The following is a 57,671-nucleotide window of genomic DNA, read 5'->3' as shown; positions in this document are numbered from 1 at the left end:
GGGGGGCTGGCGAGACGCCGCGGGGTTCGTCGCGGCCGTGGCGGGCGAGATCGCCCTCCGCCAGAGCCCCGACGGCGGCGACGGCCCGGAGGTCTTCCTCTTCATCCACGACCTGGCCCGCTTCCGCGACCTCCGCCGCCGCGAGGACGACTTCGGCTTCGATCGGCGCGACGAGGCCACTCCCACCGATCACATCGACATGATCCTCAAGGAGGGCCCCGGCCTGGGCGTCCACCTGATCGCCTGGTGCGACACCGTCAACAACGTCAACCGCTGCTTCTCCCACCAGCAGCTCCGCGAATTCGAGATGCGGGTCCTCTTCCAGATGAGCCCGACCGACAGCGGCGCCCTCCTCGATTCGCCGCTCGCCAGCAAGCTCGGCCCGAATCGGGCCTATTTCTCGAGCGAGGAGCAGAACCGGCTCGAGAAGTTCCGGCCTTACGGGCTGCCGCCTGGGGCGTGGGTGGACGCGACCGCCGCGACGCTCCGAAATCGCACGGGGGAATGAGCCCTCGCGGTGCCGGATTCAACGAGTGGAAACCTCATCATGAAGAGCTTCCGGGAACGGGCCATGGAGGGCTTGCTCCGATACCATCGGAATGACAGGGAGCTCGAAAACGCGCTCCGATACGTGGAGACGGGCGATACGGCCATCCTCAAGGCCTTCTCTCCCGCGACGCACCGGCACAATTCCTGGAGGGGGAGCTTCGGCGACACAATCCATCCGGCGCGCGAGTTCGACGATGAGGACCGCCGCGCCGTCGAGCTGCTGCTTCATCTGAAGCAACTGACCCTGCTCGCCACCTGGCTGGGCAGGAGCCTGCGCGACGAGAAGGCGGACGAGGACTTCCACGGGCTGATTCGGTCTGCCGCCGAGTCCACCGGCGTCCCCGCGAGCCTCATCGATACGATGACGGCGTCGTTCATCCCCTCTCTGATTCGCGGCGTCACGCCCAATTCCGCGGGTCGCTACGTCCTGGGGATGGATGAGGCTCGCCTGACGCGGGCCGTCAAGTCCGCCCCCTCGTCGAGCGACTTTCACGAGGCGTTCACGGGGCTGCTCGAGCTGCTCTTCGCGTCCGCGCCGGAACGAGTGGACGCCGTCGCGCCGCTCGTCCTCGCGAGCGGGGGCGTCCAGCCCGTCCTCGCCGAGATCCTGCTCCGGAAGGGCAAGCAACGTTTCGAGGTCCTCGTCGCCGGGCTCTGGCGCGAGAAGAAGAAGCTCGGCGAGAGCTTCGATCTCTCGGTTCGGCTCGTCGCGCACAATCCGGCGGCCTTCCGGGCCGAGGCACTGGAGCGCACCCGGACGTGCCTGCTCAACGGGTCCGACCGACACCGACAGGACGACGTCTGCCTCTGGCTGATCCGGACCTACGGCAAGGATTCGCTCGATGACCTCATCCGCTATTTCCGAAGGGAGGAGCTCAGCCCCTACTGGGTCGGCCCGGTCGCGGATTCGCTCCAGGCGGCGCTCGGTCGTGAAGGCTTGCCGGCATTCCAGGCCCTGGCGGGCCAGTCCAATCCCGGCCTCCGACTCATCGCGGCGAAGCATCTCATCAAGGCGCGCACCCCGGAGGTCGATGCGTTCATCCGGGAGACCCTTTCGAAGGGCCTGAAAGACTCGCTCAACCAGACGGCCGATTCCCACGTCGACCTGCGAGCGGCGTGGATCCACCTGATCGCCGGTTGGGGTCCGGCAACCTTCGAGGACGAACTCTTCGCACTTGCCGACGACAGGACGAAATCCGTTCGCGAGGGCGTGGCGCGAGCCATCGGGAAGATCGGCGAGTCGGCCATGCCCCGGATCCTGCCGTTCCTCTCCGACAAGAAGAAGGACCGCCGGCTCTGGGCGACGGTGGCGCTCACGACGCTGGGCACCGCGGCCGCCGCCGAGGTGCTCGAGGCTCGCCTGGATGCCGAGACGGACGACGATGTCCGGGACGCCATGCTCGAGGTCCTGGACGCCGCCCGGACGGCCCGGGGGCAGGTGGTGACTCGCTCCGAGATCGAGGATCGCGCCGCGCGGTCCGAGAAGAAGCTCAAGACCTCGCCCGCCCCCTGGCTGGACCTGGCCGCTCTCCCGCCGCTGGCATGGTCCGACGGGACGCCGCTGGGCGACCAGCTCACTCGCTACCTCCTCTATCGCCAGTCCCGCCAGAAGGAGATCGTCCCGGACATCGAGGCCCGGCACCTCTATCCGCTGATCGAACGGAAGTCGGGTCGAGAGTTCGCCGTTCAGCTCCTCCGCGGATACCTCGGCACGAAGCTCGCCCCGGCGGAGCGATGGATCTTTGCCGTGGCGGCCATGCTCGGCGACGACCGGATTGTTCCGCCGCTCAACCGCCTGGTCCAGGATTGCGCCGAGTCGTCGCGCGGCAAGATGGCCGAGTATGCCGTGCAGGCCCTCGCCCTGCTGGGGACCGACGCATCGCTCACGACCGTCGACTCGCTGGCCCTGCGATACCGCAACAAGCAGAAGAACATCGGCGCCGCGGCCTCGGCGGCCTTCGCCGAGGCCGCGGCCCGCCGGGGCGTCTCGGTGGACGAGCTGGGCGATCGCGTCGTCCCCTGGCTCGGTTTCGAGCCGGGCAAGCCGCGGATGGTCGAAGCGTCCGGCAAGAGTTATGAGGTGATGATCAGCCCCGAATGGAAGCTGACCTACCGGGACGTGGAGAAGAACAAGAAGGTTTCCGCCCTGCCGAAGAGTGCCCCCAAGGAGGTCCTCGCCGAGCTGAAGTCCGAGGCCGCCCTGCTCAAGGACGCGGTCAAGGGCCAGAAGGCCCGGCTCGAGAACCTGCTCGTGGTGCAGCATCGCTGGCCGGTCGACCGCTGGAGGGAGCTCTTCCTCGAGCATCCGGTTCTGCTCCCCTTCGCCATGCGTCTCGTCTGGGGCAGCTACAACGCCGTGGGGGAGCTCATCGCCACGTTCCAGGCGCTCGAGGATCGCAGCCTGACCACGGCCGAGGACGACGTGTATGAGCTGACCGGCGACGACAACGCCACGGTTGGCATGGTCCACCCGCTCGAGCTCGACGCCGAGACCCTGGCCGCCTGGCGGACGCACCTGGCCGATTACGAGATCGCCCCACCGTTCCCCCAGCTCGACCGCCCGGTGATCGCGGTGAAGGAGGAAGACAGGACGACGAGGATCTCGAGGGCCCTCCACGGGACCAGTCTCAACGCGATGACCTTTCGGGGCCGGGCGGAAAAGCTCGGCTGGGTCCGCGGCTCGGTCAATGACGGCGGCTCGGTGGATGCCTTCCTCAAGTCGTTCCCCGCCGCGAAGGTGGACGCTTTCCTCGGAGTGGAGGGGATGAACGTTGTCAGCGGCGTCGAGGACTCAATCCGGCTGGAGGATTTCTCCTTCGTCGGGAGTGGCAGCGTCGTGGTCAGGAGTTATACCTACGATCGACCGAGCGACGTCACCGACTCGCGGCTGATCCCGTTCGAAGACGTTCCGCCGATCGTCTTCTCGGAGGTCATGGCGGATCTCTCCAGGATCACAGGCAAGAGCGGGACCGAAGAGGGGGAGAACAGCTAGGAGAGCCCCGGGATCCGGCGCGACGCCGCGGTTGTTCGTGAATCCTCCCTCGAGCCATCACCATGAAGAGCTTTCGCGAGCGAGCCCTGTCGGGGCAGCTCAAATACTCTGCAAAGAACCGAGACATCGAGACAGCCTTCCGATTCGTCGAGACCGGCGACGCCAACTCGCTTGGGGCAATCATCGGCGATAACGGTCTGACTCTCTGGCTGTATCACTTTGTCGAGGCGATCGACGTTCCAAGGCGGCTCGGCGCCGAGGATCGGCGAGCGGTCGAATTGCTTCTGCGTCTGAACGCGTTCCCTCTTGCCGGGAGCTGGCTGAACCGGGTCCTGCTCGAGGAGCGGCCCGACGAGGACTTTCACACCCTGGTCCGGGAGATCGCGGAGTCAATCGGCATTTCCTCCGACGTCATCGACGTGATGACCGTGGCGAACGTCCCGCACCTGCTCCGCGGCACCGAGCCGAACTCGGCCGGTCGCTATGTCCTGGATCTGGATGAGGCGCGGCTGACGTCCGCCCTCGAGTCGGCGTTCACGGCCCGAGGTTCCTACGTCCACCTTGTCGGCCTTTTCCGTCTGCTCCTCGGCCACGGATCCGAGAGACTGGACGCGGTCGTGCCGCCCGTGAGGGACGCGGGTCGTCTCGATGCGACCCTTGCCGCCCTCCTGCTGGAGAAGGGGAACGGGCGGTTCGATGACCTCGTCGCCGAGGTCTGGCGAGCCCTGGACGATCCCCTCGAACAGCACAAGTTCTCCGCCCTGCTCGTGACCCACGATCCGGACCGACATCGGGCGGAAGCGCGGGATCGGGCTCGTCAGTACCTCCTCCTGCGAGGGAATCGACCAAATAGCGGTTTCATCTACATCTGGTTGATTGAAACGTTTGGCGCGGAGGTGCTGGACGATGTCGAGGAGTTCTTTCGGGATGAGTACGTGACCTCGCATTCGATCAGCATGGTCGCCGAGGCCCTGTTCACCGCGCTCGGTGAGGTCGCGGTGCCGGCCTTGCAGCTCCTCACGTCGCATGCCAGTCGGGTAGTCCGTCTTGCCGCGGCAACGTACCTGGTGAAGGCTCACACCGCCGGGCTCGACGAACTGCTCCGTGAGACTCTGGCGAACGGCCTCAAAGAAGCCATCGACGACTCGAACCCCTACAGCCATCACGACCGGAAGGACTGGATCCGCCTCATCGGCGACTGGAATCCGGCGCCCTTCGAAGCCCTGCTCTCCAGCCTCGCGGACCTCAAGGCGACGACCGTCCGGGATGCCTCGGCCCAGGCCGTCGCGAAAATCGGCGAGCCGGTCCTGCCGCGGATCCTGCCCCGACTCGACGACGGCAAGAAGGAGGTTCGCCTCTGGGCGACGGCGGTCCTGACGTCGATCGACACTCCGGCCGCCACCGCAGCCCTCGAGGCACGCCTCGATGAAGAGGACGACGACATCGTCCGGGACTCGATGCTCGAGGTCATCGACGCCGCTCGGACGGCCCGCGGCCACTTCGTCACGCGTGACGAGATCGAGGCGCGGGCCCTTCGCTCCGAGAAGAAGCTGAGGTCTCTCCCCGCGAAGTGGCTGGACCTTGCCGCGCTGCCGCCGCTCACGTGGAACGACGGGGCGCCGATCGGGGAGCGAATGACTCGCTATCTCTTCTATCGCCAGTCGAGGGCGAAGGCGACCCTGGCCGATGTCGAGGCCCGGCCGCTCTTCAAGATGCTCGATCGGCAGTCGGGCGCGGACTTCGCCCATGCCGTCATTCGCACCTATCTGTCCACGAAGCTCGCGGCGGCCGATCGCTGGGCTCTGGCCATCGCGGCGATACTGGGGGATGACCGCGTCGTCCCGTTCATCAACCGTTTGATCCAGGAGTGCGCGGAGTCGTCGCGGCTCCTGATGGCACAACTGGGTCTCGACGCGCTCGCGATGCTCGGGACGGATGCGGCCCTGGCGATCGTCGATTCCCTGGCCTTGAGGTATCGGACGAAAAACAAGCAGGTGGCCGCCGCCGCCGCGGAAGCCTTCATGGCGGCGGCGGCTCGGAAAGGCGTCTCGGTGGATGAGCTGGGAGACCGCGTCGTGCCCTGGCTCGGTTTCGAGCCGGGAAAGCCGCGAACCCTCGACATCGCCGGCAAGCTCTACCAGGTCCAGGTCGGCCTCGACGGGAAGCTCGGCTACCGCGACGTCGAGAAGAACCGAAAAATCGCCTCGCTCCCGAAGTCCACCCCGGGGGAGATCCTCGCGGGGCTGAAGGCCGAGGCGGTGATGTTGAAGGACGTGATCAAAGGTCAGCTCGCCCGCCTGGAGAACCTGCTCGTGGTCCAGCATCGCTGGCAGGTCGCACGCTGGCAGGAGCTGTTCCTGAACCATCCGGTCCTCATCCCCTTCGGCGTGCGACTGGTCTGGGGGGTCTACGACGCGGCCGGTCGCCTGGACGGCACATTCCAGGCTCTCGAGGACCGGAGCCTGACCACGGCCGGCGACCTGCCGTTCGAGCTCGCGGATGAGCCCGGCCGGAGCGTGGGGATGGTCCACCCGCTCGAGCTCGATCGGGAGACGCTCCACGCCTGGCGGACGCACATGGCCGATTTCGAGATCGCACCGCCGTTCCCCCAGCTCGACCGCCCGGTCGTCACGGTCCGAGACGATGACCTGGAGACAAGAGTGTCTCGCTCGCTGCAAGGTACGAGCCTGAATGCGATGACGTTTCGCGGCCGGGCCGAGCGACTGGGCTGGACGAGGGGAGCCGTCGGCGACGGCGGCTTCGTGGAGGACTATCGCAAGACATTCTCGCTCACTAGGCTCGTGGTTTTTCTCGGGATCCAGGGGCTCTACATGGGGATAAGCCGGGACGAATCGATCACGCTGGACGATTTCTGCTTCGTCCAGCGTGAGGGCGCTGATGTGCCAGCCTACGTGAGCGATCGTCCCAACGACGCTTCGGATCCTCGTCTCATTCCATTCCGCGCCGTGCCGCCCATCGTCTTCTCCGAGGTGATGGCCGACCTCGCGAAGATCGCAGGCAAGAGCGACGAACCCGCCCATGGCGACTGAGGATGGCCTCCTGCATCGGCCAGCTCTGCCGGACGACCGCGGGAGCAACCGCGGGAGCTCAAGACACGGGGGACCGGCAAGACCCGAGTGCTGCGGCACCTATGGGTGTATACCGAGTGAGTCCGCCGCCTGCTGAACGGATTCCTGAGACTGGCAGAGGCGGGCAACGTGATAGCAAGCCAGCAAGTCGTGGGCGAGAGGGGAGGAATTCGATAGCTCCCCCCGGCGCTGGGCTTCGAGCCCGTCGGCGACCTTCTCCATGACGATCGCCAGGACTCCCAGGCCAACGGCCTCGAGTTGCCTCGAAGCCCTGCGGACCTCGCCGACCTTCCCGAAGGCCGCCGGACCACCTTCCGCAATGGCGAGGAGATCGCCCGAGACCTGCTCGAGGAACCGGCCGAGGCTCGTCGCGGACTCCTCCACCTCGGGATCGTCCTCGGGATCGGGGTCGGTCTCGATCTGCTCCGGTCCGGCGGACACGGCCACCGCCGGCCGACGCGCGGGGGACACCTTGCGAGCCGAGTCGAGCGTCAGGTGAACGGGCCCCCTCGCCGTGTGAAGCGTGACCGGCAGGACGCAAAGCCGGTCCGCCTCCAGGATCAGGAGGCCCAGGATCGACGTCGTTCCGGAAGGATCGTGCGCCTCGAGCATCGTCGCCGCCTGGCCCGCGCCCGCCTCATGCCGGACGACCAGCGGCAGGCGGCGGCCCTCGGCGTCGAGGACGTTCCGAACCATCTGCTGGCGGAGATCGTCGAAGCTCGCCGGCTCCCACGCCGCAGGGGCGATCAGGACGATACTGTCCTGCTCCGAACGATCGGCGAGGCCGCCCCCGAAGAGGGTCGCCGCACGATCGGGCAGCTCGGACCAGCGAGCGATCCACGCGGGGACCTCGTCCGGAATCGACGGGCCGAGCGCCATGGCCTGCGTTGAGGGCCGGCCGGAAAGCCGACCCTGGCGATTGCGGTACGCACCCGTGAGTCGGATGACCCGCCTCGAAGCCTCGGCGGGGGAGGCGAGGCCGTACCAGGGTCCCTCCGCCCGGAAGCGGCCGGACGGATCGAAGCCCGGCGTCCCGATCGGACGCGAATCGGACCAGGTCGCCCAGCCTCGCGCGGACCGGTCCCAGAAGTAGACCGTGAGGCCCTCGAAGCCGCTCCGCGTCTGCCAGACTCGGGCGCCCAGGCCGATGAGATCGAGGTCGCCGACCGGCTCGTAGGTCGTCCGGTGCACGCCGACGAGCCGCGGCGAGGGCTTCTTCACCAGACCCAGGCGGAGCACCTCCACGCGGGCCGCCTGGCCAAGGACGCGGGCGGCATCGGCCTGGGCGTCGCGGTTGAGGTAAAGCTCGACCTCGGAAGAGAGCGCCTGGAGCAACCTCTGGAGCCGCGGCAGGTCCACGCCCTGGGCCGAGATGGCGAGCGTCCGGAGCCGTTCGGCGGTCCCCCGAGAGAGCCGCGAGAGCCCGGTCACGATCATCTGGGCCAGAGCGTCTCCGACCGAGGCGAGCACCTCCTCGCGCGACCGGGGCGCGTCGGTGGAGGCGGCGAGCGCAAGCTCCGCATGGACCTCCGCGGGCCGGCTCCCCCGCTCGATCTGGAAGGCCAGCACGGCCGCCACCCGATGTTCACAGGCCCCCGCCGCGTGGCACGAGCAGATCATGCCGTCCAGGCCGCCGGCCGTCATCCAGCGGCAGGAGACGTTCCGCGTCGGCAGCCTCGCCGTCAGGACGTCGCCGGGCTCCAGTTCCACCGGCAGTCCCTGCGCCAGCAACTTCCTCACCTTGTTGAAAAGCGGCCGGCCGGCCCATTTGATCAGGGCGTCGTCGTCGAGGGCGAGGACCTCGGCCGAGGCGGAGACCGTCATCGATTCGGGGGCTGGGGTCGCCTCGGTGCCCGCTTCACTCTCCTTGACGAAGATCAAAGCCGTCAGGATGTGTCGGCAGATGCCGCTGGCCGGGCACGAGCATCGCGACTGGACCGGAGGCAAGGCGAGCTCAGCCACGCCGTCGCCGACCTCGACCCGGAGTCGATCGGGCTTCTCTCCCGGGCCCAGCAACCTCGGCGTGACGGACTCCAGGTCCTTGCGAGCGCGCCGCACCAGTCCCCGGTTGGCGAGGGCGGCGAGGGCCTCGTCGTCGAAGGCCGCGAGCGCCAGGCGAAACGTCGCTACGAGAGGATCCGCGCCATCCATTCGGCGAGCCTCCTCGGCGTCAGCGCCGCCACCTCGGCCCCGGCGGCCACGCACCGCTCGGCCATGTCGCGGTCGTACACGGGATTGGCCTCGGCGTCGAGGGCCGCCAGGCCGAGGACCCGCGCCCCGGCCTCACGAAGTCGCTTCACGCTGGCCGGCAACAGGCCGGGGGCGTTCCCTTCGCAGAAGTCGGTCACCAGGACGACGATCGTCCGCGCCGGCGTCTGGACGAGGCCCTCGCAGTAGCCCATCGCGCCGGCGATGTCGGTCCCGCCGCCGAGCTGCACGCTCATCAGCACCTCGGTCGGGTCGTCCGCATGTTCCGACAGATCGACGACGGCCGTGTCGAACGCAACCAGGCTAACGCGGACGGCCGGCAAGCCCTTGAAGATCCCCGCCATGATCGCGGAGTGGATCACGCTGTCCATCATCGAGCCGCTGCAATCGACGGCCATGATGATGTGCCAGGGCAAGTGCCGCTCCACCCGCGATGAAAACAGGAGCGACTCGAGCACGATCCGGCGCTTCTCCCGGTCGTAATTCTTGAGGTTCGCCCGGATGGTCCGGTGCCAGTCCAGGTTGCGGGCGAGCTTGAGGGGGCTCCTCCGCTGGCGGTTCAGCTTGCCCCAGAGCACCGGGCGGACTTCCTGCGTGAGCTTCCGCTTGAGGTCCTCCACGACCTGGCTGACGAGCTTCCGCGCAGCCAGGAGGACGTCCGGCGCCATCAGGTTCCGGAACGACATCACCGCCTTCAGGAGCTCATAACTGGGCTCCATCTTCCGGAGCGATTCCGCATCCGTGACGAGCTCGGTCATGCCGTAACGCTCGAGCGCGTGCTTCTCCAGGATCTCGACCGTCTCGCGCGGGAAGAGCTCGCGGACGTCCTTCAGCCAGTCGGGGATGTTCAGGGCGCTCGGCTGGTCCCCCCCCGTCGGATTGAAGCCGCGGACGCCGCGGCGCCCGTACTCGCGGCCGTAGAGGTAATCGAGGGCCCGGTCCATCCGGCCGTAGTTGCCGCTCGGCCCGCCCGATCCGGGACGCTTCTGCGTCTCCCCGGAGGCCCCTTCCGCGGCCGCCCCTTCGTCCCCAAACCTGGAGCCAAGGCTTCGCTCCGAGAACTTGCCGAGCACCAGTCGCCACCGTTGCCGGGCCAGCCAATCGTCACCGGGCTCAGGCACCGAGCACCTCCTCCAGGCCGTCCTCGTGGAGGATCTTGAGGACGCCCCGGTTGATCGCGATGCCCTGGAGCAGATCGGCCTCGCCGAATCCCTCCAGGCCGGCAACGACCATCCGGCCGTCGGGATCACCGGTCGACTGCCCGATGCGTCGGGCGACCTGGTCGCACTCCCGCGGGGTCAGGTCGCTAAATGCCAGCCGCAGCTCCGGCAGCGCAGCGACGAAGCGATCCTCGTCCCAGGACCGGATGACCTCGTGGAGCTGATCGAGGACTTCCGGGACCAGCCAGAGGACGCTCCGGGCCGATCCGAGCAGGCCGCGGAGGAAGGCCGCGCCCTCATGCCCTTGCCCCTTGACGCTCTGGAGATGACCGTGGAGCGCGCGGACGAGGCCCTCGGCGTCGAGCTCTCCAGAGCCGAAGAGGAGCCCCGCCGCGGCCCCGTGGAGGACGCTCCGGCAGGCGGGGTCGTCCATGAGGACCTTCAAGGCACCGGTGCGGAGCGACCGGCGGGCCTCATCGTCTCCCAGCCCGAGCGCGGCCTGCGGCAGGGCGTTGAGGGCGTCGAGGACCTCCTTCTCCTCGGCCTCGCCCGTCCCGGCCAGCCCTGGGATGAGATAGCAGGCCCGCGCGTAGGCCGCGTCGACGAGCTCGGTCACGCCGGCCAGGTCGTGGGCCTCGAGCGGCTCGCGCGAGACGTGCAGGACGAGGACCTGCTCCATCGCCCGGACGAGCGAGACGAACTGTCCGTCCTCGCCCACCAGCCGGGCGGTCCGCGCCAGCAGGTCGGGTGCCTGGCGGTGCAGGCCCATCCGGCAGGCTTCGAGGAGGAGCGTCGCCGCACGGTCGGCGCGGCGGCCCTGGCCGTCCGCCTCCGCCTCCGTGAATTGCTCCATCAGCAGGGCCGCGGCGGCCTCCTCGAGCGTCGAGCCGTAGAGGGATCGCTCGATGAGCGAGGAATCGACGTCCGGAGTCCATCGATAAGTCCAGACCTCGCGGATCCGCTCGAGGTCCTTGCCGGCGACGTAGTCGGGGCCGGCGACCCACTGGGCGAACGGGACCTTGAGGAACCGAAGCCGATGGAAGAGCCGGCTCGCCTGGCGGGCGCGATCGCCCCGGTAGAGGTCCAGCGCGAGCTCGCGGGCCTCGATGCGGTCGAGCTCGATCTTCAGTCGCGCGGAGGTCCGGCGGAAGTCCTCGACGAGCGGCGGCACGCCCGCGTCGGGCGGGACCTCGCCCACGCGATCGCCTGCCAGGAGCTTCCGCAAGAGGGCCAGGATCGGCAGGCCGTCCAGGTCGTCGGCCCCCTTGATGAAGACGGAACGGATCCCGTCCGAGAGGTCCTCGCGCGACGGGCTCGCGTGGCCGCGGAGCATCGCCAGCCGCCGGACCTGCTCCAGCGCCGCGATCTCGTCGGCGATCGAGACCGGCTGCCGCCGCTTGCGGGCCTCGCGGGCGAGCTCGACGACCAGGCCCGTGGCCGGTCGCCGCTCCCATGACCGCTGATAGAACTCCGGCGAGGGCATGCCGCTGGCATAGCCGTTCAGTCGGTCGAGCTGCTCGAAGCCGTAACGCATGAGGGCGACGAGGGCATCCTTCTCGTCCACCTTCACGCGTGCGGGCTTCTCCGGCCTGGTCCCGGGCAGGGCCACCGTGTGGAAGCCGCCCGTGACGACCACCACCCGGCCCGGCTGCTCCGCGATGGCCGCCGCCATGGCCCGCTCGCGAGCCAGGGTACCGTCGGCCTCCAGCCGGTCCGCCGTCGCGTCCCTCCGCGCCAGGACGCAATAGGCCAGCACGCCCCGGAAGAACTCGGCCGTGTCCTTCGCCCCCGGATCGACCTCGTAGAGCTGATCCCAGAGGTCGTCGGGGTCACGGGCCCCGATCCGCCGGCCGGCCTCGCGAAGGACGTCGCTGTGCGAGAAGGTCCGCTCCTCCTGGAGGCTCACCGCGCGCCCCGTGCCGTCCCTCCGGCCGGCCTCCACCATCTCGGGATAGCTCAGATCGATGAACCGGGCCTCCATGCCAAGCTCGGCCGCGGCGCGGATGGCGGCCAGCTCCGGCGAGTAGTCGCAGAGGGGATAGTAGGCCGCGTACCGGACCGGCTGGGCCTTTACGATCGATGCCCCCGCCGCCGTCTCGGCGGCCTGTCGTCGCACGTACGTGGTGTAGATGGCGACCGGCATCTTCGTGCCCGGATGGGTCAGCAAGTGGATCCATTTCGTCGCGTCGCGCGGGCCCTCGATCAGGACGGCATCGGGACGGACCGTCCGGATCAGGCGATCGACGTGGATCGCACAGGCCGGGCTGTGGTGGCGGACCGGCGCGTAGACGACCCGCGCGGAGGGGTCGATCGCGGGGATCAGGGGAGGCTCTTGCGCGCCTCGAGCATCTCCGTCCAAGGCCCCCCCTCCTTCTGGCTCCTCGGCTTGACGACGACGTCGAAGTAGTGCTTGAGCTTCTTCAGGTCGTCGGGATTGTCCTTGAGGACCGCCCCGGCGAGATGCCGGACGACGTGCCGGGGCGAGAGGGCCCCGCCGTCGAAGTAGAACGCATCCAGCCCCGCCGCCATGGCGACCGAGACGGCCTCCGCCGTGGACATCACCGTGCTCGGCCGCTCGAGCTGGATCCCCTCGCGAGAGACCCCCTCGCGGAGCTCCTGGAAGACCGAGACGAGGAGCTCCACGACCTGGGGCGTGATCGTCACCGGCGCGGAGACTTCCTTCAGGAGTCGGTCGCACTCGCGGCCGACGAGCTCGATCTCCTGCTTCAGGTCGCGGATCGGGTGGACGGTCTCGAAGTTGAACCGTCGCTTGAGGGCGCTCGACATCTCGTTGACGCCGCGATCGCGGGTGTTGGCGGTGCCGATGACGTTGAATCCGGGCCTCGCGTGCAGGACCCGGTCCGGGCCGTCGAGCTCCGGCACGATCATCACCTTCTCCGACAGGATGGAGACCAGCGTGTCCTGGATCTCCGGCGGGCAGCGGGTGATCTCCTCGAACCGGACGAGCGTCCCCTCCTTCATCGCGACGTAGAGCGGCGACGGCACGAGCGCGCGGGGCGAGGGCCCCTCGGCCAGCAGCAGGGCATAGTTCCACGAGTACTTGATGTGATCCTCGGTCGTCCCGGCGGTCCCCTGGATCGCGTTGATCGACGAGCCCGAAATCGCCGCGGCGAGCAGCTCGGAAATCATCGACTTGGCGGTCCCCGGCTCCCCCACCAGCATCAACCCGCGATTGCTGCTCAGGCTGACGATCGCCCGCTCGATCATCGTATCGTCGCCGAAGAACTTGCGCCGGATCGACAGCGTTTCCGACCCGCAGAGGAACGCCCGCACGGCCCGCGGCGAGAGCTTCCAGCCCGGCGGTCGGGGGTCTCGATCGGCCTCTCCGAGCGCCTTCAATTCGGCCTCATAGACGAGCTCGGCCGGCGGCTTGAGCATCCCCCCGCCGGCCTTCGCATCGCCGGCCGGTCCCTCGCGCGGTTTCTTGGCCATGGTCAGGCAACCCCTCATCGCATGTTCAGGTTGCCGCCAGTCTGCCAGGCTCCGGCCCGGGAGGCAAGTCTAGTGAGGCGATTGAGCGGCGGGCTGAGGTCGGGGTATTGCTCGTACCTGCAAGTGCGACCGCTAGATTGTGCCGGATCGTGCACGGACGCGTTCCCGAAGGCATTGACCACCGATTCGCCCAAGGACCACGAGAGGGTCCTGATCGACATCATTTCCTTCATCCGCGATCATCAAGGGCAGCCGAAACCCCTTGCATCCGGCGGCGCCGCTCCGCCCGGGATCGGCCCGGGAGGGCGATCGGCCGCGGAAATGCCGGCATCCGTCAATGCGGCCGGAGGTTGACTCCCACGGATCGCGATCCGATCGTCGACGACCCGATCTGGTTCGAGGACGAGATCCTCCGCATCAGCAACGCCTTCGGGCAACATCCCGGGCCCATTTTCGATGGATGGGGGGAACCCGGACTCCGGGAACGGACGCGGAGTGATGCCCGTCCGCAACGCCTCAGTTTTCAAATCGGCACGCCGGAGAGTAGAATGGGCCCTCCACTCTCCGAACGAGCGCCGTTTCGCGACCCCGCCCGAGGTGTAGCCCGAACCATGACCGAAGCGTCCTCCCTGAAGACTCCTCTTTTCGACTGGCATCAATCGCACGGTGGAAGGATCGTCGAGTTCGGCGGGTGGCTCATGCCCGTCCAGTACTCGACCATCGTCGAGGAGCACCGGGCCGTCCGCGAGCGGGTGGGCCTGTTTGACATCAGCCACATGGGGCGGCTCACCTTCGACGGCCCCGGGGCCCTGGACTGGATCGAGCGGGTGACCACCAATCACGCCGCGAAGCTGGCCGTGAACCAGATCCAGTACAGCCTGATGCCCAACGAGAAGGGCGGCCTGATCGACGACCTCCTCGTCTATCGCCACCAGCACGGCTACCTGGTCGTCTGCAACGCCTCGAACCGGCCGAACGTCAACCGGCAGCTCGAGACGTATTGCCAGGGCTCCAACACGGTCTTCCACGACCGGACGCTGGATACCGCGATGATCGCCGTCCAGGGCCCCCACGCGGCGGCCGTGGTCCAGCCCCTCTTCGATCAGGATCTGGCCGGGGTCCGATACTATCACCTGGTCGCGGGGAGGCTCTTCGGAGAGCTCGACACGATCGTGAGCCGGACCGGCTACACCGGCGAGGATGGCTACGAGCTGATCGTCCCGTCGGACCAGGCCGTACGCGTCTGGGAGGCCCTGCTCGAGTCCGGAAAGGGCCACGGCATCCTCCCGTGCGGCCTCGGTGCGAGGGACACGCTCCGGTTCGAGGCGGCCATGCCGCTCTACGGCCACGAGCTCTCGGCCGAGATCAACCCGTACGCGGCGGGGGTGGGCTGGGCGGTGAAGCTGGAAAAGGGGGAGTTCGTCGGCCGGGAGCCGCTTCGGGCCTTCAAGAAGGACCCCGGCGCGGCCCGTGTGGGCCTTCAGCTCGAGAGCAAGCGGATCGCCCGCCAGGGTGCCGAGGTGCTCCAGGGGGGCGTCAAGGTCGGCGAGGTGACCTCCGGGACGTTTGCACCGACGCTTCAGGCGAGCCTGGCGATGGCCCTGGTGGAACCGGCCGCCGCCGAGGTCGGCACGTCCCTCCAGGTGGACGTCCGCGGCCACAAGGAGCCCGCCAAGGTGGTCCCGCTCCCCTTCTACCGCCGCCCCTCGGCCCACTGACGCGGATTGCCGCGACCGTCTCCCCGGACTATACCGAATAACGTTCTGACGCGTGGACTCTCGCAACCGAAGGACCTGTTCCATGGATCCGACGACGCTCCTTTACCTCCCCTCGCACGAATGGGTGCACCTGGACGGCAAGATCGCCACGATCGGGATCTCCAAGTTCGCGGTCGACCAGCTCACCGACCTGCTGATGATCGACCTCCCCGAGGTCGGCAAGACCCTCAAGGCCGGCAAGGGCTTCGGCGAGATCGAGAGCGTCAAGTCGGTCAGCGAGCTGTACGCACCGTTCTCCGGCAAGGTGACGGAGGTCAACCAGGCCGTCGCCGACGACCTGACGGTCCTGTCCGAGGATCCCTTCGGCAAGGGCTGGCTGATCAAGATGGAGATCGACGACCCCTCGGCCACCTCCGACCTCCTGGACCACGCCGCCTACGAGAAGAAGGTCGCCGAAGAGGAGCATTGACGACCATCCTCCGTGGCTTCGGATTTCACCCTCGAGAAGGACCCGCGGCGCGACGGCCGCGACTGAGACGACATGGCCTACATTGCGAACACGCCGGATGACATCCGAACCATGCTGGCGACGATCGGGCTCGACTCGCTCGATCAGCTCTTCGACATCGTCCCGGCCGACCTTCGACTGAAGCGGCCCCTCGCCGTCCCCCCCGCGCTCACGGAGCTCGAGCTGACGACGCACGTCGCCGGCCTGCTGGGACGCAACGAGGGGGCCAATCGACGCGTCTGCTTCCTGGGCGGGGGTGCCTACGACCACTTCATCCCCGCCGTGGTGGACAACCTCGCCTCCCGGGGCGAGTTCTACACGGCGTACACCCCCTACCAGGCCGAGGCCAGCCAGGGGACCCTGCAGGCGACGTTCGAGTACCAGACGCTGATCACCCAGCTCACCGGGATGGACGTCTCGAACGCGAGCCTCTACGACGGCGGCTCCGCCGTGGCCGAGGCCATCCTCATGGCCATCACCAGCACTAGGCGGTTCGGCCGGGTGATCGTGCCCGAGACGGTCCACCCCGAGCATCGCCAGATCGCCTCGACGATGCTCGCCCACCTGGAGCCGGAGGTCGTCACGATCCCCGCTCCCAGGGGCATCGTCGACCCGAATTCGCTGGCGGACGCCCTGACCGACGACACGGCGGCCGTCGTCCTCCAGCATCCCAACTTCTTCGGCCAGTTGGAGGACATGGAGGCCCTGGCCGCCGCGGCCCACGCCCGGGGCGCGGTCGTGATCGCGAGCGTCGATCCCCTCAGCCTCGGGCTCCTCAAGCGGCCGGCGGACTACGGCGCGGATATCGTGGTGGCGGAGGGTCAATCGCTGGGCAATCCGCTCAGCTTCGGCGGCCCATATCTGGGGATCATGGCCTGCCGCGAGGCCTACATCCGCAAGCTGCCCGGCCGGATCGTGGGCCAGACGACCGATCGCAACGGCAAGCGGTGCTGGGTCCTGACGCTCCAGACCCGCGAGCAGCACATCCGCCGCGAGAAGGCGACGTCGAACATCTGCACCAACCAGGGCCTGCTCGCCCTCAGGTCCAGCATCTACCTGGCCGCGATGGGCCCCGGCGGGCTCCGCCAGGCCGCGGAGCTCTCCGCCCGCAAGGCCCATTACGCGGCCGAGAAATTGTCCGCCGTCCCCGGGCTGAGTTTGGCGTACGCGGGCCCGTTCCTCAAGGAGTTCGTCCTCAGGTCGAGGAAGGATCCGGCGATCGTCCTCGCCGCGGTCGGCAAGGGCGGCTATCACGGCGGGATCGCGCTGGGCCGCTGGTATCCGTCGCTCGCCGATTGCATCCTGGTCGCGGTCACGGAAAAACGGACCCGCGAGGAGATCGACGGCCTGTCCGCCGCCTACGAGGACGCCCTCAAGTCCGCCTGAGCCACGCCACGCCTCTCGACCCAATCCAACCGCCCGGATCCCCCGGAGACCTCGCAGCGACGATGTACAAGCTCGACCCGCCCCCTCTGCTCTTCGAGTCCAGCCGACCGGGCCGCGCGACGGCCGTCCTGCCCGAATCGGACGTCCCCGAGAAGCCGCTCGACTCGCTGATCCCGCCGGCCCTCCGCGCCGCGACCGCGCCGCCGCTGCCGGAGCTGAGCGAGCTCGACGTGGTCCGGCACTACACCAACCTCTCGTCGTCGAACATGTCGATCGACTCGAATTTCTACCCGCTCGGCTCCTGTACCATGAAGTACAACCCGAAGCGGAACGAGCGGCTGGCGTCGCTGCCGGGCCTGGGCGCCCAGCATCCCTACCAGGACGACGGCACGCTCCAGGGGCTGCTGGCGATCCTGTTCGAGCTGCAGGACTGCCTGGCGGAGATCGCCGGGCTGCACGCGGTCAGCCTCCAGCCGGCGGCCGGCGCGCAGGGCGAGCTCACCGCGCTGCTGGTCGCGGCGGCCTACTTCCGCGACCGGGGAGAGACCCGGACCAAGGTCCTGATCCCGGACAGTGCCCACGGGACCAATCCGGCCTCCGCCCACCTGGCCGGCTTCGAAACGATCACCATCAAGAGCAATGCCTCCGGCCTGGTGGACCTGGCCGACCTGGACCGACACCTCGGCGACGACACGGCCGTGTTCATGATCACGAATCCGAACACGGTCGGGCTGTTCGACCCCCAGATCGGCGAGATCGCGAAGCGAATTCACGAGCGGGGTGCTCTGCTCTACCTCGACGGCGCCAACATGAACGCCATCCTCGGCGTGGTCCGGCCGGGCGACATGGGGGTGGACCTGATGCACTACAACCCCCACAAGACCTTCTCCGGCCCGCACGGCGGCGGCGGCCCCGGCGCCGGGCCGATCGCGGTCCGCGAGCACCTGGCCCCCTACCTGCCCGCTCCGGTCGTCGGCCGCCGCGAGGACGGCACGTATTACCTCGACCACGACCGGCCGAAGTCGATCGGCCGGGTCCGGGCCTTCTTCGGCAACACCGGCGTCCTCTTCCGGGCCTACTGCTACATCCGCTCCCAGGGTCCGGAGGGCCTGCTCCGGGTGGCCCAGCACGCGGTCCTCAACGCCAATTACATCCTCGCGCTGGTGAAGCACGTCTACCCGGTGCCCTTCGGCGGCCGCTGCATGCACGAGTTCGTGGCCTCCGCCCGGACGCTCGCCAAGGAGCGAGGCATCCGCGCCATGGACATCGGCAAGCGGCTCATCGACTACAACTTCCATGCCCCCACGGTCTATTTCCCCCTCATCGTCCCCGAGGCCCTCATGGTCGAGCCCACGGAGACGGAGAGTCGAGAGACCCTGGAAGAGTTCGCCCGGGTCCTGCTGAAGATCGCCCACGAGGATCCGCAGTTGCTCCACGACGCCCCGGTCACGACGCCGGTCAGCCGCCTCGACGAGGTGAAGGCGGCCAAGAGCCCGGTCCTGAAGTGGACGCCCGAAGCGTCGAGTGCCTGAGCGGAGGCATCGGACATTTGTCTGCGCCCCCTTGACCTCGGCGCCTCCGGCCCGGACGATGAACTCCGGGCCACGAGGAATGTCCGCGCAGCCGGAGGTTGAGCCGATGAGTCGACTGCCTGATGATCCGGAGCCTCGACCCCGACCGAAGCGGCCCGCCGGCGGTTCCTCTCGGCCCCCGGGATCGGAGGGCGGCTCGACATTCCGGCCGAATCCGGCCTATTCGTCCGGCGAAGGTTCGGAGTCTCCGTCATCGCCGGCCCGTCCCAGGAAGACGCTAAAGGCGTCCTCGTCCACGGGCCTCGAGTTCAAGGAGGCCCTTGCTCCCGAGGCGAGGTGGTGGGAGCGGATCTTCTTCGGCAAGGTCAGCTCCGGGCAGCTCGCCCAGTTCTGCCGCCAGTTCGCGGCCTACCTCAACGCCGGCGTGGACTACGACCGCGCGCTGAGCAGCCTCTCGAAGCAGTTCGGCATGTCGGCGCTCGGGCCGGTCCTGGGGCGGATGCGTCAGGCGATCAAGGCCGGCTCGACGCTCGAGGAGTCCATGGCCCGCGAGCCGGGTGCATTCAACGCGATGTTCCTGAGCATGATCCGGGTGGCCGAGGCGCGGGGCGGCGTGCCGGAGACGCTCCGGATGATGGGCGACTACTACGAGTCCCGGCAGCGGATGATTCGCCAGGCCCGCACGGCGATGATCTATCCGGTGATCGTGCTCACCATGTCCGTGTGCGTCGGCCTGCTGATCGCCATCTTCCTGCTGCCCCTGTTCGCGGACCTGCTCAAGGACATCGGCCGTCGCGGCGGCGGGGGCCTGCCGCTGCCGAGCCGGGTCCTGATGGCCTTCAGCGACTTCATGAGGCAGTCCTACGGCCTGGTGACGGTCGCCCTGGTCCTGATCGGCGGGCCCTTCCTCCTGATCCGCTTCTACAGGACGGCCGGTGGCAAGGCCATGATCGACCCGCTCTTGATGTGGGTCCCGGTCCTGGGGCCGCTCCTCACCAAGCTCGACATCAGCCGGTTCGCGCGGACGCTCTCCTCGCTGCTCGACGCCGGTGTAGGGATGCGGGAGTCGATGGACATGACCGCCGGGGTGATGTCGCTGGTCCCGATGAGGAAGGCCGTTGAGGACGCCAAGGACCCCGTGCTCCACGGCCAGGAGCTGAGCGTCGCCCTCAGGCCATCCGGCCGCTTCCCCCACGACGTGATCGCCGTCCTCGAGTCGGGCGAGGAGACGGGCCAGACGCCCGAGGTCCTGAAGGTCCTGGCCAAGGATTACGACGAACAGGTGGAGGTGATGGTCAAGAGCCTGGGGCACCTGGTCCAGCCCCTCGTCACCCTCATGGTCGGGGCCCTCGTTCTGTTCATCATCCTGGCCGTCTTCCTGCCGTACCTCCAGATGATCACCGGGCTGAGCGGCGGTTGAATCCGGGCGAGGTCACGCCACGGGCGCCTGCTCGATCATCCCGCGGATGAGGTCGCGTGCCTGCGCCGCGATGTTCGGATCGGGCGACGAGGCCGAGACGACCACCCACGTCCCGCGGGGCTGGGGGACGCAGACCACGGTCACCGTGGCCGCATCGTTCCCCCCGATCACCACGAAGTCGACCCCGTCGGCCCCCTTGACGATGATCAGGCCCTGCGAGCTCATCGCCTGCTGGGCCGCGGCAAGGCAACCGCCGGGGGATGCCGGCTTCACGAAGGTCCCGTATTGCACGAACATTGGATCCTCCGCGATCCCCAGGGTTACGCTGGGGTGTTGGAAAGTTGGTCCTTACGACGGGCGAGGCCTATCCCGGATCTGTTGCGCGGGATCGAGGCTTCCTTGAACATCCGGAGCCTGCCCGGGGCTCGGCAGGAGCCTCGCCCCCCCGAAGGGAGGCGTCCCCGGCCCGGGAGGGCGAGGCTCCTGCCGAGCCCGGCGCGAGCTGCAGACCGCGCCCGGGCCGTGTTCCCAGCCGCATCACGGGCCTCGGAAGGCGCAACAGAAGCGGTCGAGTCTCGACCCCGCCTCCGGGCCGCCAGGATCCACTTTCCAACATCCCAGGGTTACGCATCCCTTGAACAGGCCTCGGCAACGGGACGTGGATTGTCGGAGCCGGGGGCAAGATCAAGGTTACTCGTGAGTCCTCGTGCTCACAAGATTCCCGGGGAATTCACGGAGAAAACGCGGCTGCGCGTGGAATTGCAGGATTCTGCGTGACGGATCCGCCTGCGACGCAGGATTCAGGAGGGGACATCGTCGCCGCCATGGGCTGAATTGCATCGGCCCGGCCGAAGTCCACACCTCGAGTCCGGAGTCATCGCGCCAATGAGGTTCCATCGATTCGGACACGCCGTGCAGGCCGTGCTGCTGTCCTGGGCCGGCACGACCATGACGGCCAGGGCGAACCTCGTCGTCTCCGTGGAAGCGCCCCACGTACAGACGACGTCCGTTGCGGGTGCGGTCACGGAGACCTTCGACGGATTTCCTGCCGGCGGCTATCAATCTCTCGACACCTCCGTGGGGAAGATCAGCACCACGCCGACGGGCAACTTCGCCGCCATCGAGGCCAGTCCCGTGGGAGGTGCCGGAGGGACCGGGAACTTCTTCGTCCTTGGCTACCAGAGCGGATCCGCCGAGCCGGTCACGCTCACGTTCGCTCAACCACAGGCGTACTTCGGGTTCTGGTGGTCGGCCGCGGACGGCTCCAACGAAATCGCCTTCTACTCCCAGGGACAATTGCTGGGGAGTTTCCGATCCTCCTTCGTCCTCGACGCCATCAAGGCGATGCCGGATGGTCAGGACTACTTCGACAATCCGAACGCCAACCTGGCGGGGGACATCTGGGAGCCGTTCGTCTACGTCAACGTCTTCGCGACAGCCGGGACCTCGATCACGTCCGTGGTGCTGTCCAACTCCAACACGACGCTCTCGGGGTTCGAAACCGACAACTGGAGCATCTCCGCAACCGCGCCCGATACACTCCCCGGCCGCATCATCGCGGACGCGATCGCCGTTCCCGAGCCGTCCTCGATCACACTCGGAGCCGTGTCCTTCGCCCTGGCCGTGCTGGGCCGATGCGGCGCCCGACGGCGAGGCACCTCGCTCTTTCGTTGCCGTCATGGACGCGAATGAGCCCCGCGTGAAGCCGCCTCCCCTGGTATCCGCTGCTCCTCGACGACCGGCCAGGGCGGGCCCCTGCCCGGTCGCATCAAGTTCCTTTCACCCGACACATCGATCCCCCGAACCTTTACCGGCTCGAGAAACCGGTTGACACCCCGATCGCCGCCTGTAGGATGGAGTTGAAGATAACCCACCGCGCGTCGTCCCTGTCGAGACGCCAAGGTCCCTGGTTGGCGCCGAGCTGTCGGCCCTCCCCATCACGACGCCGCGCCCGTGCCGCCAGCATGTTCCCCCTCACGCGCACTCATCATGGTGTCCTGCCATCGCTTGCCGGCTCTTGCGGCATGCCCGGGCGCCCGTGCGTATTCGGGGAGGCCCGGCGATGATCGGCATCCGGGAACTGCTCGTGATCGGGATGATGGTCCTGGTGCTCTACGGGCGATCGGGCGTCCTGAAAGGGGAACGCGCCCAGGCCGTGCTGCCGTGGCTCTCTCCGGTTCGTCGGACCTCGGCCCGGCGGGGACAGGAGCCCGTGTCAACTCCCCGGACCCGGAAGCAGATCGCCCTGGCCTTCCTGACTCGCGGGAATCGACTCTACTGGTTTTTCACGATCCTGGCGGCGACGGCGGTCGCGGCCTGGATCGTCACGCGGACACTCGTCGCCAGCGGGACCGGCCCGCGGCTCTCGCCCTGAACCCGAACGACTCGGCCTCGCACTCCGGTATCGTATCGCACCCCACGACTGAGGAACCATCCCATGATGCCGCTCGCCTTCTTCCAGAACCTCGGCACGACCGAGCTGATCATCGTCGCCTTCGTCTCCCTGCTCATCTTCGGCAATCGCCTGCCGAGCGTGATGCGGTCGCTGGGCAAGAGCGTGACCGAGTTCAAGAAAGGCGTGTCGGGGATCGAGGACGAGATCGACCAGGCCGTGACCGCCGACAAGAAGCCCAGCCCGCCGACCCCCTGAAGACGCAACGCCCGACCTCCTGATTCGTCTCGGACTCGGCCTCGAACGTCACCCGCTCGGAGGAGGAGATGCTCCCGCAACTCGGTCCCCTGGAAATGCTCCTGATCATGGGAATCGCCGTCCTCCTCTTCGGGAAGCGGCTCCCGGAGGTCGGCAAGCAACTCGGCCGCGGCGTCCTGGAGTTCAAGAAGGGCCTCAACGGGCTGACGGAGGAGCTGCACGACGGCTCGTCCGGCGGCATCAGCGGCTACTCGTCCAGCACCAGCCAGTCCCTCGGCTATGGCCGGACGAACTATCGCTATGACGAGAAGCCCCGAGGCGATCCGGCCTACAACGACGCGTCCGTCCCCAAGTTCGAGGTCCCCGGCGTCATGTCCTCGACCGGGACGGGGACCGGCGGGGAGCCGGCCGGTGGATCGGCCGGGGATTAAGCCTCACTCCTCGCACTGTCGGCGGATCACGTCAGCTCCTTGCGATGAGCCAGCGCCTCGGCGCGGCGGGCCAGTCGAATGGACTGGCGGGCACGGGCTTGCTCGTCGCGGCGGCGGTCGGCCTCGGTCTCGCAGAGCAAGGGCGGGACGGGGAGCGGCTTGCCGTCCATCTCTCCGAGCGAGACGTAGACGGCGTAGCCGACGCCGACCTTGCGCGGTTCGGCCTTCGTGAACGGCTCGGCGTGGATCTCGATCAGGGCCTCCATCGAGGTCCGTCCGGCGTAGGTGACCTCCGCCACGAGCTCGACGCGCTCCCCGACGTGGACCGGGTCGATGAACGTGAACGAGTCGAAGGCGGCCGTGGTGATCTGGCCGTGGCCGACATGCCGGAGCGCGGCGATCGCTCCGCATTCGTCTGCCAGGCGAAGCAGGACGCCGCCGTGGAGAGTCCCATAAGGGTTGGTCTTCTCGGGGGTGATCAGGACGGCCAGGGTGACGCGTGATGCGGAGCTGGCTCGCGGGGCGAGGGCCACCGCGGGCGTCGAGGCGCTCATCGAACTTCTCCTGCCGGCGAGAGCCGACCGGCGGCGGCGGGAGAGGAGGAATCGGGATGCGGCAACCTCATCATAGCGGCGCCGCCAAGTGAACGAGTCCATCCTTCCCCGCGACCGGATCATCGATGACGGACGAAAACCTGCTGGAGCTGCTGGACCCGGTCCTTCGATCCGGGGGCGCACGGGCCGAGCCGGGCGAGGATTATCGCAGGCCCCCGATCGAGATCCTGCGATATTACCGCCGCGAGCTCCGATGGAACCGCGTCCCGATCCTGGGCCGCGCGCTCAGCGTCGCGCTCGTGTCGCGGCCGATGCAGGAGGATGACACCGGCGGATCGTCCTATCTCCGGCTCCTGGAACGATCCGCCATGGTCGTCGGGATGCGCTACTCGCCCTGGCAGGCGGCGACGATCGGGCTGACGGTCGTCGGCCTGACGACGGCGCCCATCGGGCCGGAGACCGAGGCCAACCTGGACAGGGCCCTCGGCTCGTCCCTGCGGCGATATCGCGTCGTGCCGCTCGGACTGATCGTCGTGAACCTGGCGCAGGAGACGCTGGCCTTCGCCCTCCGGGCGGGCCCGGACCGGCTCTTCTCGGAGCCCGTCGCCATCGCCGATGCGCTGGGCGATCGTCTCCGGCGACTGGTCGATCCGTTCCCCCTCTGATGGCCGCGTGAAGGCCGAGGAGATCGCCGTGGATGTCGACCAAATCGAATCGACGGGCCGAAGAGCCGCACCGGCGACCGAGTATCACGGCCCGGTCATCGTCTCCCGGCTGGAGTTCGCCGGCCACGAGGTCGCCCTGGTGCGTCCCGGTGAGCCGGATCGGATGCTCGACGACCAGGTCGTCCGGGAGCTGAACCGGCGCGAGGATTACATGCCCTACTGGGCCTATCTCTGGCCGGGGGCCTGCCTGCTCGCCCAGGCCATCGCGACCGAGCCTTCGGAATCGCTGGATCGCCTCTGCGGCCGGGGCGACGATCGGCGCGAGGCCATCGAGATCGGCTGCGGGGTGGGGCTGGCCGGGCTCGTCGGCCTCCGACGGGGGCTTCGGATCCTCTTCACCGACTACGACCCCGCGCCGCTCGACTTCGTCCGCCGGAGCGTTGAGGAAAGCGGACTTGCCGCGGACCGCTTCCGCACCGCCCTGCTGGACTGGCGGTCGCCACCGGAAGGCCGGTATCCGCTGATCCTCGGCTCCGACGTGCTCTACGAGTCGAGGCTGGTCCCGCTGGTTGCCGGACTCCTGGCACGCCTGCTCGAGCCCGGCGGAGAGGCCTGGATCTCCGATCCCGGCCGCAACAGTGCGGGCGGATTCCGGTCCGAGGTCGAGAGCCGCGGCCTGGATGCCGGCGCGGAGGCCATTTCCAGCCGGGGCGACGGGGGTGGTGTCGTGACCGGGATCCTCTACCGGGTCCGCCGGCCCATCACTCCTCGGGACGGGGATGACTCCCGGCGAGATCCGGATATCTCCGCTCCAGGTCATTGAGGTAGCGATGGATCTGGCGGAGGCTCTTCTTGTGGGCCGTCGGGAACCGGCGTTCGAACCAGCTCTCGACCGTGCCGAATGTCCCGGGCCAGAGGACGAGCCCTCCCGCGATGGCCGCCGGGGCGCCGACCACGCCGGGGAGGACGAGGCCGAGCGCCCCCACGGTCACGAGCATGACCCCCACTTCCTTCGGCAGGTCCTTGATCCGCGCCATCTCATCGTCATCGGACGGGGGGGGTTCGGCGGCCGGTCTGTCGTCCATCGTGGGCTCCGCGGAGGTTTCGCATGGTCCGTACGTAGGTGGCCAGGGTCCCGAGGTTGGTGATGGCCACGTTCGTCATCGAGTTGAAGCCGAAGAAGAGCGCGCCGGCGACGCAGGCCAGGTTGGGGATCACGGCGGATTTCTCCGCCGCGCGGACCTGCTGTCGGTACTCGCGGGCCGCGTCCGCGAGGTCGGAAAGCCCGCCGAGATCCGGCTGGAGGAGCAGGACCTGCGCCGGGTTCCGTTCGGCCGACTCCACCGGATCCGCGTCGATCGAGACCGCCACGGCCGCCGCACGAGCGACCGCCGGAGAGGCGAGGCACTCGCCGACGAAGGCGATCTTCAGGTTACGATCGCGGCAACGCTCGACCAGACGGGCCGGGTCCTGGGACGACCCGATCGCCAGGTGGAAGTCCATGCCCAGGGCCGCGGCCCTGGCCCTGGCCCGGTCCTCGTTCGATCGCGAAAGCAGGCCGATGGCCAGGGGACGACGGGCCGCGACCCGGAGCGCGGCGAGGTCCGACGCGGCCCGGAGGCGTGCCGACGGACGGAACTCGATCAGGCCCGCGATCTGGCCATCGATCCCGACCATCAGGGTGTCCGGCTCGCGGGCTCCGGCGATGATCTCGGGCCGGGTCGACCGTTCGCGCCCCACGTCGCCGACCTTGATCACGCGGCCGCCGTGCGAGAGCGCGAGGTCCGCACCGTGGTCGATGGAGGCGGCCCGCAGCAGGCTGAGCTTGCGGGCCCGACAGGCCGATCGGAGCGCGGACGCTCGCCGGTCGTCCAGGTTGAACAGGGCCGAGGCCGCGAACCGGAGGATCTCCGACTCGTCGTGGCCGGGGAAAACCCGGACCGCGGCGACCTCGAGCTCCGTCGCGGAGAGTGCGGCAAGGTCCTCGACCAGGACGACGTCGACCTCGGCGAGGCGGTCGAGGGCGGACGGGTCGCGGACGACGATCCCGCGTCGCGAGCACTCCGACAGCGCCCGGAGCCGTTCGAGGGGATAGGACAGTCCGGGCCCCGACGCATAGTCCGCCCGGAGCGTGGCCAGCGCCGTGGGGGCATCGCCGACCATCAGTCCGACACCGGCCGCCGTGAGCGTCGGCAAGACGGCCCTGGACGCGAAGGCCTCGCCCATCCGCGACGGAGTCCGCTCGCCCGGCGCCTGGCCGGCGGCCCCCAGAGCGATCCGCGTCAGGGTGCTCGCGCGCGATTCGTTCGCGGGCCGACGGAGCTCGATCAGGAATGACCCGGAGATGACCTTCGACCCGGCCAGCACGTCGTCCTCGGCCCGGCCTCGGCGATAGCCGCGGCCGCCGCGGACCGGCCGGTCGTCGATCAGCCCGACGCCCTGGAGGATCCGGCCGTCCAGCGGGAGCGAGTCGCCCGGGCCCAGGAGGACGACCTCGCCGGGCCTGAGCAGCTCGGGCGGGATGTCGGTCGTGAGACCTTCCCGCACCCTGAGCCGCACGGGGCCTTCACCCTGCCCCAGATCGGCCCTGAGCCGATCGCGGGCCGAGGCGAGCTCGTCGCGATAGCCCCGTTTCCAGAATCGCATCGCCCAGCTCATCGCCGCCCACGGCAGGAACTGGCCGGTGACGATCGTCAGCCCCGCGATCGTGGAATAGAGCGCGGGGACCTCGATCCGCCCCCCGCGGACCTGCCGCGCCGCCGTCTCGAAGGCGCGAAGGTTCATGCCGACGAGGGTCGCCGCCGCGACCGGCCATGCCGGCGGGAAGACGAAATCACTGACGACCGCGAGCGTGACGGCCGCGTTGGCTGAGGCGAAGGAGACTGGCGGGAGGTCGCCACCGCCGTCGGGGATGGCGGCATGGTTCGAGGGCGACACGACGGCGCGCCCGCGCTCGACGCGGGTCCGGGCCGTCCTCTCCTCGATTCGGGCGTCGATCGACATCTTCGGGCTCGCTCACCTTCGGCGGTCGAGTCAGATCGGCTCGGGGATCACGTAGGGCTTGAGATCTCCGGCCTCGACCCATCTCTCGAGGAGGTCGGCGAGCTCGGATTCCTCGCGATCGAAGACGTTGAAGATCGTCCGCAGCTTGTGCCGCTGACGATTGACCTCGAAGCCGAAGTAGCAGAGGACGAGACTGCCGAGGATCAGGGGGAAGATCGGGATTCCTTCCTCATTCATCGCTGACCTGCCTTCCGGAAAAGGGAGCCTCGCTCGGATCAGAGGAGCTCGAGCGACGCCTCGGAGGCCTCGCGAAGGAGCTTCACCATGTTCGTCATCCCCTCGCGATGCAGCTCGCGAGCGACCTCGTCGGAGAGGCACTCCGCCTCCCGGTTCCTGGCGACGAACTTGAGGAACTCCTGGAGCTTGGCGGCGGCCTGCTGCGGGTTCTTGAAGACCCCCAGGTTGAGCCGGAAGCCGTGGTAGTTCGCCTGGGTCTTCGTCGGGTGCGTCGGCCGATACATGTCATACATGATGACCATCGGGTCGAGCCCGATGTGGTCGGGGGCGTGCTTCAGTAGGGAGATCGACTGCTCGCGCGTGAGGATGAAGAGGGGATCCTGCGGATGATAGCGATGGAACAGATGGACCTGCTCGTGGAGGACCTTCGAGACCGGGGTATTCCAGCCGGTGTCCACCAGGAACACGTGGAACCGGGCGGAATCCTTGTGGAAGGGTCCGGATCGTGTCCTGGGCCGGAGGTTGAATCCATCGCGCCCGTTCGAATCCGGGCCTGGTTCTGGCATATCCATGGTCCTCGGCCCTTGGCCGACTCCCAGTCCCACCGGGGCGGACGTCAGAGGTTCAGGTCGTCGGCGACGCTGTCGATGAACTGGATCGCCAGTCGGCGGTTCTCGCGGGTCGCGAGCATCTTGGCGGCCAACGTCATTTCGGCATCCACCTTCATGATGTCCTCGTGGAACTGGACGATGAAGGAGAGCCACTTCGTCTTGATCGTCATCTCGGGCTTCGAGGGGTGCTCGTGAAGCTCCGCGGGCATGGGGATCTCATGCCGGCGGCGCTGGAACTCGTCCCGGAGGGCCGCGATCGTCTCGGCCGTGATCGGCTTCCGGAGCCGCCGCTCATGGAGTCTTTCGCGCCAGGCCATAGGCCCTCCTCAGCTCCTGTTCGTGCTTCTTCTCGGCCTCGATCTCCGCGATCTTCCGCAGCGGCATCATCCCGTTGGCGAGCGCGCCGATGGCCGCGACATTGTTGGTGACGACCGACGCCATGATCCCGAAGCCCATGGTGAACACCCCCAGGATGCAGGCGATGTTGGGGGCGAGGATCATGCTCCAGCTTCGCTTCACGTTGCGATCGAGATCCCGGGCGATGTCGCGGAGCTCGCAGAGCTTCGTGAGCCCCTGCTCCATGAAGACGATGTGCGCGGTGTCGGTCGCGATCGAGGATGCGCCCCGCAGCGAGATCGACACGTTCGCCTTCTTGAGCGCGATCGAGTCGTTGATGCCGTCGCCGACGAAGCAGACCTTCTTCCCCTCGGCCTGGAGGGTGGCGACGTGATCGGCCTTGTCCGCGGGGAGGACCTGGGCGAAGTAGCGGTCCATGCCCAGCGACTCGGCCAGCTTCTTGGTGGGGGCCTCGTGGTCGCCGGAGATGATGGCGATGTGCTTGATCCCCCGGTCGCGGAGCCCCTGGACGATCTCCCGGACCTCGGGGCGGACCGCCGCGTGGAGCTCGATCGCGCCGCCGACGCGGTCGTCGACGCCGACCATGACCATCGTGTGGCCTTCGCGGTGGCACTCCTCGAGCGCCTCGAGGATCGAATCGCTGATGGGGAGGTTCTCCAGCTCCATGAATCGCTTGCTGCCGACCCGGATGAGGTGGCCGTCGATCTGGACCGTGATCCCGTAGCCCACCTTGTACTGGGTCTCGTCGGTCTCCGGGAGCTCGAGCCCCAGTTCCTTCGCCTTGTGGAGGATGGCCAGCGCGATCGGGTGGTGGAACTTCTTCTCCGCCGCCGCGGCGTAGAGGAGGATCTGGTCCCGGTCGAGGCCCTCGGCCGCGAGGACCCGGCCGACCTCCGGCCGCTCGCGGGTGAGGGTCCCCGTCTTGTCGAAGAGGACCGTGTCCACCTCGTTCATGAGCTCGAGGGCCCGGCCATCCTTGACCAGGATCCCCTTGCTGGCGGCCAGGGCCAGCGAGGAGAGCATGGCGAGGGGCGCGGCCATCCGGATCCCCGTGCCGAAGTCGCTGTTGAGCACCGCGACCGCGCCGGCGGGCCCCATCGTGGCCATGCCCACGGCGCCGATGGTCAGGGTCGGGATCACGGCCCTGTCCGCGAGCCGCTCCCCCTTGTGCTGGGAGCTCAGCTTGTACCCGGCGGTGTCGTTGAGGATCTGGCTGATCTTGGCCGAGGCGGTCTCGCTGCCGGATTTCTCCACCGAGACCAGCACCTTGCCCGCCACCATGAGCGTGGAGGCGAAGACCCGATCGCCGACGCCCTTCTCGGCGGGCGTCGACTCGCCGGTCAGGGCGTGCTGGTCGATCATCGCCAGGCCCTCGGTGATGATCCCGTCGACCGGCACGACCTCGCCCGTGTTGACGACGATCGTGTCCCCGGCCTCGAGCCGATCCAGCGAGACCTGGACCTCCACGCCGTCGCGATAGAGCCAGACGAACCGGGGCTGCTTGCCGAAGGCGTTGAGCAGTAGCTTCTTGGAGTTGTCCTGCGTCCGCTTGACCAGCACCCGGCCGAAGCTGAGGCACCAGCAGAGCACGGCACCGGGGAAGATGGACATCGTCCCCAGGCAGCCGATGACGACGATCGAATCGAGCACGTCCACCCCGAGCCGCCGCTCCTCGAAGAGGACGGCGCGGGCCTCCTTGAACGTCGGGATCGACGTGTAGGCGAAGAGGAGGGCCGCGGCGGGCAGGAGCGCGGGCACCGCGAACTGGGCGACGGCCGCCACCGGCAGCGAGAGGGTGCAGAGCGGGAGATGGACGTCCGCCCGATCCGGCTTCTCGGGACGTTCGGCCGAATGGAGGGCACCGTCGATGATCTCGATGATCTGATCGCGGGTCAGCTCCGCCGGGTCGTACTGGACCAGGACCGTCGACGTCAGCGGGTTGGTCCGGTAGGAATCCACCCCCAGGACGCTCATCAGCTCGCGCTCGATCGCCTGGCAGAGCTCCCCTCGGCGGTGGATGGCCGGGTTCCTGAGCCGGAGGCGCCCGGGGATCTCGTGCTTCACCTCCCAGTTGGTGACCACCGAGCCGTAGCGGAAGAACCGAATCTGTCCCGTCTCGGTGCGCACCGGGGTCACGGAACGGATCGCGACCCCTCGATTTCCGGTCCCCTCCCCGTCAGGCCCGGAGCCCGGCGGACGCCCGGACGTCAGGCAGGACGAGATCCGCCGGACGACCTCCGGGAGGGAATGGGTCGACGGGCAGAAACGGAGCTCCGCGAACGGGAGCTCGCCCCCCTTCCGGCCGCTGTCGATCGTCACGTCCGTGATCTCGGGGGCGTGGAAGACCCGCTCCAGGAAGCGCCGGCAGTCCTCGTTGCCCGGCTCGGAGAAGAGCCGCTGGCTACCCAGCCGGATCTGGCCGCGGGAGGGGAACGTAATTGCAATGTCCATGGGCATCCCGGACGGTGATGGTGGAGTTCGTCAGGCGGTTCAGCGATCGAGAGGAGAGTTTTCGGCTTGGTACGAACGGCATGCGCGGCGATCCAACCACCCGGGACGCGGGGCCGGAGAGGGTTGGCTCGCCGGCCCGGAGAAGAGCGTCAGTTACACGGGCATCGCCTCGGCCGCCCCGCTCCCGGCCGGCGACGGGGCGTCCGGTTCGCCGGCCTGCTTCATCTCGGCCATGGCGTCCTGCACGGCCTCGACCTTCTCGGCGACCTTCTTGGCCATCTCGGAGTACGACTCGCCGAACGCCGCGCCGGCGCCGGCGAGGGCACCGGAAAGCAGGGGCCCCAGCTTCTCCTTGAGGAGTGGGTAGTTCGCGCCCGCCGTGGCGCCGACCACCAATCCGGCGGCGAAGAACAACGCTTCCGACCTTGTCACGGGCATGGCAATCTCGCTCCGAGCGGGGGACGGGTCTCGACTTCACGGCCGCCCTCTAGGCACGAGGCAACGGCCGAATCCTGGGCAATCCTCGCCTGCAACCGCCATGCCCGCAAGGGGAACGGCGATCACCGTCGCGGCCCGGGCCCGCCACGAGTAGGGTGGCCGGCCTGGACCGCGATCAGGGCTGGACAAGGGCCGGCGTGGATTCCCCGGTCAGCGAGGTCGTCTTCCCCTTCTTCATGTCCTCGACCATGTCGATCGCCGCATGCGCCCCGTCCACCAGGCCGTGGACGAGCGGATTATCCCTGGGGATCGACCGGGCCACGAGGACGCTCGGGAAGACCACCCCGTAGGAGAGGGTATAGCAGGTCGTGTACACCAGGCGCGAGACGAACCGGTTGACCTTGGGCAGGGCCTCGTCCACCCTGGCCCTTGCGTCCGCGGCACCGTCCTTCGCAGCCTGAACCGCGTGCTCCATCGCGTCTGCGACCGACTTCAGGGGATCGGATGCATGCGCTTCGGGTGTGGAGTTCTCTGACATCACTCTGGCCTCCGGGTTCCTCTGCTCCAGGTCGCTCGCCGACCGGGACGCCGGCAGTGTCTCGCTCAATCGCCGAGCGTCCCACACGCTCTTTGATAATATAAGAAGAATAGAAAAGCTGCCAGTCTTGTAGGAAACTGCCAGTTCGAACCAACTCAGGGTGGATCTACCGAATCTATCGGTTGTGCGTCGATTCAATCATTGAGGTTCGACGCCCCCAGGTCTTTCAAGATATCGGGCAGTCGGGCTGGGCTCCCCCGTCGGATGCGACGCGGATGGCGCCTTTCGTGGGCCAGGGCCGCGACCTCGGAGCCGCGGCCATTCCGATCTCTTTGGGATGGGACGAGATCCGGCGAGGATGGGGCCTTGCTTGTGGGGCGGCTCGTTCCAGCCGAGTTGCGGCCGCGCTGAAAGGCTGGTCCGTTGCGGCGACATCCCTCGTTTCGGGCTCGAGGACTGGCAACCGGCCGCGATGAACACCACCCACGCGGCGACCAGGCAACGATACCGAGTCCTGATCATCGTCCAGCCACCTCGGATCGTCCGCAAGATTCCCCCAGTTGTTATCGTCCTCCTCCCCGTTCAGGGCCAGAAAAAGCATCCATCCGTCAAGGGTGATATCACGCTCGGATCTAATGCGGCAGCTTGTTGGACCGGAGGCTGCCCACGATCGAGGCGATGTCGTCGATTCCTTCCGCAGCGAGTCGTTCGATCAGGGAATCCAGCAGGTCTTCCGCGGCGGTGGGTTGGTAGAAGGTGGCCGTGCCGACCTGGATCGCCGACGCCCCGGCGACGAGGAACTCCAGGGCATCCACGGCCGACGCGATCCCACCAATCCCGATGATCGGGAAACCCGGAAGGGCCCGGGAGACCTCCCAGACCATCCGGAGGGCGATCGGCTTGATCGCGGGCCCGCTGAGGCCGCCGATGTCGTTGGCCAGGATCGGCCGCCTTCGCCTCCAGTTCACGGCCATGCCCTTCACCGTGTTGATCAGGCTGACGGCATCGGCGCCGGCTTCCGCGGCGGCGGCGGCGATCGGGACGATGTCGGTCACGTTCGGGGTAAGCTTGGCGATGAGCGGCAGCGGGCAGGCCGCTCGGACCTCCCGGACGAGCTTGCCCACGGACGTCGCGTCGATCCCCAGATCCAGACCATGGCTGACGTTCGGGCAGGAGATGTTGAGCTCGACCGCGGCGAGTCCCGGCTCGCCCGCGAGCATCCCGGCCATCTCCACGAACTGCCCCGGATCCTCGCCCGCGATGTTGGCGATCACCGCCGTCCCGATCGACCTCAGGTAGGGCAGGTGGTGCTCGATGAAGTGGCCGATGCCGTCGTTGTCGAGGCCGATCGCGTTGAGCAGGCCCGACGCGGTCTCCGCGGTCCTGGGCGTCGGGTTCCCCGCCCTCGAACGGAAGGTGACGGTCTTGGGGATGACCCCGCCCAGCCGGTTCAGGTGCACGAATCCCGCCATCTCGCGGACGTATCCGAACGTGCCGGACGCGACCAGCACCGGATTGCGAAGTTCCAGGCGCCCCAGGGTGACTCCGAGATTCACGATCCTGACCTTTCGCGGCAAGACGATCTGCAATCGAGGACGGCCATGCTCCAGCCACGATCATCGCCTCTCGGCGTCGAGGATGCCATCGGAAGCTGGTCGTGCGGGACGGGATGGCCGCTCTCCGCGTCCGCCCACCGCGTTGTTACAATGCGGAGATGCCGTGACCACAGCCCTCGGCCCGTCTCGCACGTCCGGGACGAGGCCCAAAGGGTCCCGATCGAGCCCGCCACGATGCCGACGACGAGCCAGATTGCCTCCACCGCCCTCACCCGCCTGCACGACCGGCTGACCCGGGAGACCCGCGCCGAGGTCTTCTTCGATCGCGGCCACCGCGGCCTCTACTCGACCGACGCCAGCCTCTACCAGATCGATCCGGTGGGCGTCGTCGTGCCACGGTCGGTCGCGGACGTCGCCGCCACGGTCCGGATCGCCGCCGAGGAAGGCGTGGCCATCGTCCCGCGGGGCGGGGCGACCAGCCTGTCGGGACAGACCGTCGGCGACGCGATCGTCATCGATTTCTCCAAGTATCTCAACCGGATCGGGATCGTCGACCGGGACGCGATGACGGTCCACGTGGAGCCGGGCGTCGTCCTCGACCGGCTCAACGCCCACCTGAAACCGATGGGGCTGATGTTCGGCCCCGACGTCTCCACCAGCGATCGCGCCACGCTCGGGGGGATGATCGGCAACAACTCGGCGGGCGCGCGGTCGCTCAAGTACGGCAAGACCGTGGATCACGTCCTGGCCGTGGACGTCGTCCTGGCCGACGGGACGCCCGCGAAGCTCGGCCCCGTCTCCGACTCCGAGCTGGCCGACCTCTGCGAGCGGCCGGACCTCCTGGGCCGCGCCTATCGGGCCGTGCGAGACACCGTGGCGGAGCATCGGCAGGCGATCGTCGACCGATTCCCGCACATCCTCAGGAGGGTCAGCGGCTACAACCTCGACGAGTTCATACCCGGCCTGCCGGTCCGCGCACCGGGCTGGGTGGACGATCCCTGGCAATTCAACCTCGCCAGGTTGATGGTGGGCTCCGAGGGCTCGCTCGCCGTGCTCACCGGGGCCGACCTTCGGGTCGTCCCCATCCCCCCGGCGCAGGGCCTCGTCGTCCTCTCATTCGCGACCATGCGCGCGGCCATCGACCGGATCCAGGAGATGGTCGCGACCGGCCCCGCCGCGGTCGAGATGATCGACCGGACCATCCTCGACCTGGCCGCCGAGAGCCCCCTCTACTCGCAGTATCTCGACTTCGCCGCGGGGCGGCCCGAGGCGGTCCTGGCGGCGCAGTACTATGCGGACACCCAGGAGGAGCTGGAGGCCAAGGCCGCGGACCTGGTCCGACGGTTCGAGGGCCGGCCCGGCGTCGTCGGCATCCGTAAGAGCCTCAAGGACTCGGCCAAGGACGGCTTCTGGAAGGTCCGCAAGGCCGGCCTCGCCCTCCTGATGAGCATGGTGGGGGACGCCAAGCCGGTGGCCTTCGTGGAGGACACCGCCGTCAGCCCAGAGAAGCTGCCGGCGTTCTTCGAACGCTTCGAGGAGATCGTCGCGCGGCACGGCACCCGGGCTTCCTGTTACGGCCACGCGGACGTCGGCTGCCTGCACATCAGGCCGATCCTCAACGTCAAGACCGAGAAGGGCGTCGAGGACCTCCGGGGCATCGCCCGCGAGGTCTCCGACCTGGTCATCGAGTTCGCCGGATCGATGAGCGGGGAACATGGCGACGGCCTGGCACGGAGCCTCTGGAACCGGAAGCTGTTCGGCCCGGAAGTCTACGAGGCGCTCCGCCGGGTCAAGGCCGCCTTCGACCCCGAGAACCGGCTGAACCCGGACAAGGTCATCGGCGACGCCGATCCGGGGGAGAACCTCCGAATCGGGCCGGGATACGATCCTCGCGAGCCGGCCTCGACCATCCTCGACTTCTCGTCCCAGGGCGGATTCGCCCGGGCGGTCGAGATGTGCACGGGCGTCGGAGCCTGCCGCAAGCCGGCGGGGGGCACGATGTGCCCGAGCTACATGGCCACCCGCGACGAGATGCACTCGACCCGCGGCCGGGCCAACGCCCTCCGGATGGTCATGACCGGCGAGCTCCCCTCCGACCGCGCCTTCGCCAATGACACCCTGATGGAGGCCCTGGACCTCTGCCTCCAGTGCAAGGCGTGCAAGAGCGAATGCCCCTCGGGCGTGGACATGGCCAGGCTCAAGGCCGAGGTCCTGCACCAGTACTACGGCAACGGCCCGCGTCCGCTCAGCCACCTGCTGATGGGGCAGATCTTCCGGCTCAATCCTCTCGGCTCTCGGATGTCGTCCCTGGCCAATGCCACGCTCAGGAATCCGGCGTTCAAGTGGCTCCTCGAGAAGGTCGCCGGCATCGATCGGAGAAGGACTCTGCCGACGTTCGCCCGCCAGGATTTCCGGGGCTGGTTCAAACGCCATGCCGCGGATCCGCGAGCCGGCCGGCGCGGGTCGGTCGTCCTGATCGATGATTGTTTCACGACCTACAACAGTCCGGAGGTGGGCATCGCCGCGGTTCGCGTGCTGGAGGCGGCCGGCTACGGCGTCGAGCTGGCGGGCCTGCGGTGCTGCGGCCGCCCCGCCGCGTCCAAGGGCCTGCTGCCGCTCGCCCGCGAGCTGGCCGCGGAGAACGTCGATCGGCTCTTGCCCCACGTCCGCAAGGGAATTCCCGTCGTCGGCTGCGAGCCGAGCTGCGTGACGATGATCACCGACGACTACCGCGATTTCCGGCTCGGCCCGGAGGCGGTCGAGGTGGCCAAACACTGCAACCTGGTGGATGCCTTCGTGGCCGATCCCGCCAACGCGCCGGAGCTGGACCTGGAGCCGCTGGAGAGGACCGTGCTGCTCCACGGGCACTGCCAGCAGAAGGCCACGCTCGGGACCGCCGGGACCGCGGCGGCCCTGAGGCGGATTCCCGGGGCCGAGGTCCGCGAGCTCGATTCGGGCTGCTGCGGGATGGCCGGCTCATTCGGCTATGAGCTCGGACACTACGAGGTCAGCTCCGCGCTGGCGGAGCGGGTCCTGATCCCGGCGGCCAAGGCCGACCCTTCGGCGATCCTGGCCGCCCCCGGGTTTTCGTGCCGAAGCCAGGTGCACGGGCTCGCGGATCTGGAGGCGAGCCATCCCATCGAGATCCTCGCCCGCCAGCTCAGGACCGGTCCGCGAGGGGAGGCGTGACGGGGACGCCGCTCAATGCCAGGTCCCGGCATCGGGGTTTGCATTCCACGACATGAGCGTGGCGGCGATGGCGTCGAGCGGGACGACGTACTTGGCGGCGCCGCGGCGGATCGCCTCGCGAGGCATGCCGAAGACGACGGAGGTGGCCTCGTTCTGGGCGATCGTCAGCGAGCCGGCCTCGCGCATCTCGTAGAGGCCGCCGGCGCCATCGTCGCCCATGCCGGTCATGATGACCCCCGCGCCGAGCGGCCCGGCGGCCTGGGCGGCGGATCGGAAGAGGACGTCGACGCTCGGCTTGTGGCGGCAGACCGGCGGGCCGTCGGCCAGCTCGACCCGGTAGCCCGCCCCCGAGCGGCGGATCAGGCCGTGCGCACTGCCGGGGACGACCAGGGCCCGGCCGGCGAGTATGGGCTCGTGATGGCGGGCCTCCGAGACCTCGATCTGGATCTTCGGGTCGTTGTTCAGCCGCTGCGCGAACGCCTGCGTGAAATCCGCGGGCATGTGCTGGACGATGACGATCCCGGGACAGCCGGCCGGGAATCCGGTCAGGAGTTGCTGGATCGCCTGGACGCCCCCCGTGCTGACGCCGACGGCTATGACCCGGTCGGTCGTCGCGGGGCCGGGGCGGAACGAAGCCCTCGGCAGGATCACGTCCGCGGAATGACGGGCCTCGCCGGGCCCGGCCGCCGCCCGGTCGTCGCGGATGGGGAGGCGGCCCGCGCGGGCGGCGTTCCGGATGCTCTCCAGGAAATTCGCCGACCATTCCGGCAAGCGAGAGGCGTTCATCCAGTCCGGCTTGGCGATGACCTCGATGGCCCCCATCTCCAGCGCCGTCACGGCCCGTTCCGCCTGGGAGGTGCACAGGACCACCGGCATCGGATGCTGCCGCATCAGCTTGCGGAGGAAGGTCAGGCCGTCCATCCGGGGCATCTCGACGTCGAGCACGATCACGCCGGGGACGGCCTTCTTGAGGATCTCGACCGCCTCGAACGGGTCCGACGCGAGCACGACGCGGAAGCTCGGGTCGGACTCGATGATCTGCTTGAGCCGCTGGCGCATCACCGCGCTGTCATCGACGACCATCACCTCGACGGTGGGATGCGGCGGAACGTAAAGGCTACCCGGCGGTTGCGGCGGACGATCGCGGAGCGCCATGGACGATCATCCCTCTCTCTGGTAGAGCGACGGCGAATGCTTCCGGAGCGTGGCCGGGAGCTGCGGGAGGATCTCGCCGTTCCCCATGATCAGCCAGCCCCCGGGCCGGAGGTGATGCGAGAGGCGGTCCAGCAGCACCAGCCGTTCGTCGTCGGAGAAGTAGATCGAGACGTTCCGGCAGAAGATGACGTGGAAATCGCTGGGCAGGGCCCAGGTCGGCTGGCGAAGGTCCACGTGGCGGTACTTCACCAGGTCGCGGACCTCGGGCACGACCTTGAATGAGCCCTCGCGAGGGCCTCGCCCGAGCATGAAGAACCGACGGAGGCGAGCCGGAGAAACCCCCTGGACGTCGCGTTGGGTGTAGACCGCGCCGGCGGCCGCCTTGAGCATTTCGAGCGAGAGGTCGCTCGCCCAGATCTCCACCTTGGCCAGGCCGTGCGGGGGCAAGGTCTCGGCCAGGGCCATCGCGATGCTGTAGGGCTCCTGCCCGGAGGAGCAGCCCGCGGACCAGATCCGGATCGTCGTGCCGGGCGCCTCCTTCTGCCAGGCGGCGATCTGCTGGGAGAGGAAGGTGAAGTGAGCGGGCTCGCGGAAGAAGGAGGTGTGATTGACCGTGCTCAGGTCCACCAGCAGTTGGGTACCCCAGCCGGTGGGATCCACCCGCAGCACCTGCTCGTGGAACTGGGTGAAGCTCTGATAGCCCTTGCTCTGGAGCCGCGACCGGAGCCGGGCCTGCATCAGCCCCATCCGGTGGGTCTCGAGCGAGATCCCGATCTGATGGCGGAGGAATGCCATGATCGGGACGAAATCCTTCTCCGACCACGGATCGGGCTCAAGGGGCGAAGGTGGCAGCATTCCCGATGACGCCACTTTAAGCTCCCTCGCCATTCAGCCGCGACAAGGCTGAGAAGACCCGGTCCACATCCAGTACGAGCAGAAAGGCATCCTGGTGACGGATCAATCCGCGGACGAACGGCGTTGCCTTTCCAAGTCCAAGCTGCGGTGAGGGTTGCATCTCTTCAGGGGAAAACTCGAGGACATCCGAGACGCGATCCACGACCAGCCCGGTGACTCTCGAGTCGTTGCCCGCCTCGGTCTCGACGATCAGGACGCTGGGCGACTTCGAAGGATTGGCGTTGGCCACAAGTCCAAACGGAATACGCAAATCATACACTGGGACCACGTGACCGCGAAGGTTGATCACGCCCAGGAGCGATTTCGAGCCGCCGGGGACCTCGGTCATGGACTGGACGTCCAGGACCTCCTGGACCCGCATCACCTCGAGGGCATAGCCCTCCCCCCCCAGTCTAAATATGACATAGGACTCCGCCCGATCCCGCTCTTGCTCGAGATTTGTCTCGGTTGCGTCGTTGACCATGCCGGGTCCTTCATTCTCTATCAGCAACCGTCCGGACTTGCGAAGACGTCCGGGCTCGACAAGGAAGAACCAGCGTTAGCGGGCGGTCGACCGGCCCCCTAGCTTACGAGAATCTCTCAAAGTTTTCGTCGTCATTCATGTTCAGGTCGACGAAGACCCCTCCCTTCTGGGGGAGTTCGAGGGGCGGCGAGCCATGAGTCGGCGGCGGGGCGGGGTGCGAGTTCCCTCCCGCCGCGGTGTGCGCCGGTCCAGGCTGAGGATGACTCGTGCCGTCCACGGGCTTGGTGAGCGAGGGCATCGGGGAGGGGAGCCGGGGGATGTGGAGTCTCTGCGGAGCCCGGCCCGGCGGCTTTCCCAGGCTCCGCGACGGCGGCCTGGGCGGTGGCGGGGCGCTGAATCCGCTCGCCGAGGGGTCGAGGTGAAAGAACTCGACCTTGTGCTGCAGGCCGGAGGACTGGGAGGCAAGGTCCGTGGAGGTCGCCGCCAGCTCGGCCGCCGCCGCCGCGTTCTGCTGCACCACCTCCTCCAACTGGCGGACGCCGATGTTGATCTCGCGGATGGCCGCCATCTGCTGCTGGGACGCGGCGGCGATCTCCGAGATCAGGTCCGAGGTCGCCCGGATCATCGGGACCGTTCGTTCGAGCAGGCCGCCGGCATTCTCGGCGACGGAGACGCTCCGCTTGGCCAGGTCGCTGATCTGCTGCGCGGCGGCCTGACTCCGCTCCGCGAGCTTGCGGACCTCGCCGGCCACCACCGCGAAGCCCTTGCCGTGGGTCCCGGCCCGGGCGGCCTCGATGGCGGCGTTCAGGGCCAGCAGGTTGGTCTGGTAGGCGATGTCCTCGACGACCAGGATTTTCTGGGTGATCTCACGCATTGCGGCCACGGTCTCGTGCACCGCCTCCCCGCCCCGCTCCGCCTGGCCGCTCGCCTCGTTGGCGGTCCGCGCGGTGTCGCGGGCATGCTGGGCGTTCCGGGCCACCGAGGCGTCCACGTTCGACAGGCTGCTGGCGATTTCCTGGATGGTCGCCGCCTGCTCCGTGGCCCCCTGCGAGAGCTGCTGGGCGCTCGAATTGAGCTGGCTGCTGGCGGTCGAGACCGACGAGGTCATCATCCGGATCTGGCTGATGACCTCGGAGAGGCGGGTGACGACCTGATTCGTCAGGGTCGCCACCTCGCCGAGCTCGTCATTGCGCTGGACGTTCGTCCGCAGGTCGAGGCGGCCCTGATGCAGCGCCTCGGTCACGTCCTTGATCTCGACCAGGGGCCTTACGAACCACCTGCCGAAGAGATAACCGAGGACGCTTGTGATCACGAGAGTGGCCAGCAAGATCAGCGACATCGTGATCTGATTGTTGTAGATGATTTCGTAGGCCGTGCTCCTGGGGACGGCCACCAGCGTGTAGTAGCCTCGCCCTGCGTTGTTGGCGCGTTGCGCCGAGTAGACGGGCGAGTAACCGACGATCTCCGAAGGAGACGGTGGGTCCTTCCGCGCGCTCAGCTCGCGGATCCCGGTCGAAAGCCCGATCTCCTCCGCCATGCCCTGGTACTTCCGGTCCAGCTCGGTCTGCGTCTTGCTGTTCCCACCCGTCTTGTTCTGCTGGAGCAAGACCCGATCTTTCGGATCCACGACGAAGACCATCGCATTCTCGAGCTTCGCATTCCCGATCGTGTTGGTGATGTGCGTCTCGAGGTCCGCCTGGTCGTCGGCGGTCAGCTCCCACTTCAGGGAGGCGGGCTCCGTCGGCTTGGATGCGGCAGGCTCCGCCGGCTTCTCGCCCCTGCGGGAGAGCTCGGCGTTCTTCTGCATCAGCAGCCGGGCGTGCTCGCTGATGGACGAGGCCGCCACCTTGATGAGGGTATTCTGCCGGGACATGAAGTCCTCGGCGGAGTAGTACGTGAAGGCGGCGATGATGAGCGCCGGGATCAGCCCGAACGCCACCAGGGCCACGGTCGCCTTGGTTCCAATTGAGAGTTTCACCGAAAGACCTCCGCCCTCACGCCAAAGGAGGGCGTGGAATAGCCACCTTGATCCGCGACGAGCGACTCGCTGACGACGGCGGACAGATCCAGGATCAAGGACACGCTCCCATCACCCAGGATCGTCGCGCCGGAGTATCGATTCAAGCCCTGCATCCCCTCGCCGAGCGACTGGATCACGGCCTGCACGCGGCCGACGAGCCGGTCCACGGCCACGCCGACCCGCTGGCCGGCATGCCGCGTCAGCAGCAGCTCCTGCCGCCTGGGGACCTGCCCGTTGCTCCGGAAGAGATCGCGGAGCGAGACCATGGGGACGAGCTCGCCCCGGACCGACACGCACGGCCGCTCGCGGGCCAGCGCCGGGCCCATCCCGCTGAGCGAGACGCACTCCTCCACCTGCGTGAGCGGGACCACGAACTTGCTCTCGGCCGCCTCGATGAGCAGGCCATCGATGAGCGCCAGGGTGAGGGGGAGCCGGAAGACGAAGGCGGTCCCCTTCCCCGGCGTGCTCTCCACCGACAGGCTGCCCCGGAGGGCCCGGATGGAATCGCTCACGACGTCGAGCCCGACGCCCCGGCCCGAGAGCTCGCTCACGTTGTCCCGGGTCGAGAAGCCGGGCTCGAAGATCAGGTTGACCACCCGCGGATCGTCGGGCGATGTCCCCGGCGGGATCAGGCCCTTGGCGATCCCCTTGCGGACGATCCGCTCGCGGTCCAGGCCGCGGCCGTCGTCCTCCACCCGGATGGCCACCCGGTCCCCCTCGTGGCCGGCCGTCAGCGTGATCTTGCCGATCCGGGGCTTTCCCCGCTCGACTCGCTCCCCCGGCAGCTCCAGCGCATGGTCCACGGCGTTGCGGATCAGGTGGACCATGGGGTCGCCGAGTCGCTCGATGATGGTCCGGTCGAGCCGCGTCTCCTGGCCGACGATCTTGAGGTCGATCTCCTTGCCCGACCGGTCCGCCAGGTCCCGGACCACCCGGTGGAACCGCGAGAAGAGCTCGTCCACGGGGACCATCCGGAGCTCGAGCGTGGTGTCCCGGATCTCCCGGCTGACCCGGTCCAGGGCCTCCAACGCATGAGCCCACCGCGCCACCCGCGCGTCTTCCCGCATCCCCTGGAGGTTGTCGGACAGGACCACGAGCTCACCGGCCAGCCCCACCAGGTCATCGAGCTGGATCGCGTCGACCCGGATCCGGGCGTGCGGCCGAGAGGGGGGCGTCACGCCGCCGGCCTGGGGCGAAGGCGACGGCCGTGAGGGGCCCGAGGCCGCCGCCGGCACGGCCGGTCTCACCGGTTCCAGGACCTCGGGGATCGGACTGCGGCCGCTTTGGCTCCCGTTCGAACCGTGCCCCGGGGCCGGGGCGATGCCCGTGGGATCGGGGACCGGGGCCTCGGTCGACGCCGGTCGATAGGGCACCGCCACGACGGGCTTCTCCGCCGGTTCTGCGTCCAGGGGCCGGAGGCTGCCGTCGGCCAGCCGCTCCGAGATCGCGACGGTGCAATCCTGAGTGACGAAGAGGAAGACGTCCCTCAGCCGTTCCGCGTCCGCGTCCGTCTCGACGTCGATCGTCCAGGACAGGTAGCACCGCTCGGGATCGATTTCGTCCAGGACCGGCACCGCATCGGGGTCGGTCGTGATCGTCGTCTGCCCGAGCTCCCTCAGCTCGTCGAGGACGCCGAGCGGGTTGACGCCCCGGCGCATCGTGTCCGGGCCCGGGGTGAGCTGGATCCGATATCCGACGACGCGTCCTTCCGCGGCCGGAGCGGGCGTTGCCTCGGGGGCCATCCCCTTGACGCCGGCCCGACGGGTGCGCGGCTTCTTCTCGTCCGTCGGCTTCTTCTCGGCCGGCGGCTTCTTCGTACGTCGGCTCGCCGCCTTCTTGACCGGAGCGGGGCTCGACGGCGGCTCGACGGCGGCGGCATCCGGTGGTGTGACCGGCGGCCCGGCGGCGGCCGGCATCGGCACCACGGGGCTGGGAGCGTCCGGGGCCGATTTCGGCTCGGGGACGCTCTCCGTCGGTTTCTCGGCCGGCGGGGCCGCCGCGAGCGCAGGCGGGGACGCGGCCGGGGCCGGCTGTGACGGTGCTCCCCGGCCCTTGAGGAGGGCGGCGACGCGTTCCATCAGCTCGCCCGAGGCCGGGACGGCCGCGCCGATGGCCTCGCCCTCGACCATCGCGGCGAGGTGATCCCTCGCCTCCAGGAGCGTGGTGATGATGTCGGAATCGACCGCCAGGTCGCCCGAGCGGATCCGATCCAGGACCGCCTCGATCCCGTGCGTGAACCGGGCGATCTGATCGAGGCCGACCATCGCCGCGGCCCCCTTCAGGCTGTGGGCCGCCCGGAAGGTCCGGTCGAGGTGCGCGCGGTCCCCCTGCCGGCGCTCGAGATCCATCAGGCCCTCTTCCAGGCCGATCAGGAGCTCGCGAGCCTCCTCGTAGAACATCTCCCGGAACTTGTCGTCGGCCATCGCCAAGGCGAGGTCCCTTCACGATTTCTACTAGGGGTTGCCGAACCGCGTCTCCTCTTCGTCGATCAGCTCCGCCAGGCGGACTCGCTGCTCGTCCAGCGACCGCGACGTCTCCTCCCCCCAGGAGAGACTCCCGGTCCGGAGCTGCCCGAGGACCTTTTCCATGGCGAGCGCCTGCTCCGAGATGGCGGCGAATCCCACCATGGCCGCGGCCCCCTTCAGGCTGTGCGCGGCGCGGTAGACGGGGTCCCATCGCCGGGGCTCATCGCCGGCCGGTCCGGCGCCGGAGAGCCCCTTCTCCAGAGCTTCCAGGAGCTCCCGGGCCTCCTCGAAGAACATCTGACGGAACATGTCGCTGCTGCCACCGCTCACCGCCTTCGCCTCCCTCGCAGCCGTTACGATCCCGCGGACCGGTCGGTTCGATCTGCCCGCGTTCGGCGCTCTGCCGGGCGAGGCCTGGCGCACCACGCCAACCTCGCAACTCTACACGACAAGATGAGGGGAGAGCGGCCCCGCGACCAGAAACTCGAAAAGAGCCGGCGGCGGGGGCGCCTCCGGCCGCAAGTCAACGCCTCGGAGTGCCGGAGCCCCGAGCACACCGGCCCGAAAACGGCCATCGTCAACTGTACCAATGAATAAGAGCCGGTCGCTAGCCCGGGAGGACTCGACGAATCCAGCGGCGCAGGTGGTTGGGATCGATGGGCTTGACCATCCATCCGGTGACGCCCTGCCGCCGGTTCGGCTCGTACTCGTCGGGCTGGTGGCTGGACAGGACGAGCACGGGGAGGAACCGATGCTCGGGGAGCTCTCGGACCGCCGCGACCAGGGCCAGGCCATCCATGTTCGGCATCTCGAGATCGGTCAGGAGCAGGTCGCAAGGGGTGTCCCGCAGGAGCCGGAGCGCGGCCTCGCCGTCGGGGACCGAGTAGACCTTCACGTCCAGCTCGCCGAGCTGCTGGGAGACCCAGTGCCGGACCGCGGCGCTATCATCGGCATGGACGACGGTCTTGCTCATAGCCTCGATTCGTTGGGCGGTGCCACGATCCGTGAGCCGCGTCTGTCTTCACTCCGATGCGGAAATGAGCCACTCGCCGAGCCCCGATCGCTCGGCGATCTCGGTGCAGGTCCTGGGGACCTTGAGGAATCGGATGACGTTTTTCTGGCTTCGGGCGGTCTGGACGGCGGAAACCAGGAGCTGGAGCCCGGTCAGGTCCCACTTGCCCGTCTCGCCGAGGTCGATGGCGAGATCCTGACCCGAGGCGAGGGCGTCGCGCAGCACGACGCGAAGGGCCGCCGCCTCGTAGATGGTGGCCGGGCCGTCGATCGCGATGCTCTGCGGTAATGGGCGGTCGACGGCCAAGTGAAGGCTCCTCCGCTCCCTTCGGAGCCGAGTTCGGGAGGCCTTTGGACCAGAACACTGAGGTGAGCTGCGCGCTCCCGAGGTCGGGCTCGACGTCGATCCACCGCCCCGGGTTCGATGCCGCATCAAGATTCTATCACGCGGGACACGGCCTGGCGAGTCATCCCCGAGCAGGACGCTGGAGGACGATGATGTTGATGTCGTCGGCGGGACGGCCGGGGGAGGTGTGCTGGTTGAGTGCCTCATCCAGCCGATTGAGGATCTCGGTGGGGTCGGAGCCGTGGTGCGACTGGAGGACCGTCATCAGGCGCTCCTCGCCGAACAGGACGTCGCCCGGATTCATCGCGTCGGTCAGGCCGTCCGTGTAGATGATCAGCGACTCTCCGGGCTCCAGCCGGTCGGAGGCTCCGGCGGTCCCGTCCACCATGCCGATCCCGAGCATCCCCGGGTTGGAGTCGAGCGTCCGCGTCCCGTGCGGCCCGATGACGATGGCCGGCGGATGCCCGACGCCCGCATAGCGGACCAGCCCCGTGTCCTCGTCCGCGATCAGGTAGAAGCCGGTGCAGAAGTAGCCTTCCGGGAAATACTGCTCCGTGGCCAGGTCGAGACCGGCGAGCAATTCGCCCGGCTCGAGCACGGCCAAGGACAGGGTGGCCGCCAGCGCCTTCACCATGCCGGAGAGCATCGCCGAGTTGACGCCGTGGCCGGAGACGTCCGCGACCAGGATCCCCAGCCGATCGTTCTCCAACCGATAGAAATCGTAGACGTCGCCGCCGAGCTGATTGGCGGGCGTGTATCGGACCGCGACCTGGAGCACGCCCCGGGGCTTGGGGGGACGCGGCATCAGGGCGAACTGGACCTTGCGGGCGAGGTCCAGCTCGAACGTCAGCTTCTTGTGGGCCGCCTCGAGCTGACGGTTCCGCTCGGCGATCTCGGCGGTCAGGTCCGCGTTCCGGAGCGCCGCGCGGATCCGCGCGAACATCTCCTGGACCTCGTCGGGGCTCTTGGGCTTCTGGATGTAGTCGTCCGCCCCGGCCTCGAGCCCGGCGATCTTGTTCTGCACCTCACCCAGGGTGGTGAGCATGATCAGGGGGATGGTCCGGAGGTCCTTGTCCTTCTTCACCTCGCGGCAGACGCCCGCCCCGTCGAGCTCGGGCATCTCATAGTCGGTGATGATCAGCTCGGGACGGGGCTCCTCGCGCGCCTTGACCAGGCCGTCCATGCCGTCGACCGCCGTCCTGACGTCGTAGCCTTCCCCCTTGAGCATCATCCCCAGCATGCGACGCATGGTGGAGCTGTCTTCGATCAGGAGAATACGACGCGCGGCCATGTCCCAGTCTCCACGAGTCTCGCCGATGATCCGCGCCGCGGATCATCCGCCGCGACGGCATCGCCCCGCGACCCCGCCCATCCGGCAGCGACGCCATGATACGACGACGACGGCGGATTTCGCTAGTCGGGGATGTCGGGGGGGCCCATGCCCGGGCCCCACTCCCGTCCACCGGCCTCCCGCACCTGCGGGGGCGCGGACCTCACTCATCCCTGGGAGGATTCGACCCCGGCGGTGGCCCTGGCGGGCCGCGACGGCGGGGGACAGCAATCGACCGGGCAGACGTCGTGATCGGGGCCGAATTGCCCGAGCGATCGACGCTCGCCCGCCGGCATGCACGCGATCCGCTCGCAGATCAGCTCGCGGATCATCCGGACGAAACCGCTGTGGGTCCCCACGGTCCGCGACCGGATCATGGGCAGCGAGATCGCCTCGCAGACGACCCGCGCCTCCTCGTCCAGGTCGTAGAGGACTTCCATGTGATCGGACAGGAAGCCGATGGGGTGGACGATGACCCCCGGCGTCCCCTCCGACTTCTTCCCTCGGAGATGATCGAGGATGTCGGGGCCGAGCCAGGGATCCTGCGGGCGGCCGCTCCGGCTCTGATAGGCCAGGCTCCAGCCGTCGCCAGCAAGCCCGAGCGCCTCGGCCACCAGCCGGCAGGACTCCGCGAGCTGCTCCTCGTAGCGCGAGGATCGCGCCATCGACTCCGGGATGCTGTGGGCCGTGAAGACGACGTGATAGCCCGGCCGCTCCTCGGGCTTCAGCTTCGCCAGTGCCTCTCGGATCCGGTCGGCGTTCGCCGCGATGAAATCGGGATGATTGTAGAAGACCCGGACCTTGTCGATCGCGGGCGAATTGGGGCCCGCTTCGTCGCGCGCCCGAAGGATGTCCTCTCGATACTGCCGACAACCCGAGTAGGAGCTGTGGGCCGCGAGCACGACCGCCAGGGCCCGACGGATGCCGGCGGCTTCCATCTCCCGGATCGTGTCGGCCAGGAAGGGATGCCAGTTCCGATTCCCCCAGTAGACGGGCAGGAGGACCCCGTGACGCTTGAGCTCCGGCTCCAGTGCCGCGATCAGGTCCCGGACATGCGCATTGATCGGGCTTCGGCCCCCGAAGTGGTCGTAATGCCGGGCGACCTCCTCGAGCCGCTCCCTGGGGACGTTCTTCCCCCGGGTCACGTTCTCGAGGAACGGCATCACGTCCTCGCCACGCTCCGGCCCCCCGAAGCCGACGACCAGGACCGCATCGTAGGTCGCGACGTCGCGAGGCTCGCTCGCGTCACAGTACTCGGTGATGGACAAGGCGCGATTCATGCGTGTGTCACCTCGCGATCGTTTCGTCTCCCGGCTCATTTTGCGAACCGAGGCGAGGAGTCCTCAACCCCAGATGTCTCGCGATGCCGGTTCGCAACCCGTCGTATTGACGCAAGGCGCAATGAGGCTTGCAGTTCATCCACCGCCGGGGACGTTGCCGTTCGTCGACACGGCGACGATTCTCGATCCGGGGTGGAGCCCTCGCCTTGGAACCGGGAGACGATGAGGGTTCATGCCCAGGACGACGACATGAGCCCGGCTTGACCCGGCACGCAACCAGGGATTATCATCCTGTTTTGATCTAAGCCTTTGAGGGATTGGCCGGTTGCGCGGGTCGTCGCGGCCGGGGGTGGGGTAAGCAGGATGAAGAACGAACCGGCGCACGCCGCGGGGACCACGAAGACCATTCCCGCGCGGCATCAATTCGAGCACGAAACGCCGACCCAGATCCATCATTCCGAAGAGGAGATGATGATCCTGGCGCGGTGGACCAAGCATGCCCTGGAGAACCCGACTCGGTTCTGGGGCACGATCGCCGCGATCGTCATCGGGCTCCTCGTCCTGGTCGTCGGGGCTTCGGTCCTGTCGGGCGGATCCTCGGCGAGCTCCGAGGTCTGGTCGAAGCTCGAGGCCGCCAAGTCGCCCGCCGACAAGGTCAAGATCGCCGAGGATTTCCCCCAGTCGCCGGCCTCACTTTGGGCCCGACTCGAGGCGGCTTCCGACTATTACAACCAGGGCGTCCTGGACCTGCCGAACAACAAGGACGTCGCCCTCCCCACCCTCAAGAAGGCCCTGGACAACTTCAGCGAGGTCGCCAAGGACGCGCCCAAGGACTCGCCCCAGGCCAAGACCGCGGCCCTCGGCAAGGCGCGGGCCCTGGAGGCTCGCAACGAGCTGTCCAAGGCGATCGAGCAGTACCAGCTCGTGGCCAAGACCTGGCCGGAATCGCCGGAGGGAATCCGGGCCAAGGACCTCGCCGCCGAGCTCCAGAAGCCGGAGACCGTGGCCTTCTACAAGGAACTCTACGCCTACGTCCCGCCCAAGGTCACGCTGCCGCCGATGGGCTCGCAGAACCTCGACTTGCCGCTCATGCCGTCGCCGGCCGGGCTCCCCGAGTCGAACTCCACGGGCACGGGCACGACGCCATTCGCTCCCTTCGTCCCTCCCCCGCCGCCCGCGGACGTCGAGAAGAAGGCGGACGCGGCGAAGCCGGCCGTCGAGGCGACTTCCGGCCCGGCGCAGGCGATCCCCGAACTCCCGTTCGACCCCGCCGCGAAGCCCAAGGCCGGGGCCCCGGTCCCGACCCCGGCCCCCGATCCGACCAAGCCCCCGGTCCCGGTGGAGAAGCCCAAGTCCTGATCCCGGGCTGGCTGTCACGCCATGGGTGAGTCCCCGATCTCCGTCGAGCCGCAGGAGTTCGAGGTCCGCCCGCGGACCGACGGCAAGCGGATCGATGCGTACCTCGCCAGCCGCTACACGGATTACTCGCGGAGCGTCCTCCAGCGGATCATCGAGGCCGAGGCCGTCCACGTCAACGGCAAGGCCGTCAAGGCCAGCTACAAGGTCCGCGCGGGGGACCGGGTCCGGATCTGGCTGCCGGAGCTCCCCGATTCGACGCCGGTCCCCGAGGACATCCCGATCGAGGTCGTCCACGAGGATCGGTGGCTGACCGTCGTCAACAAGCCCCCCAACATGGTCACCCACCCCGCGCGAGGGAACTGGCGCGGGACGCTCGTCAACGCCATCCAGTTCCATTACGACAACCTCTCGACCGTCGCCGGCGAGGACCGCCCCGGGATCGTCCACCGCCTGGACCGCGACACCACCGGGCTCCTCGTCGTCGTGAAGGACGACGCGGCCCATCGCCGCCTGGGCCTCCAGTTCGAACACCGCGAGGTCCACAAGGAATACCTCGCGATCGTCTACGGCGAGCCCGGCCGCGACAGCGACTACATCGAGAAGGCCATCGGCTTCCACCCCGTCACCCGCGAGAAGATGGCGATCCGTCCCGAGCAGGACGGCGGCCGACCGGCGCTCACGTATTACGAAGTCGTGGAGCGGTTCCGGGGCTACGCGCTCGTCCTCTGCAAGCCCCGGACCGGCAGGACCCACCAGATCCGAGTCCACCTGGCCCACATCGGCCACCCGATCGTGGCCGACCGGGCCTATTCGGGCCGGGCATCGCTCTCGCTCCGCAACCTGATCGACGACCTCGCACCTCGCCCCGGCGACGACCAGGACCTCGAGCAGATCCTCATCGATCGGCAGGCTCTCCACGCCGCGGCCCTCCGCTTCACCCATCCGGCCACGGATCAGCCGATCGAGCTCTCCGCCCCCCTGCCCCGGGACATGGATCAGACGCTCCAGGCACTCCGGACTTACCGATCCCGACAAGCAGCCGCGAAGGAACGCATCCGATAGGACACATCATCAGGCTGACGGATCGAGATCGAGAGGCCGGAGCCCATGGGGCGTGTCGCGTGAGGATCGAGTGCGGACCCGCCTCGTGCCCGCCATGGATCTTCACCTGTGCTCATTGATCGACAATCTCCCGGCGGCCGGCGCCGGGGCCGGCTCGAGGGCCAGCTCGCCCTCGCGGCAGCGATAGACCCGGTCGGCCGGGACGTCGCGGAAGGTGTCCAGGAGGCCGGATGGCCAGCGGATTTCGAGCCGATCGATCCGCGTCGACTCGCCGAGTCCGATGTGGACCCGGGGATCTCCGGACGCGAAGACGCTGCCGCCGCCGAACCGCTGGGTCGCCCGGCGAATGCCGCCGGATTCGACGACGATCCGGGCCCCCACGCCGTCCCGAACCGACTTCGTCCCCTCGAGCGCGAGGGTGACGGAATGGCCCCCATCGGTGCGGTTGTGGAGATAGACCAGGGGCTCGTTGACGGCGACGAGGAGGGCGTCGAGTCGGCCGTCGTTGTCGAGGTCTCCGACCGCGAGGCCGCGGCCGATGTGCGCGCGCTGGAACGGCGAGCCGGCCTTCTCGGTGACGTCCGTCATCCACCCCCCGACGCCGCCGAGCAGGAGCTGCGGGCGCATCTCGTACGGGACCTTCGGCCGGTAGTCGTTCACGTGCCCGTTGGCCGAGAGGACGTCGAGCCGTCCATCGTTGTTCGCGTCCAGCAGGGCGAGCCCGAACCCGAGCCGGGTGCGGCTGGGGGCGGTCAGGCCGACGGCATCCGTGTGGTCGACGAACTGGCCTTCGCCCAGATTCAGGAACAGGGTCGTGGCCTCGTCGTGGAAGTTGGTCACCGCCAGGTCGACCTTGCCGTCGCCGTCGACATCGCCGGCGGCGACCCCCATCCCGGCCTGGTTGCTGCCGTGGGCATTGCAGGCCACCCCGGCGAGCAACCCCCGCTCCTCGAACCGGAGCCCGCCGCGATTGTGGAACAGGTAATTGGCGGAACGGTCGTTGGACACGAAGAGGTCCAGCCGATTGTCGTCGTCGACGTCGACCGCGATGACGCCGAAGCCCCGGCCCCCCTCGTCGACGATGCCGGCCTCCGTGGTCACGTCCGTGAAATGGCCGCCGTCGTTGCGGAAGAGGTGGTCCGGCAAGGCATCGAATTCCAGGGGGTCGCAGCTCGTATAGGCGGTCCGCGCCTCGTTCTGGCAGAGGCGAGGTCGATCGGGATCCCAGCGGAGGTAGTGGCAGACGTAGAGGTCGAGGTCGCCGTCGTTGTCCAGGTCGGCGAATGCCGCGGAGGTGGGCCAGTCGCGGTCGCCGCCCAGGCCGGCCGCGCCGGTCACGTCCTCGAAGGTCCCGTCACCCCGATTTCGATAGAGGGCGTAAGACCTCCAGCGGGTGAGGAAGAGGTCGGGGTGGCCGTCGTTGTCCACGTCCCCGACGGCCACCGCGTGCCCATACCCTCGCGACGTGCCGGGCAGGCCCGCCGACTCGGTGACGTCCTCGAACGTGCCATCACGTCGATTCCGGAAGAGTCGGTCGCCGGCCTCGCGCGCGTCCGTCCCCTTGCCGTCGGAGGCCGATCCGCGAGGCGGGAAGGCTCCTCCCTGGAGGGCGAAGACATCCAGCCAGCCGTCTCCGTCGTAGTCGAGCAGGGCCACGCCCCCGCAGGAGACCTCCGGCAAGGCGTGGAACTTGGTCTCTCCGTTGCGAAACACGTGGGCGAGCCCGGCGCCGGCGGCGGCGTCATCGAAGCGTGCCTCGAGGCTCGGCGGCGGTGATGAGGACGGCCGGACCTTCGATGGCCCGGGGGCGGCGTCCCCGCCCCCGAGGTCGGTGCCGATCGCCTCGGCCAGGGTCCCCGTCGCGGTCCCCGGGACCGCGACGCGAGCTTCCAGCCTCGTCCGGAGCGATCGCATGTCGTCGCGGTCCGGCTCGCTCGCGAGCGCGATCGCGGCGAAGGCCCTGGCCTCGAACCACTCGCCCACCCGCTCCGCCAGGTCGGCAAGCTTCGGGGCGTCGCGCAGGGGCTGGTCCCGGAGGAGGACCTCGCGGAACTGCTCGTTGAGCTTGTCGACCTCCGCCTTGCGCCGGCGGAGCGCCTCGGCGCGGGCCGGTTGCCCTTCGCGGATGGCCAGCGCGGCGAGCCGCTCGGGCAACGAGGCATCTCCGGGCTCGAGCTCCGCCAGGGCCTCCAGATGGACCCTTTCGGCCGCTGGGTCGCTCCGCCGAGCGGCGATCCATGCGGCCAGCCGATGCCGCTTCGCGGGCCCCGCGATCGAGGCGGGCAGGCGGCGCATGGCCTCGAGGGCCTCGGCGAGGTTCCCGGTCGCGACCGCCAGCTCGAGCCGGCTCCGCCAGGCCGGAATGTCGTCGGGCATGGCCCGGAGGCACTCGTCGAGGCTCCGGCCGGCCTCGGCGAACGCCCCCTGGCGGATCGCCAGGTTGGCTCGCCCCAGGCGGAGCCGAGGGTCCTCCGGCGCCAGCCGCTCGGCCCGGTCGAGGAAGCTCCGGACCGCGTCCACGGAGGCCGAACCGACCCTCATGGCGAAGTGGAGTCGGACCATCTCGACCCCCTCCTGCGAGCCGCCGCGCCCGAGACGATCGAGCGATCCCCAGTTGGCCTCGACGAGCCGCCGGGCCTCCTCGATCCGGCCCTCCTGCCAGAGGAGCGGCGTGAGCAGTCGTCGCAATTCGAAGCCGTCGATCCTGGGATCGCCGAGCGCACCGTCGAGGAACGTCTCGGCGTCGAGGAGCCGCCCGCGATCGATGAGGATGGACGCCCTCCCCGCGATCGCCGGGGGGGCGAAGGGCGAGCCGGCGGGGACGCGAGCCCACGCTCGATCCGCCGGATCGGGCCGGCCGCGAGCCTGCTCGCAGAGGCCCAGCAGATAGCACGCCTCGTCCTGGTCCGGATTCGAGTCGAGCACCGGCCCCAGGGCTCGGATGGCCAGGCCGTGACGCCCTTGCTGGATCAGCCGCCGAACCTCGGCCAGATTGGCGCCGGTCCGCCAGGCTCGTGCCAGACGCCAGCCTCCGAAGAGGGCCCCGATCAGCGAGGCGGCCAGCAACGGCCAGATCCAGCGGCGGGCGGGCCGGGGCATGGGCACCTCGATCTCCGTGCATCCGGGCGGATGCGGGACGCGACTCGTTGGCGGCGGGTGTCGGATGAGGGGAATCAACTCGAATTCGGCCGCTCCCAGGGGCGATACGATACCCCAAGTCCGGCCTCCTGTCGAGGCGTCGAGCGAGGGGTCCGGGGCGTCGCCGTCGGCGGCGAGGGCCCCCTTCGTGATTCGGCCGATGGCAGATAATAATGGAGACATCATTATAACGAGTCGGGATTGACTGTGCACTTGCACGCATGATCTTGATATCCTTCTTGATTTTTTCGCTTTTTCCTTGAGAGTTTCCGGTTCATGCATTAAGAAGTGTCGTCGTCCCTGGACGATACCCTCCCCCAGACGTACAAGAACCCTCCCCGGCCGACGACCTCCCCATCTCGGCTCGACGGCACCCTCACCCTACCTACCTAGGGAGAATGAATGTTCGACCGCGCCCGTCGCGCCTCGGGCCGTTCTCCACAGTTCCCTGGAGTGTGCAAGTGACTCTGCGTCCCAAGACGTGTGCCAGACTCCTCATGGCCTCCCTGCTCTCGCTCTCGATCGGGTGTTCGGGATCCGACGACGGCCTCCCGCGCGAGGCGGTCAGCGGGACCGTCACCCTCGACGGGAAGCCGCTGGCCAGCGGCACGATCAGCTTCAGTCCGAAGGGCGGCGGCACCGCCGGCGGGGGGGACATCAAGGAGGGTTCGTTCTCGATCGCGCGCGAGGTCGGGTTGTTGCCGGGCAACTACGGGGTCGCGATCTACGCGTCCGACCGGCCGGCCGGGCAGGAGCGGCCCAAGCAGGCCGGCGGCCTGAAGGAATTCAAGGTTGCCAAGGAGCTGATCCCCACGAAGTACAACTCGGAGTCCAAGCTCACGGCCGAGATCAAGAAGGGGGGCGGCAACAGCCTCCAGTTCGCGCTCGAATCGAAGTGACCCCGGATCCGTAAGACACCCGCCGCCCCTCTCTCCCTCGGCCGCGCGACCCGGCGCCGTCGTTCGAGGCCGGCGCATCGCTCGCCCCGGGGCCCTTCCTTCGTCCTAGCACCATCACTAATCGACCCGAGGGACATTATGTCGCCCAAGTACCGGACACGAGCCTTCACGCTGATCGAGCTCCTGGTCGTCATTGCGATCATCGCCGTCCTCATCGCCTTGCTACTGCCCGCCGTCCAGTCGGCCAGGGAAGCGGCCCGGAGGGCCCAGTGCATCAACAACCTGAAGCAGGTCGGGCTGGCGATGCACAACTACGAGAGCGCCAACAGCAGCCTGCCCCCCGGCGTCAAGGGCTGCTGCTGGGGGACCTGGCTCAATTTCGTCCTCCCGTTCATGGAGGGGAACAACCTGTTCAACGCTTACAACTTCGTCGGCAACAACCGCTACGAGGACCTGGGCATCCAGAACGGCCAGTTCCGCTACGCGGGCGCGGCCAACACGACCGTCACCTATTCGCACATCAGTGCATACCAGTGTCCCAGCGATCCGAACATGAACAACCTGCCGAACGGCTCCGGGATCACCTGCCACAACTACGTCGTGAATTTCGGCAACACGATCACGACCCAGCCCTCCATCTACATGCTCAACGGCAACAAGGTCCCGTTCCTCGGGGCCCCGTTCACCCAGATGGGGGCCCCTGATTCGGACATCGCCTCGGGCAGCCAGCAGTCGACCGCGGCGGGGACGGTCAAGCTCTCCGCCATCACCGACGGCCTGAGCAACACCCTCATGACCTCGGAGATCCTGATCGGCAGCGGCTGGAACCTCCACGGCTTCTCGTGGTGGGGCTACGCCCCGCAGTTCACGGGGCTCTTCCCCCCCAACTCTTCCCAGCCGGACGTCATGCAGGGCGCCAGCTACTGCAACTCGCCGAACACCAACCCCCAGGGCGTCACCTGCGTGGGCGCCACCGGATCGGTCGACTCGTCCGGCGTCTACACCGGCCTCGGGATGATCAACATCCCCCGCAGCCGGCACCCGGGGGGCGTCAGCACCGGCATGTGCGACGGCAGCGTCCGGTTCGTCAAGAACTCGGTCAGCCAGCAGATCTTCCAGAGCCTGGCCAGCTCCAAGGGGGGCGAGGTCCTGAGCGCGGATGCCTACTGAGCCGGCGGCCGACGGGCTGCCCGCCGGGGCGGCCTCGTCCGGCCCCCCCTGATCGTCCGGCCGACGGACCCCGGATCTTCCCGGGGTCCGTCGGCCTCTCTCGACCCCACCTCCCACCCTCGCCGGGCCCGTCTCGATCCGGTCGCGCGACTTGACAACCCCGGCCCCGATTCCCGAGGATCCGCGGTTGAGTCCGGCTTTTCGTCGCCTCCTGGAATCCGCGGGCCGCCATCGATGTCGACCGAGATCACCACGGACGTCCCCCTCGACGTCCCCCCGGGCACGCCCGCAGGCCATCCCGACGCCCCCCCCGCCTGGCACCTCCTCGTCCTCTCGCTCTGGTGCGGCCTGGTCTCGGGCCCGCTCGAGCTCGGGGCGATTTTTGTGCGCAAGCACCTATTTGATATCAACCAATTCTACTGGATGAGCCGACATTTCGTCTGGCTCATCCCGGCGACGAACCTCCTGATCTTCGTCGCGCTGGGGGTGGCGGCCTGGGGACTCGCGCGGACCGGCCGGCGAGGACGATGGCTGGCGACCCGGCTGGTCTGCGTCCTGGCCGTGCTCGGCCCCCTCTGGGCCCTGCTCACGAGGATTCACGCCCTGGCCGGGCTCCTCCTCGCGATGGGGATCGCCGCCCGGGTGGTTCCCGCGCTGGAACGCCGCGGGGACTCGTTCCGTCTGCTCGTGACGATCAGCCTCCCGTTCCTGGTCCCGGTCGCGCCCCTGGCCTATGCGACCGTCCGCCTGGGCGACCACCTGCGGCTCCGGGGCGAGGCCGCCCGGCCGCTGCCGGCCGCCGGCTCGCCGAACGTCCTGCTCATCGTGCTCGACACCGTCGCGGCGGAGCACCTGAGCCTGCACGGCTACGAGCGTCCGACCAGCCCGACGCTGGAGGGCCTGGCGAGGCGGGGAGTCCGATTCGACCGGGCCCGGGCGCCTTCCTCCTGGACCTTGCCGTCGCACGCGAGCATGTTCACGGGCCGGTGGCCCCACGAACTCTCGGTCGGGTGGCTCACGCCCCTGGATGGCGGCCAGCCCACGCTCGCCGAGCACCTGGGCTCCCGAGGGTATGCCACGGCCGGATTCGTCGCCAACACTTTCTACTGCGGCTCCGATTCGGGGCTCGCCCGGGGCTTCACGACCTATCGCGACTACATCTTCCCCCAGCTCAGCGGCTTCAAGCTCGCGGCCCTGGTGGACAGGCCGGTTGAGGGACTCCGCGCCCTTCATCAATTCCTGCGGGATCGGACGCCATTCGCCCCGTTCGCGAGCCTGATCCAGGCGTTCGACGCCGGGTTTCGCAAGCCCGCGTCGGCCGTCAATCGCGAGTTCCGCGGCTGGCTTGCGAGCCGACCCCGGAAAGACCGGCCGTTCTTCGCGTTCCTCAACTACTACGACGTGCACTATCCCTACCAGCTCGCCGATGGCGGCATCCATCGGTTCGCGGCCCGTCCCCGGACCGATCGCGAGCTCGACCTGATCGAGCGGTGGAAGGCGGTGGACAAGTCGACCCTCTCCGAACAGGAACGGACCTTCGCCCGGGACTCCTACGACGATTGCATCTCCAACCTGGACGAACAGGTCGGCAGGCTCCTCGACGACCTGGAGCGGAGCGGCCTGCTCGAGTCAACCTGGCTGGTGATCACCTCGGATCACGGCGAGAGCTTCGGCGAGCAGGCCGGGATCTACCTCCACGGGACAAGCCTGTATCAGGCCCAGGTTCACGTCCCGCTGCTCGTCGTCCCGCCCCTGGGAAGCACGGCCCCGGCTCGTCGCGTGATCGACCGCAACGTCAGCCTCCGCGACATTCCGGCCACCATACTCGACGTGCTCAACCTCCGGGCCGGCTCCCACCTCCCCGGCGAATCGCTGGCGGGATTGTGGGCCGACCCGGCCACCTCCTCCGGCGACCCGTCCCCGGCGCTCTCGGAGGTCGTACCCACCAACCCCGCCGACCCCGATCCCGCCCGGATGCTCGACGACCGGCGGGCCTGGTCCTCCATCGCCGACGGAGACCTCCTGTACATTCAGGTTCGTGACGGCTCGACGCTCCGCGAGGAGCTCTACAATCTCCGCGTGGACCCCGGGCAACTCCGGGACCTCTCGCGGGACCCAACCTTCCGACCGTCGCTCGACGCCTTGCGGGAACGCCTAGAACAGGCCACGGCCGGGCCGCTCACGCCATCGCGATTCCGACTCTAATGCTCTGTCACAGCGTGACTTTCGGGTTGGCAGCGGGACAGGCAGGAATGCCTGTCCTCCGAAACCTCCGACACACCTGGCTTTGAACCCGTGGGACAGACATTCCTGTCTGTCCTGCAACCCGAATTCTGAATGTTGGCAGACCACCAACACCGAAA

General features: G+C 68.5%; 46 protein-coding genes (1 of these 46 running past the window's edge). 20 read left to right on the top strand and 26 right to left on the bottom strand.

Annotated elements, in window-relative coordinates:
* The 3 genes from G6O54_RS10135 to G6O54_RS10125 all read left to right on the top strand — a co-directional run.
* Positions 1–508 carry the final stretch of an FtsK/SpoIIIE domain-containing protein gene (locus tag G6O54_RS10135; RefSeq protein WP_250846803.1) on the top strand. Its footprint begins 3,494 nt before the window's first position, so 508 of the gene's 4,002 nt are visible here — the last part of the coding sequence; the start codon falls outside the window, past its left edge; its stop codon occupies positions 506–508.
* A 39-nt stretch (positions 509–547) separates the two neighbouring features.
* A complete protein-coding gene (locus G6O54_RS10130; RefSeq protein ID WP_165224179.1) occupies positions 548–3,541 on the top strand; it encodes a DUF4132 domain-containing protein in 2,994 nt (997 codons plus the stop codon).
* Between the two features lie 62 nt (positions 3,542–3,603).
* Positions 3,604–6,591, top strand: coding sequence for a DUF4132 domain-containing protein (locus tag G6O54_RS10125; RefSeq protein WP_165224176.1), 2,988 nt, complete (start codon positions 3,604–3,606; stop codon positions 6,589–6,591).
* Between the two features lie 99 nt (positions 6,592–6,690).
* On the opposite strand, the gene G6O54_RS10120 is transcribed toward G6O54_RS10125, so the two are convergent.
* The 4 genes from G6O54_RS10120 to G6O54_RS10105 are packed head-to-tail and all read right to left on the bottom strand — an operon-like array spanning position 6,691 to position 13,451.
* The gene (locus G6O54_RS10120) at positions 6,691–8,781 is read right to left on the bottom strand and encodes an SWIM zinc finger family protein (RefSeq protein WP_165224173.1); all 2,091 of its coding nucleotides are present in this window, start codon (positions 8,779–8,781) and stop codon (positions 6,691–6,693) included.
* The gene (locus tag G6O54_RS10115) at positions 8,757–9,959 is read right to left on the bottom strand and encodes a VWA domain-containing protein (RefSeq protein WP_205678729.1); all 1,203 of its coding nucleotides are present in this window, start codon (positions 9,957–9,959) and stop codon (positions 8,757–8,759) included. Before G6O54_RS10115 ends, G6O54_RS10120 begins: the two co-directional genes overlap by 25 nt.
* Positions 9,952–12,357, bottom strand: coding sequence for a DUF5682 family protein (locus G6O54_RS10110; RefSeq protein WP_165224170.1), 2,406 nt, complete (start codon positions 12,355–12,357; stop codon positions 9,952–9,954). The genes G6O54_RS10115 and G6O54_RS10110 overlap by 8 nt, the downstream gene beginning before the upstream one ends.
* Entirely contained in the window at positions 12,318–13,451 is a 1,134-nt protein-coding gene (locus tag G6O54_RS10105; protein WP_165224167.1) for an ATP-binding protein, read from the bottom strand. The genes G6O54_RS10110 and G6O54_RS10105 overlap by 40 nt, the downstream gene beginning before the upstream one ends.
* Before the next feature lie 611 nt (positions 13,452–14,062).
* Here G6O54_RS10105 and gcvT point away from each other — a divergent pair.
* The 5 genes from gcvT (at position 14,063) to G6O54_RS10080 (ending at position 20,015) form a co-directional block, all read left to right on the top strand.
* Positions 14,063–15,169, top strand: coding sequence for a glycine cleavage system aminomethyltransferase GcvT (gcvT, locus tag G6O54_RS10100; protein ID WP_165224165.1), 1,107 nt, complete (start codon positions 14,063–14,065; stop codon positions 15,167–15,169).
* An 82-nt stretch (positions 15,170–15,251) separates the two neighbouring features.
* Positions 15,252–15,638: a glycine cleavage system protein GcvH gene (gcvH, locus tag G6O54_RS10095; RefSeq protein ID WP_165224162.1), complete on the top strand. Its 387-nt coding sequence runs from the start codon at positions 15,252–15,254 to the stop codon at positions 15,636–15,638.
* A gap of 72 nt (positions 15,639–15,710) precedes the next feature.
* Entirely contained in the window at positions 15,711–17,063 is a 1,353-nt protein-coding gene (gcvPA, locus tag G6O54_RS10090) for an aminomethyl-transferring glycine dehydrogenase subunit GcvPA (RefSeq protein ID WP_165224159.1), read from the top strand.
* A 62-nt stretch (positions 17,064–17,125) separates the two neighbouring features.
* On the top strand, positions 17,126–18,595 hold the full coding sequence (gcvPB, locus tag G6O54_RS10085) for an aminomethyl-transferring glycine dehydrogenase subunit GcvPB (RefSeq protein ID WP_165224156.1): 1,470 nt from the start codon (positions 17,126–17,128) through the stop codon (positions 18,593–18,595).
* 106 nt (positions 18,596–18,701) lie between these two features.
* Positions 18,702–20,015 (top strand): type II secretion system F family protein, encoded by a 1,314-nt coding sequence (locus G6O54_RS10080; RefSeq protein WP_165224153.1) that lies wholly within the window; start codon positions 18,702–18,704, stop codon positions 20,013–20,015.
* Between the two features lie 12 nt (positions 20,016–20,027).
* Here the strand turns inward: G6O54_RS10080 and G6O54_RS10075 are convergent, their stop codons facing one another.
* Complete coding sequence (locus G6O54_RS10075; RefSeq protein WP_165224150.1) at positions 20,028–20,312, bottom strand: hypothetical protein; 285 nt, start codon at positions 20,310–20,312, stop codon at positions 20,028–20,030.
* Between the two features lie 588 nt (positions 20,313–20,900).
* Between G6O54_RS10075 and G6O54_RS10070 the strand changes: the two genes are divergently transcribed.
* The 4 genes from G6O54_RS10070 (at position 20,901) to G6O54_RS10055 (ending at position 23,096) form a co-directional block, all read left to right on the top strand.
* Complete coding sequence (locus tag G6O54_RS10070) at positions 20,901–21,707, top strand: Npun_F0296 family exosortase-dependent surface protein (protein WP_165224147.1); 807 nt, start codon at positions 20,901–20,903, stop codon at positions 21,705–21,707.
* Positions 21,708–22,077: 370 nt separating this feature from the next.
* Complete coding sequence (locus G6O54_RS10065; protein WP_165224145.1) at positions 22,078–22,389, top strand: hypothetical protein; 312 nt, start codon at positions 22,078–22,080, stop codon at positions 22,387–22,389.
* Between the two features lie 63 nt (positions 22,390–22,452).
* Positions 22,453–22,665 (top strand): Sec-independent protein translocase subunit TatA/TatB, encoded by a 213-nt coding sequence (locus G6O54_RS10060; RefSeq protein WP_165224144.1) that lies wholly within the window; start codon positions 22,453–22,455, stop codon positions 22,663–22,665.
* A gap of 68 nt (positions 22,666–22,733) precedes the next feature.
* Positions 22,734–23,096: a Sec-independent protein translocase subunit TatA/TatB gene (locus G6O54_RS10055; RefSeq protein WP_165224142.1), complete on the top strand. Its 363-nt coding sequence runs from the start codon at positions 22,734–22,736 to the stop codon at positions 23,094–23,096.
* A gap of 26 nt (positions 23,097–23,122) precedes the next feature.
* Here G6O54_RS10055 and G6O54_RS10050 read toward each other — a convergent pair whose 3' ends face one another.
* Entirely contained in the window at positions 23,123–23,650 is a 528-nt protein-coding gene (locus G6O54_RS10050; protein WP_250846802.1) for an acyl-CoA thioesterase, read from the bottom strand.
* A gap of 125 nt (positions 23,651–23,775) precedes the next feature.
* Between G6O54_RS10050 and G6O54_RS10045 the strand changes: the two genes are divergently transcribed.
* Positions 23,776–24,315, top strand: coding sequence for a hypothetical protein (locus G6O54_RS10045; protein ID WP_165224140.1), 540 nt, complete (start codon positions 23,776–23,778; stop codon positions 24,313–24,315).
* Between the two features lie 28 nt (positions 24,316–24,343).
* Positions 24,344–25,138, top strand: coding sequence for a class I SAM-dependent methyltransferase (locus G6O54_RS10040; RefSeq protein ID WP_250846801.1), 795 nt, complete (start codon positions 24,344–24,346; stop codon positions 25,136–25,138).
* Here the strand turns inward: G6O54_RS10040 and G6O54_RS10035 are convergent.
* From G6O54_RS10035 to G6O54_RS09995, 9 genes are all read right to left on the bottom strand, one after another.
* Positions 25,077–25,352 carry a hypothetical protein gene (locus tag G6O54_RS10035; RefSeq protein ID WP_165224136.1) on the bottom strand — a complete coding sequence of 92 codons (276 nt, stop codon included), beginning with the start codon at positions 25,350–25,352 and terminating at the stop codon, positions 25,077–25,079. The two genes, G6O54_RS10040 and G6O54_RS10035, sit on opposite strands and share 62 nt — an antisense overlap.
* A 7-nt stretch (positions 25,353–25,359) precedes the next feature.
* Positions 25,360–27,318 carry a P-type ATPase actuator domain-containing protein gene (locus G6O54_RS10030; RefSeq protein WP_165224134.1) on the bottom strand — a complete coding sequence of 653 codons (1,959 nt, stop codon included), beginning with the start codon at positions 27,316–27,318 and terminating at the stop codon, positions 25,360–25,362.
* 30 nt (positions 27,319–27,348) lie between these two features.
* Complete coding sequence (locus G6O54_RS10025; protein ID WP_165224132.1) at positions 27,349–27,555, bottom strand: hypothetical protein; 207 nt, start codon at positions 27,553–27,555, stop codon at positions 27,349–27,351.
* Positions 27,556–27,593: 38 nt separating this feature from the next.
* On the bottom strand, positions 27,594–28,121 hold the full coding sequence (locus tag G6O54_RS10020; protein WP_165224130.1) for a hypothetical protein: 528 nt from the start codon (positions 28,119–28,121) through the stop codon (positions 27,594–27,596).
* A gap of 50 nt (positions 28,122–28,171) precedes the next feature.
* A complete protein-coding gene (locus tag G6O54_RS10015; protein WP_165224128.1) occupies positions 28,172–28,483 on the bottom strand; it encodes a hypothetical protein in 312 nt (103 codons plus the stop codon).
* Complete coding sequence (locus tag G6O54_RS10010) at positions 28,458–30,974, bottom strand: heavy metal translocating P-type ATPase (protein ID WP_165224126.1); 2,517 nt, start codon at positions 30,972–30,974, stop codon at positions 28,458–28,460. The genes G6O54_RS10015 and G6O54_RS10010 overlap by 26 nt, the downstream gene beginning before the upstream one ends.
* A gap of 153 nt (positions 30,975–31,127) precedes the next feature.
* Entirely contained in the window at positions 31,128–31,412 is a 285-nt protein-coding gene (locus G6O54_RS10005; protein WP_165224124.1) for a hypothetical protein, read from the bottom strand.
* Between the two features lie 175 nt (positions 31,413–31,587).
* Positions 31,588–31,950, bottom strand: a complete 363-nt coding sequence (locus G6O54_RS10000; protein WP_165224122.1) for a hypothetical protein — start codon at positions 31,948–31,950, stop codon at positions 31,588–31,590.
* A gap of 632 nt (positions 31,951–32,582) precedes the next feature.
* Positions 32,583–33,509 (bottom strand): dihydroorotate dehydrogenase, encoded by a 927-nt coding sequence (locus G6O54_RS09995; protein WP_165224340.1) that lies wholly within the window; start codon positions 33,507–33,509, stop codon positions 32,583–32,585.
* Between the two features lie 231 nt (positions 33,510–33,740).
* On the opposite strand from G6O54_RS09995, the gene G6O54_RS09990 reads away from it, so the two are divergent.
* Positions 33,741–36,695: an FAD-binding and (Fe-S)-binding domain-containing protein gene (locus G6O54_RS09990; RefSeq protein ID WP_165224120.1), complete on the top strand. Its 2,955-nt coding sequence runs from the start codon at positions 33,741–33,743 to the stop codon at positions 36,693–36,695.
* 12 nt (positions 36,696–36,707) lie between these two features.
* Here the strand turns inward: G6O54_RS09990 and G6O54_RS09985 are convergent, their stop codons facing one another.
* The 10 genes from G6O54_RS09985 to G6O54_RS09940 form a co-directional block, all read right to left on the bottom strand.
* A complete protein-coding gene (locus G6O54_RS09985) occupies positions 36,708–37,850 on the bottom strand; it encodes a protein-glutamate methylesterase/protein-glutamine glutaminase (RefSeq protein WP_165224118.1) in 1,143 nt (380 codons plus the stop codon).
* Positions 37,851–37,856: 6 nt separating this feature from the next.
* Positions 37,857–38,705, bottom strand: coding sequence for a CheR family methyltransferase (locus tag G6O54_RS09980; RefSeq protein ID WP_165224338.1), 849 nt, complete (start codon positions 38,703–38,705; stop codon positions 37,857–37,859).
* A 16-nt stretch (positions 38,706–38,721) separates the two neighbouring features.
* Complete coding sequence (locus G6O54_RS09975; protein ID WP_165224116.1) at positions 38,722–39,228, bottom strand: chemotaxis protein CheW; 507 nt, start codon at positions 39,226–39,228, stop codon at positions 38,722–38,724.
* A 103-nt stretch (positions 39,229–39,331) separates the two neighbouring features.
* Positions 39,332–41,206 (bottom strand): methyl-accepting chemotaxis protein, encoded by a 1,875-nt coding sequence (locus G6O54_RS09970; protein WP_165224114.1) that lies wholly within the window; start codon positions 41,204–41,206, stop codon positions 39,332–39,334.
* Entirely contained in the window at positions 41,203–43,671 is a 2,469-nt protein-coding gene (locus G6O54_RS09965) for a chemotaxis protein CheA (protein WP_250846798.1), read from the bottom strand. The genes G6O54_RS09970 and G6O54_RS09965 overlap by 4 nt, the downstream gene beginning before the upstream one ends.
* Before the next feature lie 30 nt (positions 43,672–43,701).
* Positions 43,702–44,043, bottom strand: a complete 342-nt coding sequence (locus G6O54_RS09960) for an Hpt domain-containing protein (protein WP_165224110.1) — start codon at positions 44,041–44,043, stop codon at positions 43,702–43,704.
* Between the two features lie 277 nt (positions 44,044–44,320).
* Complete coding sequence (locus G6O54_RS09955) at positions 44,321–44,686, bottom strand: response regulator (RefSeq protein ID WP_165224107.1); 366 nt, start codon at positions 44,684–44,686, stop codon at positions 44,321–44,323.
* Between the two features lie 48 nt (positions 44,687–44,734).
* Complete coding sequence (locus G6O54_RS09950; protein ID WP_250846797.1) at positions 44,735–45,031, bottom strand: STAS domain-containing protein; 297 nt, start codon at positions 45,029–45,031, stop codon at positions 44,735–44,737.
* A gap of 160 nt (positions 45,032–45,191) precedes the next feature.
* Positions 45,192–46,361 carry a PP2C family protein-serine/threonine phosphatase gene (locus G6O54_RS09945; RefSeq protein WP_165224101.1) on the bottom strand — a complete coding sequence of 390 codons (1,170 nt, stop codon included), beginning with the start codon at positions 46,359–46,361 and terminating at the stop codon, positions 45,192–45,194.
* A gap of 206 nt (positions 46,362–46,567) precedes the next feature.
* On the bottom strand, positions 46,568–47,680 hold the full coding sequence (locus G6O54_RS09940) for a ferrochelatase (RefSeq protein ID WP_165224098.1): 1,113 nt from the start codon (positions 47,678–47,680) through the stop codon (positions 46,568–46,570).
* A gap of 363 nt (positions 47,681–48,043) precedes the next feature.
* On the opposite strand from G6O54_RS09940, the gene G6O54_RS09935 reads away from it, so the two are divergent.
* Together G6O54_RS09935 and G6O54_RS09930 are read left to right on the top strand one after the other, a co-directional pair.
* Positions 48,044–49,039 (top strand): tetratricopeptide repeat protein, encoded by a 996-nt coding sequence (locus tag G6O54_RS09935; protein WP_165224095.1) that lies wholly within the window; start codon positions 48,044–48,046, stop codon positions 49,037–49,039.
* Positions 49,040–49,060: 21 nt separating this feature from the next.
* Positions 49,061–50,101 (top strand): RluA family pseudouridine synthase, encoded by a 1,041-nt coding sequence (locus G6O54_RS09930; protein ID WP_165224092.1) that lies wholly within the window; start codon positions 49,061–49,063, stop codon positions 50,099–50,101.
* Positions 50,102–50,203: 102 nt separating this feature from the next.
* Here the strand turns inward: G6O54_RS09930 and G6O54_RS09925 are convergent, their stop codons facing one another.
* Positions 50,204–53,200: a CRTAC1 family protein gene (locus tag G6O54_RS09925; protein ID WP_165224089.1), complete on the bottom strand. Its 2,997-nt coding sequence runs from the start codon at positions 53,198–53,200 to the stop codon at positions 50,204–50,206.
* A 500-nt stretch (positions 53,201–53,700) separates the two neighbouring features.
* Here G6O54_RS09925 and G6O54_RS09920 point away from each other — a divergent pair, with 500 nt between their 5' ends.
* From G6O54_RS09920 to G6O54_RS09910, 3 genes are all read left to right on the top strand, one after another.
* Complete coding sequence (locus G6O54_RS09920; RefSeq protein ID WP_165224086.1) at positions 53,701–54,138, top strand: hypothetical protein; 438 nt, start codon at positions 53,701–53,703, stop codon at positions 54,136–54,138.
* 138 nt (positions 54,139–54,276) lie between these two features.
* Entirely contained in the window at positions 54,277–55,308 is a 1,032-nt protein-coding gene (locus G6O54_RS09915) for a DUF1559 domain-containing protein (protein ID WP_165224083.1), read from the top strand.
* 234 nt (positions 55,309–55,542) lie between these two features.
* Complete coding sequence (locus G6O54_RS09910; protein WP_165224080.1) at positions 55,543–57,513, top strand: sulfatase; 1,971 nt, start codon at positions 55,543–55,545, stop codon at positions 57,511–57,513.
* Positions 57,514–57,671: the final 158 nt, after the last annotated feature.

This window comes from Aquisphaera insulae, assembly GCF_011064615.1.
GTDB classification, from domain to species: domain Bacteria; phylum Planctomycetota; class Planctomycetia; order Isosphaerales; family Isosphaeraceae; genus Aquisphaera; species Aquisphaera insulae.
This window is presented reverse-complemented; position numbering and strand designations above follow the sequence as displayed.

Coding starts and splice junctions, on each gene's coding strand:
- G6O54_RS10130 (WP_165224179.1), top strand. CDS start 548: ATGAAGAGCTTCCGGGAACGGGCCATGGAGGGCTTGCTCCGATACCAT.
- G6O54_RS10125 (WP_165224176.1), top strand. CDS start 3,604: ATGAAGAGCTTTCGCGAGCGAGCCCTGTCGGGGCAGCTCAAATACTCT.
- G6O54_RS10120 (WP_165224173.1), bottom strand. CDS start 8,781: ATGGATGGCGCGGATCCTCTCGTAGCGACGTTTCGCCTGGCGCTCGCG.
- G6O54_RS10105 (WP_165224167.1), bottom strand. CDS start 13,451: ATGGCCAAGAAACCGCGCGAGGGACCGGCCGGCGATGCGAAGGCCGGC.
- gcvT (WP_165224165.1), top strand. CDS start 14,063: ATGACCGAAGCGTCCTCCCTGAAGACTCCTCTTTTCGACTGGCATCAA.
- gcvH (WP_165224162.1), top strand. CDS start 15,252: ATGGATCCGACGACGCTCCTTTACCTCCCCTCGCACGAATGGGTGCAC.
- gcvPA (WP_165224159.1), top strand. CDS start 15,711: ATGGCCTACATTGCGAACACGCCGGATGACATCCGAACCATGCTGGCG.
- gcvPB (WP_165224156.1), top strand. CDS start 17,126: ATGTACAAGCTCGACCCGCCCCCTCTGCTCTTCGAGTCCAGCCGACCG.
- G6O54_RS10080 (WP_165224153.1), top strand. CDS start 18,702: ATGAGTCGACTGCCTGATGATCCGGAGCCTCGACCCCGACCGAAGCGG.
- G6O54_RS10075 (WP_165224150.1), bottom strand. CDS start 20,312: ATGTTCGTGCAATACGGGACCTTCGTGAAGCCGGCATCCCCCGGCGGT.
- G6O54_RS10070 (WP_165224147.1), top strand. CDS start 20,901: ATGAGGTTCCATCGATTCGGACACGCCGTGCAGGCCGTGCTGCTGTCC.
- G6O54_RS10065 (WP_165224145.1), top strand. CDS start 22,078: ATGATCGGCATCCGGGAACTGCTCGTGATCGGGATGATGGTCCTGGTG.
- G6O54_RS10060 (WP_165224144.1), top strand. CDS start 22,453: ATGATGCCGCTCGCCTTCTTCCAGAACCTCGGCACGACCGAGCTGATC.
- G6O54_RS10055 (WP_165224142.1), top strand. CDS start 22,734: ATGCTCCCGCAACTCGGTCCCCTGGAAATGCTCCTGATCATGGGAATC.
- G6O54_RS10050 (WP_250846802.1), bottom strand. CDS start 23,650: ATGAGCGCCTCGACGCCCGCGGTGGCCCTCGCCCCGCGAGCCAGCTCC.
- G6O54_RS10045 (WP_165224140.1), top strand. CDS start 23,776: ATGACGGACGAAAACCTGCTGGAGCTGCTGGACCCGGTCCTTCGATCC.
- G6O54_RS10035 (WP_165224136.1), bottom strand. CDS start 25,352: ATGGCGCGGATCAAGGACCTGCCGAAGGAAGTGGGGGTCATGCTCGTG.
- G6O54_RS10030 (WP_165224134.1), bottom strand. CDS start 27,318: ATGTCGATCGACGCCCGAATCGAGGAGAGGACGGCCCGGACCCGCGTC.
- G6O54_RS10025 (WP_165224132.1), bottom strand. CDS start 27,555: ATGAATGAGGAAGGAATCCCGATCTTCCCCCTGATCCTCGGCAGTCTC.
- G6O54_RS10020 (WP_165224130.1), bottom strand. CDS start 28,121: ATGCCAGAACCAGGCCCGGATTCGAACGGGCGCGATGGATTCAACCTC.
- G6O54_RS10015 (WP_165224128.1), bottom strand. CDS start 28,483: ATGGCCTGGCGCGAAAGACTCCATGAGCGGCGGCTCCGGAAGCCGATC.
- G6O54_RS10010 (WP_165224126.1), bottom strand. CDS start 30,974: ATGGACATTGCAATTACGTTCCCCTCCCGCGGCCAGATCCGGCTGGGT.
- G6O54_RS10005 (WP_165224124.1), bottom strand. CDS start 31,412: ATGCCCGTGACAAGGTCGGAAGCGTTGTTCTTCGCCGCCGGATTGGTG.
- G6O54_RS10000 (WP_165224122.1), bottom strand. CDS start 31,950: ATGTCAGAGAACTCCACACCCGAAGCGCATGCATCCGATCCCCTGAAG.
- G6O54_RS09990 (WP_165224120.1), top strand. CDS start 33,741: ATGCCGACGACGAGCCAGATTGCCTCCACCGCCCTCACCCGCCTGCAC.
- G6O54_RS09985 (WP_165224118.1), bottom strand. CDS start 37,850: ATGGCGCTCCGCGATCGTCCGCCGCAACCGCCGGGTAGCCTTTACGTT.
- G6O54_RS09980 (WP_165224338.1), bottom strand. CDS start 38,705: ATGCTGCCACCTTCGCCCCTTGAGCCCGATCCGTGGTCGGAGAAGGAT.
- G6O54_RS09975 (WP_165224116.1), bottom strand. CDS start 39,228: ATGGTCAACGACGCAACCGAGACAAATCTCGAGCAAGAGCGGGATCGG.
- G6O54_RS09965 (WP_250846798.1), bottom strand. CDS start 43,671: ATGGCCGACGACAAGTTCCGGGAGATGTTCTACGAGGAGGCTCGCGAG.
- G6O54_RS09955 (WP_165224107.1), bottom strand. CDS start 44,686: ATGAGCAAGACCGTCGTCCATGCCGATGATAGCGCCGCGGTCCGGCAC.
- G6O54_RS09945 (WP_165224101.1), bottom strand. CDS start 46,361: ATGGCCGCGCGTCGTATTCTCCTGATCGAAGACAGCTCCACCATGCGT.
- G6O54_RS09940 (WP_165224098.1), bottom strand. CDS start 47,680: ATGAATCGCGCCTTGTCCATCACCGAGTACTGTGACGCGAGCGAGCCT.
- G6O54_RS09935 (WP_165224095.1), top strand. CDS start 48,044: ATGAAGAACGAACCGGCGCACGCCGCGGGGACCACGAAGACCATTCCC.
- G6O54_RS09930 (WP_165224092.1), top strand. CDS start 49,061: ATGGGTGAGTCCCCGATCTCCGTCGAGCCGCAGGAGTTCGAGGTCCGC.
- G6O54_RS09925 (WP_165224089.1), bottom strand. CDS start 53,200: ATGCCCCGGCCCGCCCGCCGCTGGATCTGGCCGTTGCTGGCCGCCTCG.
- G6O54_RS09915 (WP_165224083.1), top strand. CDS start 54,277: ATGTCGCCCAAGTACCGGACACGAGCCTTCACGCTGATCGAGCTCCTG.
- G6O54_RS09910 (WP_165224080.1), top strand. CDS start 55,543: ATGTCGACCGAGATCACCACGGACGTCCCCCTCGACGTCCCCCCGGGC.